The following is a 57,671-nucleotide window of genomic DNA, read 5'->3' as shown; positions in this document are numbered from 1 at the left end:
ATACTTTCCATGCTCGAACGATATTGTCCCATTTCCAAACAGTCGGCAGTAAAAAGGGCCGCGAATGAAATTCCTCATTGGACTTTAAAGCACTCATAAATAACCAAATTAACGGGTAAAGCGTAACAAGTGCGTACAGGGTCAAACAGACGTTGATGACACCGCGCGCCCACCCTCTTCGCTTCTTACCTCCAGCGGGAAAACCCGTCTGCATCGATACAACCTGCTCCATAGATGTCCCTCCTGAGAGAATTTATTTCCTAACGATAGTCTCGTTTCATGAGATATTGACTGCCAACGATTAATAATAAACTAAGAATAATGATTGCCGTGGAAATGGCGCTGCCAAAACCGAAACGATACACATTGAATGTGCTGTTGTACATATAAGAAGCAAGCAGTTCCGTGGAGTGTGCCGGTCCACCGCCCGTCATGACATAGATGAGATCGAACGCCTTCAAGCTTCCGGATATGCATAGCACGACGGCTACTTTGACTGTATCCCATATCATAGGCAGTGTGACTGCAAACAATTTGCGCACCGGACCCACGCCGTCAAGCTGAGCAGCGTCTTCAATCTCAGGTGAAATATTTTGTAGAGCAGCAATAAACATAATCATGTAGGGACCAATATAATTCCAGATGATCGGCACCATGAGCGCGAACATCGATACTTTCGGATCGGAGAGCCAAGATTTCTTCCAGCTTTCAAGCCCGATGCCCTCAAGTAAGAAGTTGAGAATACCGATTTGCGGGTGGTAAATGTATCCCCAGATGATCCCGACAACAACCGAAGAAAGCACCATGGGCATAAATACAGAAGCTCGAATAACACGTTGAAATAGTGTACTGCGCATGAGCAGAAGCGCTAATACCATAGCAATCGGAACCTGACCGAAAACGGAAGCTGCAACGATAAGCATGTTATTTTTAAAAGCTTTCCAGAAGATTGAGTCTTGAATCACTTCTACATAGTTGTCAAATCCGATAAATTTGGTAGCTCCGATACCTTTCCAGTCGAAAAAGCCGTAGTAGGCTGACCAGAAAATCGGTACAATGACAAAAAACAGATAGAGTATTAAGGCCGGAAGCAGCCCTATGGTAATGAATCCTCTGATTCTTGCGGATACGGTCATAACTTCCCTCCTTGCTATCTTTTTTGAAAAAAGGCTCCAGCCGGGCTTTGGCTGGAGTCCTGTGGCCGTACTTTATTTGCCGACGGCTTTAGCTTGCGCGTCTTGAATTTTTTTGGCTATATCCTCAGGCTTGCCACCCATAAGTAGCTCTTGAAGACCATTGTTCACGACATCGGCACTAGCAGAGCTAAGCTTGCCATCGTAAACTGGCGTTTTCTTGACCGTGTTCATCATTTTGTACACTTCTGCAAACAAGGAAGATACTTTGGTTGTATCCAAGTCTACTTTGTAGCTAACGAGTTGGTTGCTTTCCAAGATGGCTTTCTGTGCTTCTGGGCCAGACAAGGTATAGATCAGTTCATAGGCTGCGGCTTTCTGAGCGCCTGTAACTTTCTTACTCATACCAAGTCCTGTTCCTACTACGCCTGAAAGGGAGTTCGGATCACCTTTACCGTTAGGCACGGTGGGCAGAACGGTAACAGCCATGTTAGCTAAAGCTTCTTTGGACGTATTCGACGCTAAGTTCGGTAATGCCCAACCGCCATCGATCATCATGGCTGCTTTACCTTGAGCAAACATTTGTTCCATTTGTGTATTATCAATGCTGTTGAAGCCTTCTTGGAAGGCGCCAGCCTTACCCAGCTGTTGGAGATACGTCAAGGCTTGAACGAATTCTGGATCCGTAAATTTGGCACCATTCTGATCCACTGCTTTCAGGAACCATTCCGTACCTGTTACACGGTCTGCAAGTGAGCTGAGAATGCTGGATTGCGCAACCCAAGCTGCTTTGTTGCCAAGTGCGATTGGTGTAACATTATTCTTTTTGAACGTATCCACCAGCTTCATGAGATCGTCCCATGTCTTAGGCGGCTGTACATTATATTTGTTAAAGATTTCTTTGTTGTAATAAAGGAGCGAAGTAGGAGATAGAGCCATCGGTGCGCTGTAGGTTTTGCCTGAGATCGTGAAATCATCAAATGAGCCTGGCATGAAACCGTTCTTCCATTCCGCTTTGCTATCGAGCAGCTCATTAATCGGCTGAATCAAATCACCACCGACAAATTCCTTGGTCATGACACCTGGCCACATCACGAAAAGATCTGGCATTTCATTAGCGGCAGCTACCGTTTTTAACCGTGGACGGTACCCATCGGGCGGAATTCCCTGTATATCTAACTCGACATTCGGGTGATCCTTCTTGAACTTTTCCATATATTCACGCATCGTTTTGGCGCGGAGATCTTCACCTGTATAGTTGTGCCAAATCGATAATTTTACTTTCTCAGCTGCTTTGGCTGCATCTGTCGATTTGGGAGACGTGGTACCTGCGGCACCCTCTGTTGTTCCACTTGAACCACAACCGGCTAATAAAGCTAATGACAACGTGGCCGCCAGTGTAACGATCAATGACTTTTTCATTTTGTTTGACCTCCTAAAAGTTTTCGTAGATACATAAGTTCAAGCTTCTCTCTGAACTTTAGTATAGAGGACATATTCAGGAGGGGGTACGGGAGAAACTTCGGCGCAGAGGGGGACATTATTCAGTCCTTTTTCCCTTGCCGAAATTCGGATGGCGTTCTTCCGGTATACTTCTTGAACTGCTGCGTAAAGTATTTGATATCTTCATATCCAACTCTTCTAGCAACATCACTGACTTTGGTCTGTGTGCCCTGAAGGATATCCACGGCGCGTTTCATCCGTTCTTGGGTGACGAATTCGATATACGTACAGCCTGTCTCCCGCTTGAACACTTCGCTAAAATGGTTAGGATTCACATGCACGAAACCAGCCACCTGCTGCAGCGAAATCGGCTGATGCAGATTGTCCCGGATATAGGCAATGGACTTGTGAATATACGCGTAGCGATTCTGATCCAAGCCTTGATGAAAACGCGTCATCACGGCAGAAAGCACCTTAAAGACTTCCTCTTCGGGACGCCCTTCCCCCTCATAGGTAGGCAGTGTGCTAAGAGGAACGGTCCCGTCTTGAGAAGAACTGGCCCGTTCAAGCCATCGATGACCGGCTATGATCATCGACTGCAAATAGCCCTGCACCGTAAGCGGCGTCGCTGCGGCATCCTCCATCAGAGCCCTCACCTTCTGGTTCACCCAGTGCCTCAGCTCTGTGGCATTGCCGCTCATCAAGATCGCTGTAAGCTCCGCTTCCTCCTTCTCCGTGCAAACCGTCCGACCTCCGCTGCGCCCCCTGATATCTTCAACGGCAAACAGTCCATGTGCTCCGAGCAGCCCTTGATAAGCAAAAACTTCTTTCGCCGCACGATAAGATTCCCGAAGGCCTTCGCAATTCAGCGTTACGTTTCCAAGCGCTGCGAAAGCCGTGCATTTGAGCGTTTCGGTAACGCGCTTAAGCGCCTTTGCGAGCCCAGCTTGATCGGTCATCCCGGCTTCGTGACGCACTACAAGCAACAGATGGTCCTTTTTCATCAGCGTAACACACGGGAGCAGCTCGAAGAGGATATTCTCTGCGGCTCCTTGCAGAAGCTCTAAGATAGGCGTCTCCCCCCATCCGGACACAGAGATCAGGAGAACTTGCATGGCTGCAGATTCACCTGACTCAGGGTGAACATCCACACCATTCTTGCTAAACCATATTTGCAGCTGCTCTTGAGCTTCCCTATCATCGTTCAAACCGCGATTGAGCACACGTTCCAACAACTGATTACGCAGTGCAGCCTGTTGAAGATTATCTTGTTTGATCGACTCCCATTTATCCATGATGTTCTGCTTCGCTTTCAGCGCAGCTTTAATAATCTCTTCCGGACGACTTGTCTTCAGTAAGTAATCGGTCACACCTTCGCGCAGTGCCTGCTGGGCATAACTGAAATCATCGTAACCCGTAAGGATAACGATCTCCGTATCCGGCAGTATCGCTTTCACCTCTCGTGCAAGCTCGATACCGTCCATACCTGACATACGAATATCGGTCAGCACAATATGCGGCTTCTCTTCAGGAATGCGCTCTAAAGCCTCTTCAGCAGAAGAGGCGGCCGGAAGCAGATCTAGCCCGAGCTCTTTCCAGTCAATTACCGTACAAAGACCTGTTCGTATAATAACCTCATCATCTACAATCAAGATTCTCATGTCGCCAGTTCTCCCATCCCAAGAGGAATTGAAAATGAAATGCTCGTCCCCACACCCAGTGTACTCTCAACAATAAGCCCAGACTCTGCGCCATAATGCAGTAACAATCTCCGGTGGACATTGATGAGTCCGTAACTAGTAACAGCTATCTTTGATTCTTTAGCGACTTCGCTTCGCATACCCAGTTGACGATTGGCCAAAAAGAGCTGATCTTGAATCTCATGAAGCTTCGTCTCCTCCATGCCTATTCCGGTATCTTCAACAACGAATTTCATTTGACTATCCTGCAGTTCTCCGTGCACATAGACGTAACCCTTCGCTTTTTTCTTCTGGATACCATGAATAAGGCTGTTCTCAATCAGCGGCTGTAGAAGCAGCTTCAGCATCGAGGTTTGCACCATCGCGGGATCGATAAAAAATTCAATCTCAAACTGGTCTGGGAACCGAATAGCTTGTATATAGGCATAGTTCTGAGCATGAGAAATTTCCTGCTGAACGGTACAAAACTCCTCGCCCTTATTCAAACTAAATCTTAAAAAATCACTGAGCGCGCCCACCATTTCAGCAATTTGACGATCCTTATTCATCAAGGCAATCCAGTGTATGGAGGAGAGTGTATTATACAGAAAGTGCGGATTAATCTGCGCCTGCAGAGCCATAATATCTGCTTCCTTTTTCATCGCCTCGTTCAGCTGTACTTGATCCTTCAGTCTTCCTATCCTTTCACTCAGCTTATTATAACTGTGTACGAGCAGTCCGACTTCATCGACGCTTTTCACCTCATAGGTAGGAATCGCCTCATCTGGATTCAGATCCTTCAGATACTTGGTCAATTTGGTCAAGGGCTTTGTTACCCATTGCAAGAAGTAAAGCACCATCCCCATAGCAAGCAGCAGGGCAATTACAATCGTAACGGCTGTCACTGTGAGCACGTAACCATTTTGCTTTTGATAAATCTGTGTAGGGATGAAACCGACCAATTTCCAGCCTAGCCGAGGAATCTGACTATACAAAACCGTATGCGGCTGTTCGTCTCTTTTTACGTTTAGCACACCGCTTGTCTCCGCTAGCTCCCCCATTTTCGGAAAAACTTCTCCGACAGTTCGAGCTAACCAACTCGGATCGCCACCCGAAATGATCTGATCATATTGATCTAACAAAAGAACGAACCCGCTGCTTTCCCAGCCTGAACTTGTCAAATAACGCTCGATCTCTGCCTGATCCAACGAAACGGTAAGCGTACCTAACGTCTTGAACGTACTGACATCACGAATGGGTCTAACGAGTGAAACGACCTTCTTCGGTCCGTCCGAAGTTTGGTTTTCATACAGCGGGGACCACCATTTTGAAGCTGGCCTGTAAACGGATTCATATTGCTGTGAAAGAGGATATAATCCTGAATTGGTTATGGTCGTTGTAGAAAGAGCAGGGTTGCCATTTTTCGGTGTAATCGTAATGTTGGAGATGTATTTTTTGGAATACGATAAATTCCATAAGGTGCCCACGATAAGTGAATAGCTGTTGACGTCCCCTTCTTCGTTATTGAGATACGTTTGAATATCCTTTTGCCCGATCAGAAAGACCGACATATTCTCAACGTCTTGAATAACAAAATCAAGCTTATCCGACACTTGCTTCAGTGTGTTCATCCCCGCCTGCTTCGCTTTATCCTCCGTCACCGATGTTGCGATGCTATAGGAAACGATCCCCATTGAAAGCAGCGGTAAGACAACTGCGAATAAAATAAGCAAAGACAGTTTTCGTTTCAGGGATTTGGCAAACCAGCGTCTCATGGGTGATCCCTCCTTCGGTCTTACAATGATCTTTTTTACATAGTACCATGAGCATCGTCAGAAAATCATACTTTTTTTTAGTTCAACAAACTTTTTGTTTGAAATTCAACCTGTTTGTGTTACCATTTTGCTCAGAATAACCTTACAAGGGGAGATCACAGGCATGGAATCAATTCAAGATGAATTTGGGTTTTTGACCGATCTTGTGACAGGACTTGCCGCTCAATTCGGAGACAACTGTGAAGTCGTGCTGCATGACCTGACAGGGCCTTACGACAGCTCCATTGTCGCGATTGCAAATGGTCACATCACAGGGCGTAAAGTCGGAGATCCCGGAACGAATCTGGGTTTGGAGCTGCTGCGGGGTAATCATGTAAACGGCAACAAGTTTAACTACTTAACACAAACCAAAGATGGACGCATTCTGCGCTCCAGTTCGATGTATATGAAAAATAAAGCAGGCACTATCATTGGCTCACTGTGCATTAACTACGATATCACAGAGCTGATGATCGCAGAGAAAACGCTGCAGACGCTTATACGTCCTGGTGAACAAACAGAAGTAAAGGAATCTTTCGTTACGAGTGTGAGCGATCTGCTTGATGCCCTTATTCAAGAGGCACAAGAGCAAGTAGGCAAACCCGTGGCAGTCATGACGAAAGAAGATAAAATGCGCATGATTCAACTTCTCGATGCCAAAGGTGCTTTTCTTATCAAAAAAGGTGGCGAGAAGATTTGCACCTATTTGAATATTTCAAAGTATACCCTTTATAGCCACTTAGAAGAAGGCAAAAGCGCCGTGAAGGAGAGTGTGGAAGGATGATGAAAACGTTGGAGAATTTGGAGACACCTTGCCTGCTTATAGACACAGAACGCATGGATCGAAATATTCAAGCAATGGCTGATGTCATCAACAAACATCATGTGAAGCTGCGTCCGCATGCAAAGACGCATAAGCTCCCTTCAGTCGCGCTCCAGCAGATTGAGGCTGGGGCTGTCGGTATCACGGTAGCGAAAGTGTCCGAAGCAGAGGTTATGGCAGCGGGTGGCGTTACCAATATTTTCATCGCTTACCCGCTTGTGACTGCAAGCAAGATCGAAAGAGCGATTCGCTTAAGCGAGCAAATCGAGCTGATCGTCGGCGTCGATAGCTTGGCAGGCGCCCAGCAATTAGAGCAGTGCGCTAGCCGACTTGGCCAATCTCTGCAAGTCCGGCTAGAAATCGATACGGGCTTTCGCAGAACCGGTGTACTCTACGAGCAGGCCTCCGCGCTCGCCGCAGAGATTGCCCGCATGCCGCATTTGCGGCTGACCGGCATCTATACGTTTCGCGGCTCCCTGCTTGCAGGCAAGCCTACCCTCGACGTGGCTGCAGCCGGTCAAGAAGAAGGCACGCTGATGGTGCAGCTGGCCGAGCGTCTTAGAGCGCAGGGCATCGCTATCACGGACGTTAGCGTCGGATCCACACCGACGGCCGCTTCCGCCGCTGCGGTAGAAGGCGTGACGGAGGTTCGCCCAGGCACCTACGTGTTTTACGATCGGATGCAAGCCCGCTTAGGCCTCTGCGGCATCGAAGATTGCGCTGGCAGCGTGCTCGTCACCGTCGTTAGCCGCCCGTCGGCGGATCTCGCGATCATCGATGGCGGCAGCAAAACATTCGCTACCGATGTGCAGCCGGATACAAACCCGCTTCAGCTGCGCGGCTTCGGCCACATCATGAACCTAGAAGATGCGCTTCTCGTTCGCTTGTCTGAAGAGCATGGCATGGTTGAACTTGGGCCAATCGCCCAAGCAGCCAACATACAGGTAGGCGACAAGCTGCGTATTATTCCTAATCACATTTGCAGCACCGTCAACCTGCACAATCAGGTTATTATGCAGCGCGGTGATGCTTATGAGCGCTTGCCGGTGCTTGCACGAGGTATGTTGGAGTAAGCAATCAGGCAGCATTACTGCCGGATTAAGAGACCGTCGATTCATTCATCCAATCTTGTTCTACATGGAGGAGTCTTAAATCGAAATCCATCGTCATACTTAAGGTTGACGGATGAATGAATGGAAGGATGAATCCCTATTCTCGGTTGAATGATGTTGTAGTAATTGCAACAATTGCTGCCTAAATCCCGCCTGTTTCCCTCGATGTTGCATAATGTACAACAATTGAGCCCCATATAGGTCATTTCGCAACAAAAGGGTTCGAAATGTTGCACAAACTACAACTTCAACATGCCAAAATGCCTTTGGGAGTGGGAATTGTTGCAGAAAATACAACATTGGCAACCAGGATGCTCACTTTCATGTATTAGTCGCTGAATGACTTTATTACCGAAAACTGGCGACCATGGATCCTGAGTAAAGAGGCATAACAAATGAATCGAAAGACTCGATTTAATCATCCAATGACTTGGAGGTCAATACTATGTCCCAAATTGAACAACGTCTACAAGAGCTAGGCATCACACTTCCCCCATCCCCAGAACCACGTTTCACGTATATTCCTTGCAATCAAACTGGGAATCTCATTTATTTATCCGGTCAGGATTGTCGTATTAACGGCGAGCTGATGTATGAAGGTAAACTTGGCCGTGAAGTATCCATCGAGCAAGGACAAGCAGCAGCTCGTCAAACCATTATCAATTGCTTATCTGTTATGAAGGGATATCTGGGAGATTTGGATCGAGTTGTTAAAGTCGTGAAAATGCTTGCTTTCGTCAACAGCGCACCGGGCTTTGGCGATCAACCCTATGTCATCAACGGCGCGTCCGACTTGCTTGTGGAAGTGTTCGGTGAGCAGGGTAAACATGCTCGTTCAGCAATTGGTACAAGCGATCTGCCCTTTCACACACCGGTGGAAATTGAACTTATCGTAGAAGTGCGAGATTAGGCACTAGAATAAAGAAAAACCGTCAGGATCAACCTGACGGTCCAATTAGCCTTACTTATGGTAAGGTTCACCGTAAACACTATAACGGCTAAAAAGGGCATCCTTTTGGATGCCCTTAGCAATTACAAATCCGACAATTTCCCGCCATAATTCCCAATCGCTTCAGCAACAATTTTGTGTACATTACGAAGGAATTGTAAGCTCGCGTCATTCATTTGAGGGATTGTTCCAAGTATCGGCACAACGTCTTGGTAAAAATTATCAATCTCTCTCGCTCTGACTTTGAATGAACCGGTACCCTTCAAGTCATACATATATAAGCCCACTTATCACGATGTTCTGTCCAAAGTGTTGAGTATTCCACTAAATGGATGTAGCGAGATTTATAAGGAAATTACCTAAATGTGATGCCAGCACTCCAATAAATTCAGAAATAGGAGTCAACTGTGCATAATGATCAGCCATTTACGAAAGAAACGGTTTTTACATTTTGCTCAAGGAAGCGGCGACGTCCCGCTGTCCAGCTTCTCCTTTTCGGGATCCGCCATCAGTTCTGAACTCCTCGATTGTCTCGGGTCCGCCTTCTTTTCGCCTTAATTATAGACTACTTAATAACGACGTATTCCAAGTTAACCAGCTTGGCGTAGGTCACGATTTGGTCTGTCGTCAGGTTCAAGGAAACGACGGTATGGTGGCCGCCACCATTCTCTATCCAGGCTTTCACGCCATCCTGGAAGTTCGGCTTCACGCTCCAGAGTACACGAGCCACGGGAAGCTTAGGAGCCGCAACCGTCGGCTCGAATGCGGAAACCTCGTTGATCAGCAATTTATAATGAGTGCCGAAGTCCGCCATGGATACGACGACGCCTTCTCCGGCTTTACCGTCGAATACCAGACGCGCCGGATCTTCACGATCGCCGATTCCGAGTGGGGAAACAATGATTGTCGGTTTGTTGCTTGCCAAGCTCGGATCTACTTCGAGCATATGGGATTGCAGGATCGCTTCCTGACCAGCCGCCATCTCGTAAGTGTAATCCTCCATAAAGCCTGTGTTTTGATTGCGGCTCATCACTTTCAGCAAGCGATCGATCGCAGCCGTCTTCCAGTCGCCCTCGCCGGCAAAGCCGTAGCCTTGCGCCATCAGACGTTGGACGGCAAGACCAGGAAGCTGTTTCATTCCATGCAAATCTTCGAAGTTCGTCGTGAAGGCATTATAACCTTTCTCATCCAAGAAACGTTTGATGGCAATTTCATAGCTCGCTTGGATTCTGACGCTCGCTTCCCAGGCTTCTTTACTGTTCGTGCCGTAATCGAATTCGTAGAGCTCCGCATACTGGCCCATCAGATCATCAATTTCTTGCTCTGTAACGGCATTCACGTATTGTACGAGGTCGCCGATGCCGTAGTAGTCCACGGTCCATCCGAATTGAATTTGGGCCTCGACCTTGTCCCCTTCCGTAACGCCAACGTTGCGCATGTTGTCGCCGAAACGGGCGACTTTGATGTTGAAGCTTTCGTTATAGGCAACCGCTACGTCCATCCAATCCGCAATCTGCTGCTGCACTTCCGGACGTTCCCAGTAGCCTACGACGATTTTATTTTGTTTCTTCAGACGGGCATTAATGAAGCCGTATTCGCGATCGCCGTGAGCGGCTTGGTTCAGGTTCATGAAGTCCATGTCAATCGTTGCCCAAGGAATGCTTTCATTGAACTGGGTTGCCAAGTGAAGCAGAGGCTTCTGCAGCATTTTCGTACCGCGAATCCACATTTTTGCAGGCGAGAACGTATGCATCCATGTGATGACACCCGCCACTTCATCGCGATAGTTGACCTCTTTCATGATGCTTGTAATTTTATCCGCGCTTATTGCCAGGTCCTGCAAGACAAGCGGATAAGGGAGCACACCGCTATTATTCAAGGCATCTGTCATTGTCTGCGCGTGAGCTTTTACTTCAGCCAGCGCTTCTTCCCCGTACAGATGTTGCGAACCTACGACGAACCAAAACTGTTTAGCTGCTGTTATTGACATCTTAATCATCCTCTTTTCTGTATTTAATAATAAGTAAGGCTATTACTTCTGCCCGTAGTAGGCATCTTTCCCATGTTTCCGAAGATAGTGTTTATCCAGAATACCTTGAGGCAGTTCTTTTGCAAAATGATTCAATTGCCGCGCGTACAAATTCATTTTGCAAACTTCCTCCAGCACGACGCTGTTCACGACTGCCGATTTCGCATCTTTCCCCCAAGTGAAAGGCGCATGTCCCTGGAGCAGGACGGCCGGGATTGCCATGACATCCAGCCCGCGCTCCTCGAACGTTTCGATGATGACACGGCCCGTCTCCGCTTCGTACCCCCGGTCAATCTCCTTTTGGTTCAAGAAACGGGCGCAAGGCACGGCGCCATAGAAGGTGTCCGCATGCGTCGTTCCCATGACGGGTACATCCAATCCCGCTTGCGCCCAGATGGTTGCCCAGGTCGAGTGGGTATGCACGATGCCGCCGATTTGCGGATAGTGTTTGTACAACACGGCGTGAGTCGCGGTATCGGAGGAAGGTCTCAGCTCTCCCTCGACCACATTACCGTCGAGATCCACAACAACCATGTCGCTCGGTTTCATCTTTTCATAGCTGACTCCGCTCGGTTTGATCACGAACAGGCCGCTTTCCCGATCGATGGCGCTCGCATTGCCCCAAGTAAATTTTACGAGTCCGTGCTTCGGCAAATCCAGATTCGCTTGATATACCTCTTCTTTCAGTTGTTCTAACAACGTTAGTCCCTCCCGTTCTCTAGCAGATGGTCTACTGCGGCCTGTTCGATGGCCAACCCTGCTTGGTATCGTTTGATGAATGCTTGGAACCCTTTTACATCCGTTGCATCCGGAGCAATCTCCTGTCCTTCGACATTTTTAAAGACCTTTTGCTCGAGGAAGTTATCCAGGCTCTCTTCTTGATCCTTGTTGATCATATATGAAGCCAGAAGCGCCATGCCCCATGCCCCGCCTTCGCCGGCCGTGGACATGACCGAGATCGGTACGTTCAGCGCGCCCGCTAAGATTTTTTGCCCGACGACAGGAGTCTTGAATAGGCCGCCATGAGCCAAAATGCTGTCAATGGCCACTTGTTCGTTTTCGGTCAAAATGTCCATTCCGAGCTTCAATGCTCCGAAAGCAGTGAATAAGTGCGTTCGCATGAAATTAGCCAGATTAAAGTTGCTTTCTGGCGAGCGAACGAACAACGGCCGGCCTTTGTCGATTCCCGTAATATTCTCGCCCGAGAGATAACCGTAGCTAAGCAAACCTCCGCCATCCGAGTCGGCTTCCAATGCCTTATTCAATAGCACGCTGAACAATTTGCTGGAATCTACGCCGTATCCCATGGCTTCGGAGAATTCACGGAACAATCCCATCCAGGCGTTGAGATCGCTGGAGCAGTTGTTGGCATGCACCATGCCGACCGGACTACCGTTCGGCGTCGTGACCATATCGATCTCCGGATAAACCTTGGATAATTCTTTCTCCAATACAATCATCGCAAAAACGGAAGTGCCCACGGAAATGTTACCCGTACGCTTCCTGACGCTATTCGTCGCAACCATGCCTGTGCCGGCATCGCCCTCTGGAGGACATAGCCGAATACCAGGCTGCAGATCCCCGGCCAGGTCCAGAATGCCGGCCCCCATCTCCGTTAGATCACCAGCTTGCTCGCCGGAGAGATATACTTTAGGAAGAAGATCCTCAAGCTTCCACGGATAGCCTTTGGCTGCGATAAGTTCATCGAATTGCTTAACCATCGATGGATGGTAATTACGGCTTGCTTCATCAATAGGGAAGATGCCGGAAGCATCTCCGATGCCGATCGCTTTATTGCCGGTCAGCAGCCAGTGTATATATCCAGCCAGCGTTGTTACGAAATCAATGCGAGGCACATGTTCCTCTTGATTTAATATCGCTTGGTACAAATGAGCGATACTCCAGCGCTCGGGGATATTAAATTGGAACAAGTCCGTTAATTCCCTAGCTGCCGCGCCGGTTGTTGCGTTGCGCCAAGTCCGAAACGGTACCAGCAGCTCACCCGTGCTGTCGAATGCCATATAGCCGTGCATCATAGCGGAAAACCCGATCGAACCCACGGTCCGGAGGGTGACCCCGTAATTCCGTTCCACTTCCTGCTTCATTTCACGATAAGCGGTTTGGAGGCCTTTAATAATATCCTCCTGGCTGTACGTCCAATATCCGTCTTTCAACAGATTTTCCCACTCATAGCTTCCCGATGCGATGGTCTCGAAACGACGATCGATCAACACCGCTTTGATCCGCGTAGATCCGAATTCGATACCTAGCGAAGTTTCACCCTTGGTTATCGCTTCTTTCAAGTCTACATGATTCATAATCACGTATCTCCCCTCTCTGTTCGTGGCTTAAACCCAAACGCGTATAATAGCCTGATTCCGATCGAACCGTTCACTCGATGAGACAAACGAACGATTTCGATCGAAAGAAGGCGCTTTCTCTTACTGATAGCCTTAGTATATTTTCTGTACGTACATTTGTCAATATAATATAATAGTTATACTAACATAAATTGCAGTACCATCCCTATTCGTCTCCTCGTAGCGTCTCCCTTAGGATAAGCATGGAATTTGTACCGTCGAAATCATAAATAAGTATCACTTCATTTGCATTTCATGCAATTTATGTTAGAATGTGTACGTACAACTTTTCGAACAACGATGAAAGAAGTGGATGGCATGAAGCCAAAGTACCAGATCATCATAGATGAGATTAAAAGTAATATCCTCTCGGGAACGTACAAAGCAGGCGAGAAAATCCCTTCGGAATTCGCTTTGCAGGAGGACTACAACGTTAGCCGGCAGACGGTTAGAAAGGCTATTTTGGAGTTATCGAACGAGGGTTTCCTAAGAAGCGAGAAAGGATCCGGCACGTACGTCAGCACCCAATACCGGTCCAAAACGGGTGGGAAAGCCATGAATAAAACGATTGGCGTCATCACGACCTATATCTCGGATTACATCTTTCCCTCCATTATCCGCGGCATTGAAAGGCGATTGAATGAAGATAACTATTCCTTGCTGTTAGCCAGTACAAATAACGATATCTCCCAGGAAAAAAAGGCGTTAGAAATGATGCTGTCCTACGGTGTGGATGGACTGATTATAGAACCTACCAGAAGCAATGTATACAACCCCAATATCGCTTACTACCTGTCTTTTAAGGAGCGTGAGGTTCCGTTCACGATGATCAATGCCTATTATGAAGAGTTGGAGGTTCCTTTCTTCTGTCTGGATGACGTGCAGTCCAGCTATCTAGCAACTCGGGAGCTGATTGCCAAAGGACATACCCAGATCGGCATCATCTCGAAAATGGATGATTTGCAAGGGAAGTATAGAATGAAGGGATTTATCAAGGCTCTTGGGGAAGCCAAATTACGGTTCCAGCAAGAGCATGTGCTTTCTTTCGATACGGCGACGAAGTCGGACCTGTCCGCTAACTTGGAAGTGTATCTGAACGACAATCGGGATGACTTGACTGCGCTTGTGTGTTACAACGACGAGGTAGGCTTGGAAGTCGTACATGTCTGCAGAAAACTGGGTATCTCCATTCCAGACGAGCTATCCATCATTGGCCAGGACAATTCATATATCGCCAAAAACGCGAATATCAAACTAACGACGCTGACCCACCCCCAAGAACAAATGGGACGCGACGCAGCGGACTGGGTCATTAAGAATTTACAAGGCAAAAAAGACTTGCCCACCAACACCTACTACCAGCCCGTATTAATTGAGGGCGAAACCGTAAAAGCGATCGAAGTGGAATAGTCATGGACTGTGTTATTACTTGTGATACGGTTCCCCCCGATTTATCCGCATAGCTCGATAAATCTGCCGCACCAACCGCATCAGCTGGTGCGGCAGCTCGCTCGATAGCTCCAGCAAGCCGCAGATCACAAAGGCCACTGATTGCTCTCCTTCATACACACCTGTTGCTCCTCAGCAGGGCTCATGCTCTCCGGTGCCTTATCGTCCAGCACCTCTATCATTTGCACCTTGGCATACGGCCCAATGCGCTTCACATACTCCACGATCCGGTCCACGAGATAGCGCTCCTTCAATTTCCCTACGGTTAATATCTTGTATACACATAACCGACAATCTCCTCTCATTTGCTCCATTGGATAAAATACAATCAAATCAGGTTCATTCACTTTATTTGCCCGCTTTCATTGGAGTTAATCCAACAGAATGCTCTAAATTCTTATCTGTAAATAAAGGACCTGAGGCGCTGCCTCAGGTCCTTGTTTGTGTTAAAAGCTAGTTACGATTGCATGTTCCGCAAACGGAACGTGGATGCCTTATTTGCGGAAAATACCCCATTTTCACGAGCTAAGAGGAACGAGGATCCGTTATTTCGCCGTTTCACGTCCTAAGAGCCTTATCGGAGTCAGCTATACTCCTCACACGCGGAATCTTCCGATTAATGTCTGCAAATCAGCAGCCATGCTGTTCAGTACTGTCGCCGAGGAGACGATCTCCTCCATGCTTGCGTACTGACCCTCGATGTTGGAAGATACATTTCTTGCTCCCGCAGCGGTCTGTCCGGCGACTTCATCGATCGCGCGAATCACATCCGTTGCTGCGCGTGTCTTCTCGGAAATATCGGCCGAACTTCCCGCCACTTCCTCGATCTGCCTTGCAACTTCGTCCATCGCACCGCGAATACGTTTGAAGGTATCCCGCGCTACGCCGACCACTTCAAGTCCCGTCTGCACCTCTCGGCTCCCAGCCTCGGTGGAACTAACAACCTCTCTTGTTTCATCCTGAATACTGGAAACAAGATGAGCGACTTCTTCCGCAGCTGCTCCCGTCTGCATAGATAACTTGCGGACCTCGTCGGCGACGACCGCAAAGCCTTTACCAGCGGCTCCAGCGCGTGCCGCTTCAATGGAGGCATTGAGCGCAAGCATGTTCGTCTGCCGCGCAATACCTGCAATCATCGAATTCGCATTGACGATTTGTTCAGACCGTTGACCGAGCCTCTGTACGGATTCAGCAAGTTCCATCATCTTCTGATAGATAGCATTCATCTGCGTTATCGCTGTCTCGACAGCCTCATTGCCCTCCCCTGCCTCTTTCTGTGCGAGGAAAGACTGCTGGTTAGCCGACTGCGTGACACTTGCAATCTGAATGACGGCTGCTGACATTTCCTCCATGATGGAGACTCCCAAGTGTACACTACGCACTTGCGCATCCGTACCCATCGAAATGTCCTGGACTGTGTATGTAATACGTTCCGAAGATTCGCTAACTTGTTCAGAATTGCTGCTAAGCGCCTCCGATGCAGCAGCGACGTGCTGGGCACTGCTTCCTACCTGACTAATTAAGCTATGCAGATTGGCTTTCATTTGATTAAAAGCGGTAGCCAAATGTCGTAATTCGTCCCTATTCTTGACGTTAATGTCACCAACCGTTAAATCGCATGCTGCAATTCGTTCAGCCGCTTGTACCATAGAACGTATGGGATTGACAATCATGCGAGATAGCAAGAGGCCGATGGCCAAGGCGAAAAGAAAAGCTGCGACACTGACCCAGATCAACGTTTGAACGGTCGATACTACCACATCATGATTGCGTGCAGAAGCTTCCTCCTGGACTTTCCTTTCCAGCTCTTCAATCTTCGCGGCAGCCTGCGTCAATGTTTCCGTTGTCGGAATAGCCCACTGCATCGCTTCAGCTTTGGCTAAAGCCACATTCCCTTTGTCTGCGTATTCCGTCACTTTCTTCACTAGACGAGCAAATGTCATGTTCGAGTCTACCATGGATTGGATAGCACTTTGCTCATCCTCGTTCTTCGAAACCTCTCCCATCTGAGTAATGATCGAAGAAAGTGTTCCATTCATTTCCGTCAAAAGCTTCTCTTTGTCCTTCGTAGGGTCTAAAACGTATCCGAACAGCATGCTGTTCTGTATTTGCGTTTTCTCTTTGATCTCAGAGACATTTCGAAGAATAGTGACATTATCATTCAAGAGCTTGGAATAAGAACTATCCACTTTATTCAAGTATGTATACGACATGCCGCTGGTTACTGCAACGAGTAAAGATACAATAACAAATGTGCCTACAATTTTAATTCTCAAAGAAACCGAAAATAGTCGCTTTCTCCAGCTAGCCGAATTACGATTTGCCATGACTATGCCCTCCTACAGACGTCAGTAATCGCTTTCATTTTATACAGGATAACAGGCTGTCGTTAAATCGCGACAGCCTGTTTCACATTATTACCTATAACCAAATGAGATGGAGCGTTCTTGGTGTTTAACTATAATTATATGGAATTCATGTATTTGCGCATATCGAAGGCAACAGCCGCGACGATAATTACACCTTTAATAATCAACTGCCAGTAAGGACTAATTCCGATAAACGTCAAACCATAGTTGATAACGCTGAAAATTAAAACCCCTGCAAGAACACCAGGTACAGTTCCGATACCACCGGAAGTGGATACACCACCGACGACGCAAGCTGCGATTGCATCAAGCTCGTACATATTCCCGTAGTTATTCGTTGCGCCACCCGTTCTTGCTGCTTCCAGCACCCCTGCCAGACCATACAAAGCGCCAGCAATCGCATAGATGTAGATGAGGTAACGGTTTACGTTAATACCTGAAACGACCGCTGCGTGAATGTTCCCGCCGATGGCGTACATATATTTCCCCAGCTTCGTTTTGTTGAACACAATCCAAACGATGATAGATACAACAATGGCAATAATGACAATGTAAGGAATGGAATAAGTTGAACCGGTTCCGATCGCGCCTGTTCCCAGCTGACTGAAATCTGATCTTAATCCGCCAATCGGCTGTGACTGATTCGGTTTCATATCAAAGTATAAGGAGTTAGCTCCGTATACGGCTACCATCGTACCCAAAGTTGCGATGAACGGTGGAACCTTGAATTTTGCAACAATGATCCCATTGATCAAACCTACTAATAGACCGGCTGCAATCGCAATAAGAATCGGCACGATCAATGGCAGTTCCGGCAAATTCGGGAAAAATCTTCGACCATACTCCTGCGTTTGCAGCATGGAAGCGGAGATAACGGCGGTCAAGCCGACGATACGTCCTGTCGAAAGGTCGGTTCCCCCTGTGATCAAGATGAATGCCGCACCCAAGGCGATAATGACGCGTGTGGATGACTGCAGTAAAATATCTCGAAGGATATTTACGGATAAAAAGCGTGGATCATATATCGCGATACCGATAACTAACACGACTAGCACGATGTAGATTGCGTATTTGGTGACGAACCCACTAATGTCTCTGGATTTCAATGTTTCTGTCTTCGTACTCATGGTTCTTGGCCCCCTCCATTATGCCATATGCTGTGCAGCAAGGCGCATGATCTCTTCTTCCGTTGCTTTATTTCCTTCTACAATGCCTGTAAGGCGTCCTTCACACATGACCATGATTCGGTCTGACATCCCTAACAGTTCGGGCATTTCAGAAGAGATCATGATAATACTTTTCCCCTGCTTCGCAAGGTCAGCGATGATGGAGTAAATTTCGAATTTAGCACCTACGTCAATTCCCCGTGTCGGTTCATCAAGCAGAAGCACGTCCGGTTCTGTGAGCAGCCATCTGGCAAGCAGCACCTTTTGTTGGTTACCACCTGACAGGTTCTTGATCAACGCGTGCATATTCGGTGTCTTCACCCGAAGCATATCGATACTTCGTTCGACTTCTACTTTACGTTTAGCTTCGTTAATAAAGCCCAGTGGATTCATATACCTGCCCAAATTCGCAATCACGGTGTTTTCAAGAACAGATAGTACGGGGAAAATACCCGTTACACGACGCTCTTCCGTGAGCAAAGCGATTTTCTGCTTAATAGCATCGATCGGCGACTTGAGCTTCACTTGCTTGCCATGCATGGAAATGCTGCCGGAAGCAACACCTCTCATCCCGAACAAAGCTTCAATCAACTCCGTCCGCTGAGCACCAACAAGACCGCCGACTCCAAGAATCTCTCCCTTACGAAGATCAAAGGATACGTTCTTAAATGATCTTGGAATGATAGAAGTCAGTCCTTCGACTTTCATTAATACACCGTTCGGCACATTGCTGCGCTCAGGGAAACGCTCCTTCAGATCTCGTCCGACCATCTTCGAAATAATCATGTCGGTCGTTAACTCCGACGAAGCCCACGTACCGATCTTGGTACCGTCTCGCATAATCGTCACTTCATCAGAAATTTCAAGAATTTCTTCCATTTTATGTGAAATATAGATGATCGAAACGCCACGACTTCTCAGGTCGCGAATGATGCGAAACAGCTGCTCAACTTCGTTACCCGTTAGTGAAGAAGTCGGCTCATCCATAACAATGACTTTCGAATTGAATGACACAGCCTTGGCAATTTCAATGGACTGCACCTTAGAAACAGATAATGTTCCTACCAGTGTGTCCGGATTAATATCCATCTGGAGCTGTTTGAATAAGCTCTCTGTATCTCTGCGCATCTTCTTATGATCCACTAATTTCAAAGGTCCGATCCCTTTTAGCGGAAATCTGCCAAGCCAAATATTCTCCATTACGTTACGATGAGGAACCGGATGAAGCTCCTGATGGATCATGGAAATGCCGCTTGATAAAGCATCTTTCGAACTTTGAATGGAAACAACTTCGCCATTCAATTTGATTTCTCCACCATCCGGCTTATAAATACCGAACAAGCATTTCATCAGCGTCGATTTGCCCGCACCGTTCTCTCCCATCAGCGCATGCACGCTTCCCGGGCGAACTTTGAGGGTAACGTTATCCAGCGCTTTGACGCCGGGGAATTCTTTGGAGATTTGATTCATTTCCAATAAATAGTCATGTTCAGTCATGGTAACTCCCCCTACAGCTCACGATAATCCCCACAAAGTGAAGCCTTTCTTCGTTGTCTCTTTACCTTTGCATGGGTTCCCAAATAAGGAAGGCAAGAGCGCCCGCGTATGATACATCGCTGCTCTTGCCCGCTTCTATTCGGATTACTTCGCTTCGTTCATGTTAGCTTTTGTAATCTTTTTGTAGGAAATCCATACATATTTGCCGTCAGTTACATCGTAGCCTGTTGTTTCTTTGCTTGGTGTTTTACCGTTAGCAAGTGCTGCTGCTACATTCGTTGTTGCTGCACCTTGGTTTTTCGCATCGTTCAGAACCGTTCCGAGCAATGTGCCATCACTAAGCGCTTGAAGAGCAGGAGCTGTAGCATCTACGCCTACAACCGGTAGGAATTTGTTGTCTTTGAAATAGCCTTTTGCTTTCAAAGCTTCGATAGCGCCAAGTGCCATATCATCGTTGTTCGCAAGAACAGCTTCGATTTTATTTTCGCTGGAAGCTAAGAATGCTGCCATTTTTTCTTGACCTTTAACGCGGTCCCACATAGCTGTATCTTCCGCTACTTTTTCTACACCAAGACCAGCATCAGTGATCGCTTGGATGGAGAACTTCGTGCGAAGCTCAGCATCTTGATGTCCTGGCTCGCCTTTCAGCATAACGTATTGGATTTTACCGTCTTTGTTTTTATCCGCTTCTGGGTGAGCTTTGAAGTAGTCAACCAGCAGTTGGCCTTCCATAGTACCGGATTGCTCAGCTTTAGCGCCTACGTAGTAAACTTTATCCCATTTCTTCATATCATCAGCAAGTGGCTCACGGTTCAAGAAAACAACTGGAACGTTTGCAGCTTTTGCTTTGTCGATGATAACGCCTGCCGCTGTACGGTCAACTGCGTTAATCGCTAGAGCGTTTACTTTTTTCGTGATGAAAAGATCGACTTTATCATTTTGAGTCGGTTGTGAGTTCTGGCTGTCTACGATATCAACTGTTGCTTTATCTTTAGCAGCATCAGCGATCGCGGCACGAACACCAGACATGAATGTATCGTCAAATTTGTAGATGGCTACACCAATTGTAGGTTTTTTAGCTGTGTCTGCAGCTTTTGGAGTTGCTGCTGCGCCGGCAGTTGCTGCTGGAGCAGGTGTTGGTGTTTCAGTTTTATTACCACAGCCTGCTACGGTTGCAACCAAAGCGCCTGCTACTGCAAGTGTAATCAATTTTTTCAAGGTAAGACCCTCCCTAAAAGGTGTGTTGTTTATTATTTACATTCCCTACTATACTGGATCAAAACATCAAAACAAATGCAATATCCTCATATGTTCTATCAAAATTCTCATCACTTTATAAAAGGGAACAGCAGCTTCTGATTATCCGACCAGAACATATTACCCAGATCAATGGCTTTAATCCCTGTATCCACGCGGCTGGGCACCTTCTTCCCTTTCGAAGCTTCAGCCGCGTTCTTTACACCCAAATACCCGATACTGAATGGATTCTGAATGATCGTCGCTTGGATGACACCCTCTTGCAGCATCTCCAGCTCTTCAGATGTACTATCAAATGTGATGATTTTCACTTTGTCCTGAAGGTTCATACTCTGAATCGCATGCGCAACGCCAATGGAGGAGATTTCATTCAAAGCAACAATCCCGTCTAATTGGGGATGCTTCCCCATCATATTACGGGTTAGCTGCGCAGCAAGCTCGTAGTCAGTCATACTGTAAACCTTTTCAATCACCTTAATATCCGGATATTTAGTTAATTCTTCCAAAAGACCTTCTTCTCGAAGCTCTGTATTGCGCTCTCCTTGCATAAAGCTAACAATAGCAATATCACCGCTTGTCCCAGCCAACTTGATGAGTTGTTTGCCAGCCAACTGTCCAGCCTCATAATTATTAGCCCCGATAAAGCTCTTGGCTTTACGTGTCTCCACTTCAGAGTCAATCGTGATGACAGGAATTCCGCGTATGGACGCATCGTCCACAACCCCGGACAATTGCTTATAACTGTTAGGAGCCAACACAATGGCGTCCGGTCCGCTGCTGATCGATTGCTCCATTAAAGCGATTTGCCCCTTCACGTCCGCTTCATCGCCTGGTGCACGGAAATCCAGCGCAACATCAAACTCCTTCGCGGCCACCTCGGCGCCGATCTTCACCGTCTTCCAGTAATCACCGTTTTGACTTCGGAGTACAACCTCCAAATGTTTCTTCTGCTCGGTTGGTGTGGTCTCCTCCGTTTGTTTGGAACAGGAAGACAAGGAGATGACGGCTACCAGAACGGCAAATAGAAGGGGTCTTACTCTCATTGTTTTATCCATGGCTTCTCCTTCCTATTCATCTTCAAGAACTTTATATAGGGATCTTTAATCATAGATTAAAATCACTCTCTGCAGGAATCCAAATCTTGACGGTAGTTCCTTCTTCCAGCTCACTTTCAACCTTGACCCCATACTCCGAACCGAAATATAACTGGATGCGCTCATGCACATTTCGCAGCCCTACCCCAGACCCTTTTTCACTTTTCACCTGACCGGTCAGGATGCTTTTGAGTGTTTCTTCCGACATACCGACACCGTTATCCCGAATCTCGAATAGGATCTTCTCATTGTCTTTGCCGACTGATATGTGAATGAGGCCTTCGTCCACCATATATTCAATGCCATGATAGAGCGCGTTTTCCACAAAAGGTTGTAAAATCAGCTTCAGCGTCTTGTAGGGCAGCACCTCATCATCCACCTGAATCTTGTAATCGAACTTATCCTTATACCGCATCTTTTGGATAATCAAATAATTCCGAATGTGCTCGATCTCTTCCCCGATTGTAATGATATTTTTACCCTTGCTCAGCGATATCCTGAAAAACTTGGACAAGGACGTGATGGTTTTGACGACGTCTTCATTCTTCCCATTACCCACCATACGAACAACGGAATTGAGTGTATTGTACAAAAAATGCGGATTAATCTGAGACTGCAGTACCTCCAGCTCGTTCTTACGCTTCGTCTCCTGCTCATGGATGCTTTGATCCATCAGTTCACGAACCCGTGAGACCATCAGATTAAATCTTCGCGAGAGCTGCTCCACTTCATCAGCGCCCCGAACATGAATATAGGTGTCAAAATGGCCCTTTTCGACCATTTCCATCGACTTCTTTAGTCGCTTAATAGGCTGCGAAATACGCGCAGACATGAAGGACGAGATCAACAAAATGAAAACAAGGACAATGACGAGAAGCCAAATCATGAACGTACTAATTTCCTTGCGTGTAGTAACCATTTCATCCATGTAGGAGACGCCAATAATTTTCCAACCGATGTTACTAACCGTCCTGACTACATTAAGCCGCGACTCGCCATCGCTGATATCCATGTATTTTCCATATGAGAATTTGAGCGCTTGCTCCACATTTTCATACTTCAAACCAATATAAATAAGCTGCTGCTGCGGGTGATAGACAATGTTACCGGCAGAGTCATCGATGATGTAAACGTAGCCCTTTTTACCAAGAGAAACCGTACGAAACACATCGTCCAGTGTCTTGAAATTAATATCCACAAGGAGTACGGCATCCACCCATTTCCCATTCTGCTCAATGGAAACCCCTTTACTCATGGAAACGACCCATTTGTACGGGTCCTTGAACAGGTTCTGGATATGCGGCAGGGAAAAAGTGAGATGGTTCGGATTATCCAGCGCAGACTTAAACCACGACTGCTCCAGAAGTCGTGTATTTTTACGCATCTCGGTCGTGGGAATGCCGGTCACTAGTCCACCATCCGCTGTAAAAAGATGAATAGATACGATATCCTCGCGCGTGCTTGCGATCGTTTCCAGCTGCTCGAGAAGCTTGTCCGTAGGAATGCCACGGCTTTTGGCAATTTTCGCATCAACCACCTCAAAGGTGTCCGCCATGCCTTTAATATAGTGTTCCAAGTTAAACTGTACCTGCTCGATCACCTGCTGCGTATTCAGAAAAGCACTCTCTTCCGCGGTTCTAGAAAATTTATTATAAAGCACCAACGAGACGATCAACATGACGATCACAGTAATCAAAATAAAAGACATCGTAATCGTAAATTGAATGCTTTTCACCCTCATTGTGTCCAGCATTACGTTATACAAGGTCTCGAATAGCTTTCTCATTTTACGTTTCAAGCTTTACCACCCGCTCCTTTAACACTAAAGCCCTTTGGAACTGTTATTCCGATACTCTTTGGGGGATACACCGACATTTTTACGGAACGAAAAGCTGAAGTAATTGGCATCGGCATAGCCAACCTTCTCTGCGATCGTAAGTAGCTTCATATCCGTAGAACGCAAGAGCTCCTTGGCTGCTTCCATACGAATATGGTTCAAATAGTTCACGAAGGTCATTTTCGTCTCTTTCTTGAAAATACTGCTGAAATATCCCGCGCTAATATGCAGGTGGCCGCACACTTTATTAATTGTAATATCACCTTCGTGATAGTGGCTCTTCGTATAATCCTTAGCCATTTCGACCAGGTTTTTGTACGTATATTGACGACCCGTCGCGATATGATTCATCATGCTGGCACATAATTCGGCAAGCCAATGCTTGGCTTCTTCCAAGGATGTGAATTTATTAATCTCTGTAAATGGAATAAAATGCTCGCCAAATACCTCATCGACATTAAGGTTCGAGTCCTTGGCTGCTTTCAGGATACAAGTTAATATTTCGAGTAAATAAATTTGGTAGTCCTTAACGGAAACACCGCCCTCTATCCCTTGAAAAAGCTCATCCATCGTCTCTCGAATCTCCTGACTCGTCCCGACCTTAATGCAGCGCGTCAAGGCATGCTCCTTCACATCGTCAAAACGAATCTTCTCCACGTTTCGCTTCTCCACATCATCGATGTAGATCATGCGGTTGTTGCCTAAGATAAGCCGGTAATCAAGCGCCAACACGGCATCTTCATAAGAATAGCTGATCTTAGTTACATCTTTCATAACGGTTCCAATTCCAACGGTAAGTGTAAACTTCAAATATTTCTCTACGTTCTGCCGTACTTCTTCCAGCACCTTCATCGTTTCTTGAAGCGCAGCTTCTTTGTCCATGCTCTCCCTCGCGGCTAGTACAACCACTTGATCGTTATGCATGAAAACAAGGCCAAGATGTCGTTTATCGGCAATCTCCTCGGTAATATTCAGCAGGGCAAAATATTTCAACGCCTGATCCTCCGAATATTTCAAAGAAACGGACTTCGCCAGCTCACTGCGATTCTCCAAATCCTCTTCATGAATGAGCACCCCATCGATGCTCAACACCGCTACAACATAACTATTCCCACTGAGCTCAATACCGTAGTTCGCCGCCTTCTCGTATACTTCATCGCGCGGGAGTTTCCGATTCATCAGGGTCGCCAGGAAATTTTCCTTAAGCACAGGCATGCTCTTGCGGTAATGCTCCTTCAGCAGCTGTACATTTTCCCGATGGGACACTTCCTCCTGAATCTGCTCCTTCACCTTTAGCAAAGCATTGATCAGCTCTTGCGCGGAAAAAGGCTTCAGCACATATTCATCAATATGAAGCTTAATCGCCTTTTGGGCATACTCGAACTCATCATGCCCCGTGAGGATGATGAGCTTAATCGTCGGAAAGCGCTCACGGACCGCTTCTGCCAACTGAAGCCCATTCATGAACGGCATCTGAATATCCGTCACAACCACGTCCGGCTGCAGTCGCTCGACCATTTCCAGCGCTTCCCTACCGTTCTCCGCCTTCTCTATCACTTCAAAGTCAATGGCTTCCCAATTTATCTCACGGACGACACCTTCTCGCACGTCCTCTTCGTCATCCACTAATAGCAGCTTGTACATGTCCGTCCTCCTAAAGCTTTCCGTTCGAAAAGCTTACATCGTAAGCGTATTCTTAATAAACATCATTGTACTAACTGCCTATGGAATAAACAACTGGTTGATACTCTAATGAGGAATTAATGGTAAAAATCACCTTATGAATGTTAAAATTGAAGTGAGATAAAGCAAACCCATTAAAAAGGACATCATCTTGGACAGGCCCTTCGGGACAAAACTCCACTCAGCCGTTGCTGAACTGGGGAGATCAAACGACTTTCTGCAGTCGCTGGACCCGGCCTTTGCGGCCAAACTCCATTCAGCCTCGCTGGACTGGGCCTTTGAGACTTCCCCATTCAGCCGTCGCTGGAGAAGGCCCTTTGCGATGATGAAGGGAACCTGAGTACGCTATTTCTTGCAAAATGCTTGTTTTCGTTACCCAAAGGGAACTACGATGCCTTATTTTGTCAATATTGAGGAATTCAATCCAATTTTCAAGGAATAGCGGATCGTGGTTCCGCTTAGGTCCCTGAAAACAGCTATACGAAAGAAATAACGAATCGACGTTCCCTCAGTAAACAGGAATTGTAGATTACACTACAGGAATTACAATAAAACTGCTCACACAAACAAGGAGGAAGACCCATTGGATTTCACACAAATAGGACGAATCGCTTCACTTATTAAAGCTAACGTAGGTAAAGTCATTGTTGGCAAGGACGATACCGTCGAGCTTATGGTCATTGCCCTCATTGCTTCCGGGCATGTGCTGCTTGAGGATGTTCCCGGTACAGGGAAAACGCAGCTAGCCAAAGCGCTGGCCCGCTCCCTCGACGGCACAATGAAGCGCATCCAGTTCACGCCCGACTTGCTGCCGTCAGATGTAAGCGGCATCAATTTCTTCAATCAGAAGCTGGGCGAATTCGAATTCCGCCCAGGGCCGTTATTCGCTCACATCGTGCTTGCCGATGAGATTAACCGCGCGACGCCGCGCACGCAGTCCAGCTTGCTGGAAAGCATGGAGGAACGCCAAGTGAGCATCGACGGTGAAACACGCATGCTCGAAGCTCCGTTCCTCGTCATTGCCACGCAGAACCCTGTCGAGAATCAGGGGACGTTCCCCCTCCCGGAAGCTCAGCTCGACCGCTTCCTGATGAAGCTCTCGCTGGGCTATCCGTCCGCAGCCGATCAGGTCCAGATCTTGAAGCGCTACCAACAGCATGATCCACTCGATCGGCTGCTGCCGGTTGTAGGCCGTGCTGAGCTGCTCGAAGCTCAGCACTTGTTCACGCAGGTGCGCGTCAGCGACGAGCTGCTGCAGTACATCGTGCAGCTCGCGGAAGCGACGCGCGCGCATGCAGATGCCGCGCTTGGCGTCAGCCCGCGCGGTGTTCGCGCCTTGATGAAGTCAGCGCAGGTATACGCGGCGCTTCGCGGCCGCGACTACGTGCTGCCGGACGACATTAAGGCGCTGGCTGGGCCCGTCTGGGCGCACCGCATCCTGCTGCGCACGCGATCGCGCCAACAAGACCAACAGGTACATGCCCTGCTGGTCAGTATTCTTGCAGCTACCCCCGTTCCTACGGAAGTTAAGCTGGGGTAGCCGATGAGCATTAGCTGGATTCTCATCATCACTGTCGCTCTGTTCCTCCTCCAGCATCAGCTATTTGCCCGCTGGGGGTTTCGCGGGCTTCGCATTGAGCGAACCTTCAGTACGACGCATTGCCATGCAGGGGACGACATTGTCATGATCGAAACGATCGTTAATCGTAAGCTGGCTCCAATTCCTTGGCTTCGCTTGGAATCAACGATTCACGCAGGGCTCCACTTTGCGAAGATCAGCAACCTCGCAGTGAGCAGCGGAGCTCTTTTTCAGAATCATCGCAGTCTGTTCAGCCTTATGCCCTATACAAGAATAGTCCGACGCCACGGGGTTCACTGTTCGAAGCGAGGTTGGTATAAGCTCGAAACGGTGGCCGCTTCGATGGGGGATTTGGTTGGTGTGCAAGCTGCTTCTGCGATACACCGTATGCAGGTGGAGCTCCTTGTTTACCCTCGCTTGGTAAGCAGAGATGAGATCCCACTCCTCTCCAGCAGATGGCAAGGCGATATAACCGTCAAACGCTGGATCATGCCAGATCCATTTCTCGTTTCTGGCGCAAGGGAATATCGCTTTGGTGATACGATGAACAGCATCCACTGGAAGGCGACAGCACGCAGCCAGAAACTCCAAGTATATAATCGAGATTTCACTGCTGACCCTAGGCTGCTTTTGGCCGTAAATACGCAAATAACGGAAACAATGTGGGATGCTGTGACCGATCCCGAGCTTGTTGAGAAAGCTCTCTCGTACGCAGCTACACTTGCTGAATATGCCGTGAGCCAAGGTATTCCTGTTGGTTTCGGCTACAACGGCTCTCTGCAAGGTCAACCTGGAGTTCCCGTGTACCTCGCCCCTGAAGGTGGTTGGCCACATTTGGAACACCTTTTTGAAACGATGGCCAAGCTTGCCATCTCCTGCTCTCGCTCCTTCGAAGACTTCCTGGATCATGGAATCGAGCAAGAAGGGACCGCGATGGACATCATCCTACTGACTTCCTTCGTGTCTAGGGGGATCGAAGAAAGTATTGTGCGACTTGAATCGTTAGGGCACTCTGTTTTTATCATCCCCTTGCAGCACGACCTTCTTGAGCTGAACGGAGAGGAGGTAGGTGTTTCCAATGTCAGCGCGCACTCAAACGCCTTCTCAACGAGCTAATCTTAATTTTCTTGTGAGAGAATTCAGCTTAGCGATCTTGTACAGTCTACTCGAACTCATTATCTTCTTTCCGATTATTATTCTAATCCAGGTCTATGTGTCGGAGACCTTACTCTGGATGACTTGCTTACAGTTCTTGCTCTGTTATATGTTCGGCTGCTTCTTTGGACGTATAAAATGGCTAACTCGTACTCTCTATGAGTTAATGCTTTGTGCTGGAGTAGGTTTAACGATTACCTACCTCCTGCAAGGCAACAACTGGCATGGCTGGACCTGCGCAGCCATCGGGTTAATACTTGCATATCGCGGAATTCGCTGCACCAAGGATGGATGGCTCTCGCTCTTTCCTGCGAGCATATTTGTTACCGCAGGTTTAGTTTATTTCGTAGGTGTCCCCATTATGGGACGATTGGATCTTTTCCATCCGTATATAGGTTGGATGAATGGATTCGGGTTCTGTTCGCTGGTCATTTTTTTCTTAGCTACGAATCGCGCTCAGCTCCTTAGCGCCACGTTAGCAGGCAATGAACGTACTGCAGCATTGTCACTATCAGAGTCAGTGAAGCGCTCAAGCCGCATTTGGTTAATCACATTAATTGCTTGCATCGCAGCTGTTGCCTACTTTAAACAATTGCAACAAGGAATCGGCTCCTTTCTTCGAGCTTCGATCGCTTGGCTGCTGCGCCTTTTTCAATCCGAACCGTCTTCTGATCAGCCGCTAGAGCCAAGTCCTTCAGCACAACCCTTGCCGCTTCCGCCTCCTGCTCCCACTGAAGAACCGAGCTGGTTTGACATGCTGCTTCACTATGCCCAAGTTATTATCGGCTATCTCATTGTCATCGCCCTTATCCTTGGCGCCATTTATATTATCATTGCCAAGCTGACACCTGCACTGGTCTCACTTATTCGACGCTTGATGAACCGTTCATTTAGCAGCAAGAAAGGCGAGGGAGCCGAAGGATTCACGGATGAAAAAGAGAGTCTACTAGCGTGGAAAGAACTACCGCGTATGTGGTGGCAGCAAACGATGAAGAGCTGGTCGAGAGGGAAAGCAAATGAACCAAAATGGTCACATTTGCCGAACAATCGGGAACGCATCCGTTTCCTTTATCGTGTTTTGATCCAGCAAGCAGCTGAGGGTGGCTATACGTACAATAAAGCACATACCCCAAATGAAACAGAACGGGAGCTATCAAACCAATATCAGCTGTCCAGCCATGCCGTTCATGCCATAACAACAGCTTATAACCAAGCACGTTATAGAGATGACGATGTCTCTGATTTAGAGCTGGATCAAGTACTGCAAACTCTTGACCCTCTTATTCGCAATCAATTGAAATGAGTATCCTTTTGCCTACTGTAAGCATGATTCTCATCGCTACGTCGAAGAATCCAAGCTCTCCCTATACTTTAGCGATGATATTCATCGTCTCAGATTAAGAAGCTCAATGCCCTTCAGCTGTGCAATCGCGTATTTTCCTGGCAAAGCCTCAGCCCCGCTGGCACAAATAAGGGGTTGGGTTGGGCTAAGCTAGCATACTCACCCCAAAGTTTTCCTATGCAAAACAAAAAGGCTGCGCAGCAAAACAACTGCTCAGCCTTTTTTTTTATACTTATTACTCCATTCACCCGACTCTTCGCAGTCCCACACCGCATTCCAGCATTCACAATCAAAAAAATCAGTCACACTTTTGCACGCGGCTGCATATACATAATTGTTTGAATACATTCGACTGAGGTGGTTTTGAGATGTTAGCATTAAAAACCGGTTGTGAAAAAGAAGAAGTCGTTCACACATTATGTGAAATGGGATTGGATCAAATCGCAAAATGGATCATGGTATTACCTGAAGACAGGTGGGAAAGCATGTTTCTCTCAACATGGCCAACACTTGCTAAAAAATGCGGCTTCAATAGATAAGCTGCTTTTCTTTTACATAAACATACGAAAGACCATGTTGGCATTTTGCTCTGTGCAATCCTTGCATAGAGCCTTTTTTGTCGTCATGGCCGTATAACTCAATTATTTGTTTGGCGACCATCTTTTTAGCTTATGAATATTTCGTGTAAAGAGGCCTGTAAGAAACCGCGGAAAACCAAACTCAACCAGTTTCTGCTTCACCCGATCCTTCATCTGCTCTACGGTTAAATCAGGCAAAGTGAATTCACCGTTTTGGTAGCAATGACTGCAGTATACCTTGCTTTTCATTCCAGATTTCTCTGTTCCTCCACCTTGCTCATCACGAGCGAGCGGCATCCCGCAGCTTTGACAGTTTTTATAGGTGTCCATGTTTTTTTACTCCTCCTAAAAGCTTCTCCTATTATCATACCAACAAAGCATTCAATTACAATGAAAAGCTGACTATTATCTATTCAAGCGCTTTCAGAGCAGGAGAGTAGCCACCTTCAAGCGAATCTACTAGAAATAGATTGTCAATTTTAATTAGAATAGTAATAGTAAAACTTTAAGGAGGACTGTTGTGAAGCCCGTCACAGTGAAAGATTTGGTTGAGCGTTTCTCGCTCGAAGTACTTGCCGGACATTCGGAACTGCACCGCCCGATTACCAAAACAAAGGCGCATCGCCCTGGACTTGAATTTGTCGGCTATTTTGAATATTTCCCGCAAGCGCACGTTCAGTTGTTAGGCAGGAAAGAAATTACCTATTTACACAGTCTCAGCGAAAACGAAAGAAATCTTCATATCGGAAATATTGTCAAATATCACCCACCTTGTTTCGTCGTAACGAGAAACCAAGAAGGTTTGAAATATTTAACCAAATATTGCGAAGAAGAGAAAATCCCGCTCCTCCGTACGGCTGCTCATACGAGTAAATTTCAAGACTTAGTTGATTTATATTTAAGTAAATCACTCGCTCAGGAGATTGCCGTTCACGGTGTTTGCGTCAATGTCTCGGGGATTGGCATTCTGCTTCGCGGGAAGTCTGGGGTTGGCAAGAGTGAAACCGCCCACACCTTAATTCACAGAGGGCATCGCCTCGTTGCCGATGATATTGTCGTACTGAAGAAGATTAGCCCCGAGACCCTGCTTGGTACTCACAATGGGAAGACGAAGGAATTCCTGGCGCTGCGCAGCATCGGACTGATTAATGTCTCACGGCTTTACGGCCGCAAAGCTTTCCAGGACGAAACGCGGATCGTACTCGATATTGAGCTTACGAAGTGGCAGGAGCATGCCCTCAACAACGATTTGGAGCTTGACCCCTGTTTCACCGAGTATATGGATATCAAAATTCCACATATTGAAATCCAACTACAGCCTGGACGTGATGTTGCCGGACTCGTTGAAGCTGCAGCCAACAACTGGTATTTGCGTCAGCAAGGGTACAGTGCTGCTGAGGAATTCATGCAGCGTCTGCAAAATGACACCGATTAAAAGAAGCCGCTCCATCCTAGGATGAGGCGGCTTACTTATTTAGCTTTTTCTCTTTTCGTTAACCAAGATGGGCCGTGATCCTGACGTGATATCATCATGATCATTGTGCTCCAGCTTTTTGAAGCCTTCTCTTGCCATCGCTGATACGGATGCAGGATAAATAAATGAAATTCCCACCATCAGGAGAAGTATGTGATAGTGCTTCACATTGATAAGGTCCGCTATGCCAAGCTTTTCCTCAATCCGATGAAACACAAAGGCATAAAAAGCATCTAATAACAGATTAGCAACAACATATAACCAAAACCGCCCAAATGTAAAGTGAAAAACCCACATCGTTGCCTTATTTTGTCCATCTGATGCATGGTTTAGGCTCGGTCAGCTCTATTTTTGGCTTTTCGACGATGCGGGGTACCGTCCCAAAACAACCTTTCGAATCGAAAGCTGTTAGTGGAGGTGCATCTTATGCGTAAAAGATTAACATTTATTATCATTTCAATTACCCTTGTGGCTCTGATGCTTTGTGGGTGGACGGCCTATGCGGCAACTTCACCTAACACATCGACTTCGACTTCCGTCCTGGGGACATTCAAATCCATCGCTTCCGATGCTGTCACTGTAAACACAAATACCGGTGATCAAACAATTCCATTAGCCAAATCCGTATGGGTTTACCGTAATGATCAAAAGGCCCAACTGGCTGATTTAAAGCCTGGGGATCAGATCGAACTGATCGTCAATAGCAAGCAGCAAGCTGCCTATGTGAAAGCGACCTCAACTGACGCTGGAGCACCCGTGACTGAAGCCATACCTGCGACACCAGTGACTCCTGAGCCTACATCGACACCGGCTTCGTCGGGAACGAGCGAGCAAGCTGCAGCAGCTGTTCCAAATGAACCTGTTTCTAGCACACAACCCCCTTCCCAGCAGAACAACGAGCTTTATCCTAACTTGGAGGACATCGACCTGAAGGTGGATGGCAAGCATTTCAAACTGCATATTACACAAACCAAGGGTGCGAATGGCACCTTGTATGATCTGAATATTAAGCTCGAAAATAGCGGTACGATTCATCTCAAAGGGGACCAAGCCGCTGCATGGATTAAAATGCTGCTTGCTTCCGTCGACCTCAAATCTTCAAATGCTGAGCAGACATTAACGCAGCTGCTTGCCGAGCACTATAACTTGGATGCAAGTAAGCTAAATGTTCAAATGAAAACGAAATGGGAGCAAACACAAGCGCCAAACACGCTAAAGCAGCAGGATTCCAATAAGGACGAGAGCTCTAAAAAAGATGATGACGATGACGATGATGAGGATAAAGACGATAAAAGCAAGTACAAAGATAACAATAAGAATAACAGCAACAAAGACAAAGCAAAAAGCAACAATGAAGGAAAAAACGATGATCGCCAAAAGAATGAAAAGCAGAGTCGCAGCAACCACAATGATGACTAGCTATATAATCGCCACAATAAAAGCCGCAGATATCCACTAAGGATGTCGACGGCTTTTTGCTGCTTTATCTTTTCTTCCCCTTGCCATTTCCGTGCTCACGTTCTTTTTTATTTTCCTTATCGTCCTCGTCTGACTCTTCAGATGAGTGCGAATCCTTAGCAGTCTGGGCCTCTGCCCCCACAATCGGCATATCAAAAGGAACAATAGGTGCCTGAGCCAAGGCTCGATTCATCATCTCGCGAAATAAAACAGCAGGAACAGCACCGCCAGACGTCGTTAAGTAATGCTCTTTATCCGTACGGTCATAACCGACCCACACAGCAGCCGTTAACTCTGGCGTGTAACCCACGAACCACGCATCTTTAGCACTTCCGCTGCTTAAGCCTTCGAATTCCTTCGTCTGCGGCAGCTGCGTTGTGCCAGATTTACCAGCAACCGGGCGATTCATAGCGGCATTCTTACCTGTTCCTTGCGCAACAGCGACTTGCAGCATTGTCGTTATCGCATACGCTGTCTCCGGCTGCATCACGGGAATCCCCTTCGGGCTTGCACCAACGAGCAAATGACCGCTGCTCGTCTCGATCTTCGTGATGGTATGCGCTTGATGCAGAACCCCCTTGGCGGCGAAGGCGCTGAATGCTTGCGCCATCTGCAGTGGTGACACCCCTTCTGAGAGTCCGCCAAGTGCGATGCCAAGTTGACGATCCTGAGCCGGTAAAGTAATGCCCAGGGATTTAGCAAATTGGAGTCCACGATCAATCCCAATCTCGTGAAGCAGCCACACGGCTGGCACGTTCCAAGAAGAAACAACCGCCTCCTGCATCGTCACTTGCCCTCTCGTTCGGTGATCCCAATCTTGAGGCTGGTAGCCTTCGATGTTTAATGGACCATCATACAAGATGGAAGATGGCTTATAGCCATTCTCCAACGCGGGTCCATAAACAGCAATCGGCTTAAAAGATGATCCTGGCTGTCTCTTCAACTGCGTTGCACGACTGAACCCACGGAAGACTCCTTCTCCTCGTCCTCCAGCTAAGGCGCGAATCCCGCCGGTTCGCTGATCTACAATTGCAGCGCCGCTTTGAATGAGCTGATCTGGCTTGCTTTCCGGAAATAGACTCTCGTCTTTATAAACATCCGCAACTGCATTCTGCACCGAGGGATCTAGCTCCGTCGTGATTCGCAAGCCACCCGTCAACAACTGTTCCTCTGTAAAACCATACACTTGAACGGCTTCATTAATAACCGCATCGACATAAGCCGGATAACGTCCCTTCAACTCATTGCCTTTATCGGATTTAACGACACTTAGCGGTGAAGCTTTGGCTTTCTCGTAATCCTGCGCGGTGATTTTACCTTCATCACGCATCAGCACTAGCACAGTATTCCTTCGCTCGAGTGCCTGACCCTCATCCTTAAAAGGTGAGTACCGGCTAGGAGCCTTAGGAAGAGCGGCAAGAACCGCTGCCTCAGGTAGGGTTAGATCCTTTACATTTTTGTTAAAATACGTTCTAGCCGCTCCCTGTACCCCCCAGCTCCCTTCCCCGAAATAAATGCTGTTTAAGTACATCTCCAGAATTTCATTTTTACTATAGGTTGTATCTATTTTGATCGCATAAGCTGCTTCTCTCAGCTTTCGGGCCAGTGTTTTGTCCGCATTGAGAAACAGATTACGAGCCAGCTGCTGCGTAATTGTACTCGCTCCCTCCGAATAGCTTCCTCGCAGCACATCACGAGCAACCGCACGGAAGATAGATCTGACATCAATACCCGTGTGCTCATAGAATCTTCTATCTTCCACAGCCACAACCGCATCCGTCAGCACCTTCGGCAATTGTGAAAACGTGACAGGCTCAACTTTTGAAGCTGATAACTGCGAAGCCGGTTTACCGTTCTTATCCAGCACAAGTGTTGCCTCTGGCAGCGGCTGGTTTAATTTCGATACATCGAGTCCACGAATGTAGGAATAACAAGACACGAATACGGTCACACATCCAATCAACACAATACCGCAGCAAATTTGCCAAAACCTTTTACTCTTCCAAAATGATTTGAACATCTTACCTTCCCCCTTACGTACGTTATATATATTCGCAGGATTCCTGCAGTTAGTGACGCACGAAGACAAGGAACTCTTACCAGCTGAAACGACGTAAAAAGCCCCCCAGTTCATAAACAACTGAAGGGCACATTATTTAGAATATATCGTTTTTTAAGCGATTGAGGTCGGTGCTCCGAAAATACTGGTATATCCGCTGATACTGCCTAGGATACGCTCCGCTTCCTCATCGTTCATGGAACCATATCGCTCCACGGCATCGACGATTTTAGGGAACAAATGAATGTCTCCTGCGCTTGCGAATCCGCACACACCAGGGAAAGATAATACAAAATGCACACAAGCATCTATCACCTGCTGCTGGTCAAAAGGTTCGTACCATGTCGCATAAGGGCGCTTCTCCCCTTCTCCCCATGGAGCCTTAGCAATCGCTTTGATGACCCTGATAGCAGCATTTTGCTTATTAGCTTCTTCCATGAGTGCATCGAAAGCTTCCCGATACTTTGGCATACTATACATATAATAATTGAGCGGAAGGAGCACGGTTGCGAAAGGAAATCGATGTAACGCTTCCAAATGCACAGTCGGAGCATCATGCCCATGTCCTGTAATGCCAATCTCCTTAACAATACCTTCAGCTTGCGCTTCCAAGGCTGCTTCCAAAGCACCGCCCTTTTCCGTGCAGCGGTCTAACTCTTCCATTGAACCTACCGCGTGCAGTTGAAGTAAGTCTACAGAATCAACCCGCATCCGTTCCAGAGAGCGATAAATTTCTTCTTTCGCTTCTTTTTTCGTTCTTTGCCCTGTTTTCGTAGCTAGGAAAATACCCTTGCGAATTTGACTGATCATAGGACCCATTCGTACTTCGGCATCCCCATAACTGGCTGCTGTATCAAAATGGTTAACCCCATGCTGCATGGCAAAAGAGATAGATGCATCCGCTTCCTCTTGCGTCACATTGCCGAGACTTGCTGCACCAAACATAACGACTGAGCTTTCGTAATTCAAACGACCTATTGTTCGTTTCAACATGAGTGAAGTGCTCCTTCCTTATTGTTCTTACTCTTCCTCACCATATCATTTACTGGGCCAAGAATACAGTATTCACAGATATAGATGCAAAAAAAGCTTTTGGATACAAATATCCAAAAGCTTTTTACTCATACCTCAATGTATGCCAATTAATACGTTGCCCCTTGCAAGAAACTTCACTCGTTCACCCATTGGCGGAATTTCGTTGCCTTCCACGATAACTTCAACAACCACAGGACCTCCGTGAGAAAGCCACTCTTGCACATGCTCTCCCTGTAGTTGATCCAGAGATCTAACCTCGGCATGACGCAAGCCAAGCGATTGGGCGACACCCGCAATACTAACTCTCTCTTGCGAGAAGTCTTCCAGACATCTTTTGTACTGCAGCATGTGACCATGATAAACCATCCCGAGACGGGCATTGTTAATGACGACAAATAGGATCGGAAGATTATATTCCTTAGCGGTTAGTACTTCGAGACCATGCATGAAGAAACAGCCATCGCCTGTAATACAGATCGTCGGTCGAGTCGGCTCCGCTAACTGTGCTCCTAGTGATCCTCCGATTCCAGAGCCCATGCCTCCGAAATTGATATCAATATCGAACTCTTGCCCGCTCTCGATCAATAAGTTTTGGATCGAATAGGTCATGAATTCACCGATATCTAGGAAGAATCGAGCATTTTTCGGTGCTCTCGCACTAAGACGACGGATTGCCGCCAACGTATTCCATTTCTCTTCGACCTGCTCCTGTTCGGATGCCGCTGCTGCTTCGGCTAGCCCTTGAAATGCCTCGCTTGCATATGATCTATCTTGTCCATCAGCCGAAAGCTGATCTAATAATTCCGCAATGACAAGCTTGATTTCACCATGTACAGGATATTGGGTATCGTAGCACTTTCCTAACTCACTTTGATCGTAATCGATGTGAATGAGCTCTCTATTGGTAACCAATCGCTGTTCCCAGTTACTTGTTGCTAGCTCACCTAAGCTTGAACCGATGATCAGAAGTACCTCATGATCGTTACCGTTCAAATACTCACTCGCTTTGATATTCGCTGATAAGCCATATATCCCTAAGGAAAGCGGGTGATTTTCGGGAAAAGCTCCCTTACCGCGTGGCGTTGTTGCCACTTTCCACTCAAGTGTTTCAGCCAACTGTACGATACTGTCAGAGGATGCTTTAGCGCCATTACCCAGCAGAATCGCTCCACGTAGACCAGCTGCTTTGATCCGCTCAGCAGCCGCCTGTGCTGCTACCAAATCCATCGTTGGCGGCTGTTCTGGAGGTAACACTGGAAGCTCTCTTACGCCAATATCCGTCATTTGGATATCAATAGGAATCGCCAAATGCACAGGACCTGGCACGCCGCTAATCGCTGTGTGATAGGCCTCTGCCAGAATCTCTGGCAGTTGATTAGGGTCTAGAACCGTTCGGCTCATCTTCGTAATCGATGCAAAGATCGGCTCAGCATACAGCTCTTGCGCGCCCCCCTTGCCCATTTTACCAGATGGCACTGAGCCTGTGATGAATATAACAGGAAGCTTCTGCTTCCAAGCATTCGCAGCCGGAGTCACGAGGTTCGTCGCTCCCGGTCCACTAGATGCCACGCAAATCGATGGAAGTCCGGTAATTCTCGTATAAGCACCTGCCATGTAGCCGGAGCTGTTCTCATGCTTAGCTACAATCGGCTTAAGCTCAGGAATGTCCAAAAGGGCGTCATAGATCGCATTGATTGAGCCTGCTGGAATACCGAACACATATCGCACACCTTGCTGCACTAAAAATCTCAATCCTACTTCAATCGCCCGCATATTGGTTACTCCTCCCCTTTAGGTAAAGTAAATTTGAATACCGAACCTTGCCCTTCGGTACTTTCGAACCAAATCCGACCGCCATGCAGTTCGATAAGCTGTTTTGAAATCGCAAGACCTAAGCCTGTCCCATTAATTTGATTATTGGCTTGATAGAATTTCGTGAAAATGTTTTTCTGCTTTTCATAAGGAATACCGATACCACTATCATGTACTTCAACCGTAAGTACCGTTTCTTCGAAAATCGATTTAATGGTAATCACACCCATAGGAGGTGTAAATTTAATCGCATTGGAAAGTAAATTCAATAAAATTTGCAGAATGCGTTGTTTATCGACGCTTACAATCGTATCCGTTTTCTGCGTCAGATTCAACAACCAGAATTAGTTTCTTCTTATTGATCAAAGACTGCACAATATGGACGGATTCCTTGATGATTTCTTTGAAATCAGCTTCGGTATACACCAATTCAAATTTACCGTTCTCCATTTTAGCGAAATCCAGCAATTCATTCACTTGATCCAGCAAACGCTCGATCGACTTGGACGCAATATCTAGTAAATCCTTCTGCGAATCGTTAAGGCCACCGAGAATTCCCTTGCTAAGGATGTCTACAGATCCTTTAACCGCTGTAATCGGCGTACGCAGCTCATGCGAAAGTGTCGCGATGAAATCGCTTTTTAACTCATTCAGATGCTCTAGCTCTCGTACTAGACCCTCTAGCTTGAAGTTAGCATGCTGCAGCTCTATGGAACGCTCATTGACGGAGTGATCCAAAGTCTCCGTATGCTGGGCATTTGAAAGAGCGGTAGCTGTAGCATCAGAAATCGATTGGCAGAATTCCAGTATGCTTGCTTCATACTTCCTTGGTTTCCCGATAGATGGAATCGCAACGACACCGTAAACGGAACCTTTCGCCACAAGCGGAAACACCATAATACTCCGGATATCAAAAGAGACGAACGCTTTATGATTAGGCCGCGGATCCGCATACACATCCTCGATTGCCGCGGATTTCTTCTGAGTAATGACCTCATACAAAAGGCGGTCATTTTCAATGGTTAACTTGACTTCTCTATGCTTAACTTTCCATTCGTCAACCGTTACATTCTCAGAAGACAATTGGTAGGGTTCAATGGTATGCTCTTTTTCGTTATATAGATGAATACCGATATCCTTAGACCCACTGGCTTTACGCATGTAGTGGAAAAAAGTGTTCAGAACATCTTTGACCGACAATGACTCCGATAATGCTTTCGTCGCGTCAAGAAGAAGCTGCTGCTTCTCCATCAGAAGCTGCCGTTGTTCGAACATGCGAATGTTGCGAATAGCCACACTTGCCATGTTAACAAAAGCTTCTGTAACTTCCATCTGCTCTTGAGTAATATTCATCGGTTTTCCGAAATCGTGAACGAAGACAAGGCCAAACACGTCATTTTCTACAATGACGGGAATCCCTAGAATCGATTTAATTTTTAACAATTGTCTCTTGGATTGATCCAATCTCAGGTCAATACTCGTATCCGAGATATAGTCGCTAGCTTGGTTGCGCAAAATATCCCTGACAAACTCATCTTCTCTGGGATCAATGAGCAGCTCCGTTATATCCACGGGCAATTTATTGCCTTTATATCCCTGAAAAGTACCATCCGGCTGTTTCAAGAAAAAACCAACAAGATCTGCTTGAGTAATCTCTCCTGCTATCGCGTCAACGAACACTTGCAGGATTTCTGACATTTCAAACTGAGAATTAATGACCTTCGTCATTTGAAATAATTTTTGAAAACTTTTCAATTCCATGACCATGCCCCACCCATTCCCCTTTTATTAGCGAATCTTTATTTGATGTCTTCCATTATTCTTGGCCCCAATAAGTGCAGAATCAGCTTGCATAATGATTTGATCGAACGAGGTAGGGTCGAAATTATTCGTCAACCCTATGCTCACTGAGAATTCCTGTGATATATGCGGTGCCAGGCTAACCTTTAAACCGTCGACAGCCTTAATAATGCTATCTGCAATCTCTACACTGTTCGCTTCATTTTGGAGTAAGACCAAGAACTCATCCCCGCCATACCGAAAGGCTAGATCATGCTCGCAAGAGATTTTTGACGATATGATGGTTGCTACTTCTCTCAAGACTTGATCCCCAACCAAATGACCATAGTTATCATTAATGTCCTTAAAATAATCCATATCGACCATCATAGCGGCTTGAAATTGCTTGGTTCCCTCTTTGATCATCCGAATGGTAATATCCAAGTATGCTCGATTATATAAACCAGTTAGCGCATCCACATAAACCAATTTGGCTAATTGTTTATTGTCTTTCATCAAATTTTTAACCTTCGCTTTTTGGTGGAGGGCAATTTCAACCTTTCGTTCCAGCACATCCAGATCAAATGGCTTGGTCAAATAATCAATAGCTCCTAATCGAAGTCCTTGTAAAATGTCTTCTTTCTGTGCATTTGCAGATAAGAAAATAATCGGGATATCAAAGTCGCTATCGGCTATTAATTGTTTGCATATTTCAAATCCAGTCACTTCAGGCATCATCACATCAAGTAAAATAAGATCAGGTGCCGTCTCTTTGACCATGGAGAATGCCTCTTTACCATCCTCAACCGTGATGATTTCATAATGTAACGAATTTAAAAATATACGAAGTATATTTAAATTATGGGGTTCGTCATCGACGATAAGAATGCGACATTTCATTAATCTATCCCAGCTTTCATTACTAAAATAGTTGCATGTTGACTTATTATCCATTCATTTGCATTTGCTCATCGATGATACTTAAGAAAAGCCGCACTAATTCGTCATCAAATTGTTTGCCTGCGTGAATTAGGAGTTGTTCCCTGACTTCATGCACGTGCAGCGAATCTCGGTATACTCTCGTAGAAGTCATCGCATCAAATGCATCTGCAATACTTACAATGCGGACAAGCAAAGGAATCTCTTCACCTTGCAGATTGTCTGGATATCCTCTCCCATCCATACGTTCATGATGCCATTTTACAATAGGCAGAAGATGCTCAACATCCGGTAAATCTTTTAGCAGCTCATAGCCAATTACAGGATGCTGGCGAATGACGTTAAATTCTTCATCAGATAACCGCCCAGGTTTCATCAGAATATGATCGGGAATTGCTATTTTACCAATGTCATGCAAAAGAGCCCCTAATTTCAGACGTTCCAGTTCGGCCTCACTTACCCCCGCTTTCGCTCCAAGCAAAGTAGAGTAGAAAGCAACATTATAACAGTGATCGACCGTGAAGCTATCTTTAACCCTCAATGTATTAAAAAGATTTTCGTAAGCTTTCTGTTTCAGCACTTGTCTCCGGAATTGAATCTTTTTAATCAATTGTTCCATATGCAGTTTAATGAGGTTGCACAGATGCAATTGATCCTCCGTAAGTTGAATATCCGAAGGAAATGAGAATAATAATGCCCCGTAAGAAGGACCATGCTTTATATGAAAACCGTAAATACACTCGTATTTACTCATTATAAGATAATTTTTCAAATGACTTTCTGCCTTATGTACTGATAAACGTATGCCATCGGGATTTCGGAAAAAAAACTGCGTATGGAGCACAATTTGTTGTAACTGGTCCATGACTGCCGTACTAATATTAACCGAATAAGATGCTGGGGTGCTCTGATGTTTCTCGTCTATAAGGAAGAGAGAGATATGTTCGCAGCCAATTGTTTTCTTGGCGATATCACTCAATTGTCCGATCGATTCGAAGATGGAATCAGAATTTATCACATTTTTAAAAAACAATGAATTCTGCATAGATGTACCTCTTATTCTTCTCAAATAAACTTCCCCAACTATTAATTAGTACTAGTTCTTCTTAATAAGGAGATTCTCCTCTATTATAAATAAAAACTTCCATTATTTTAATGTTTTTTTACTCAAATCGATATATATTTACTCACTTTTGTTAATTTCTTGGATTATTATCCCGATTTCTGTCAGATAACTTACGTATGTCCCGCAAAAAGGAAATAGGCCAGCCCATTTCTACTGAAATAAGCTGACCTTTTCTAGTTATAAAGATCTAGTTAAGTGACATCATAGGTTCAATAAGTGATAACAAGAGCTGTGTGTCCTCTTTACTAATTTGGGTGAAGGGGTTGGACGGATTGTTGAGAGTTAATAGAATCTGCTCAATGTCGATTACTGTAGATTCTGTAAAGTATTCATGCTTAAGCGCATTTTGTACCTGATAAGGCGAATAATTGTCATTTCCTCTATTTTCTAGGTAAAAATAACCTCGATGTCAACTGCGACTGCGGCCGGAAGCAATCTTGGACCATTATTCGGAGGCGTACTGAGTCACTGGGAGCACAAGGGAGTGCTTCATGAGCATTGCTTGGAGCGGCTATTTGTATGAAGGTTAATAGCGTTAAGGAAATGAAACAGACATTTTCAGGGTAGATGAAGGCGATCAAGGATTGCTCTCAAGCTATCGAGTTTTTCAATACATATTAATGAAAGCCACTTTCTCGGGCGAACTTCAGTCTGAGGAAGGGATCATTGACGAAATAATTAATAAAGTAATACATCATCAAGGCAATTAATCGTATCGGTTAACTGTATGAAAACACAAAAAAGCATAATCTAGCAGTGAACTCACTACTAAATTATGCTTTACTAGGATCGGGACGACACGATTTGAACATGCGACCCCCTGCTCCCAAAGCAGGTGCTCTACCAAGCTGAGCTACGTCCCGAAAGTAATATGTATTTCTAATAAAAAATGGCGCGCCCTGAGAGATTCGAACTCCCGACCTTTTGATTCGTAGTCAAATACTCTATCCAGCTGAGCTAAGGGCGCTTAATTAAATGGAGCGGAAGACGGGGATCGAACCCGCGACCCTCGCCTTGGCAAGGCGATGCTCTACCGCTGAGCCACTTCCGCATAGGGATCCCCAAGCCGTAAAGTACGACTTGGGGATGATTGATGCGCGTAGAGGGACTTGAACCCCCACGGTCGCCCGCTAGATCCTAAGTCTAGTGCGTCTGCCAATTCCGCCATACGCGCATGCTGTAAATAAGGCAAGTGAGTCATGTAGGATTCGAACCTACGACACCCTGATTAAAAGTCAGGTGCTCTACCAACTGAGCTAATGACTCGCATCATTGGTTGCGGGGGCAGGATTTGAACCTGCGGCCTTCGGGTTATGAGCCCGACGAGCTACCGGGCTGCTCCACCCCGCGTCATAGTTAGATGTGATCCCTACATTGTTACTAATACCCTTGCGGGTACTGCTTGGCAACGTTCTACTCTCCCAGAACCCTGCGGTTCAAGTACCATCGACGCTGGAGGGCTTAACGGTCGTGTTCGAGATGGGAACGCGTGGGTCCCCTCCGCCATCATCACCAAACAGTCAAAGCGTGTTTGCGCCTTGAAAACTAGATACGAAACTTGCGTAAAGTTAGAATTTTAGGTTTATTGGTTAAGCCCTCGACCGATTAGTATTCGTCAGCTGCATGCATTGCTGCACTTCCACCTCGAACCTATCAACCTCGTCGTCTACAAGGGGTCTTACATACTGGGAAATCTCATCTTGAGGGGGGCTTCGCGCTTAGATGCTTTCAGCGCTTATCCCCTCCGTACATAGCTACCCAGCGATGCCTCTGGCGAGACAACTGGTACACCAGCGGTACGTCCATCCCGGTCCTCTCGTACTAAGGACAGCTCCTCTCAAATTTCCTACGCCCGCGACAGATAGGGACCGAACTGTCTCACGACGTTCTGAACCCAGCTCGCGTACCGCTTTAATGGGCGAACAGCCCAACCCTTGGGACCTACTTCAGCCCCAGGATGCGATGAGCCGACATCGAGGTGCCAAACCTCCCCGTCGATGTGGACTCTTGGGGGAGATAAGCCTGTTATCCCCAGGGTAGCTTTTATCCGTTGAGCGATGGCCCTTCCATTCGGTACCACCGGATCACTAAGTCCGACTTTCGTCCCTGCTCGACTTGTAGGTCTCGCAGTCAAGCTCCCTTATGCCTTTGCACTCTGCGAATGATTTCCAACCATTCTGAGGGAACCTTTAAACGCCTCCGTTACATTTTAGGAGGCGACCGCCCCAGTCAAACTGCCCACCTGACACTGTCCCCATACCGGATCACGGTACCAGGTTAGAACTCCGATACGATCAGGGTGGTATCCCAACGATGCCTCCACCCAAGCTGGCGCTCAGGCTTCAAAGGCTCCCACCTATCCTGTACAGATCGTACCAAAGTCCAATATCAAGCTGCAGTAAAGCTCCATGGGGTCTTTCCGTCTTGTCGCGGGTAACCTGCATCTTCACAGGTATTAAAATTTCACCGGATCTCTCGTTGAGACAGCGCCCAAGTCGTTACGCCATTCGTGCGGGTCAGAATTTACCTGACAAGGAATTTCGCTACCTTAGGACCGTTATAGTTACGGCCGCCGTTTACTGGGGCTTCAATTCATAGCTTCGGGCTTGCGCCCTAACCACTCCTCTTAACCTTCCAGCACCGGGCAGGCGTCAGCCCGTATACTTCGCCTTGCGGCTTCGCACAGACCTGTGTTTTTGCTAAACAGTCGCTTGGGCCTTTTCACTGCGGCCCCCTCGGGCTATTCACCCTACCGAGGCACCCCTTCTCCCGAAGTTACGGGGTCATTTTGCCGAGTTCCTTAACGAGAGTTCTTCCGCGCGCCTTAGAATTCTCTTCTCACCCACCTGTGTCGGTTTGCGGTACGGGCACCTTCGCCTGGCTAGAAGCTTTTCTTGGCAGTGTGAACTCATGACCTTCGGTACTTAAATTTCCCTCCCCATCACAGCCCAGCCTTACGATGTGCGGATTTGCCTACACATCAGCCTCACTGCTTGGACGAGCATCCATCAGCTCGCGTCACTATCCTTCTGCGTCACTCCATCGCTCATAACGGCTACGGTGGTACAGGAATTTCCACCTGTTGTCCATCGACTACGCCTTTCGGCCTCGCCTTAGGTCCCGACTTACCCTGAGCGGACGAGCCTTCCTCAGGAACCCTTAGGTTTTCGGCGGATCAGATTCTCACTGATCTTTTCGTTACTTATACCGGCATTCTCACTTGTATGCGCTCCACCTGTCCTTACGGTCAGAATTCAACGTACATACAACGCTCCCCTACCCATGCACTAAAGTGCAAGCCATAGCTTCGGTGGCGTGTTTAGCCCCGTTACATTTTCGGCGCAGAGTCACTCGACCAGTGAGCTATTACGCACTCTTTCAATGGTGGCTGCTTCTAAGCCAACATCCTGGTTGTCTGTGCAACTCCACATCCTTTCCCACTTAACACACACTTGGGGACCTTAGCTGATGGTCTGGGCTGTTTCCCTTTTGACAATGGATCTTAGCACTCACTGTCTGACTCCCGGATTTAAGTTTGTGGCATTCAGAGTTTGACTGGACTTGGTAACCCTTGGCGGGCCCCGCACCCAATCAGTGCTTTACCTCCACAACTCAACATCCGAGGCTAGCCCTAAAGCTATTTCGGGGAGAACCAGCTATCTCCGAGTTCGATTGGAATTTCTCCGCTACCCCCACCTCATCCCCGCATTTTTCAACATGCGTGGGTTCGGGCCTCCAGTGAGTGTTACCTCACCTTCACCCTGGACAGGGGTAGATCACACGGTTTCGGGTCTACGTCCACGTACTAAATCGCCCTATTCAGACTCGCTTTCGCTGCGGCTCCGTCTTTTCAACTTAACCTCGCACGGGAACGTAACTCGCCGGTTCATTCTACAAAAGGCACGCCATCACCCATATAGAGGGCTCTGACTTCTTGTAAGCACACGGTTTCAGGTTCTTTTTCACTCCGCTTCCGCGGTGCTTTTCACCTTTCCCTCACGGTACTGCTTCACTATCGGTCACTAGGGAGTATTTAGCCTTGGCAGATGGTCCTGCCGGATTCCGACGGGGTTTCACGTGACCCGCCGTACTCAGGATACCTCTAGGGGTTTCGTTCGATTTTGGCTACAGGGCTTTTACCTTCTATGCCGGACCTTTCCAGATCACTTCGCCTACCGAACTAACCCCACAACGAGGTCCTACAACCCCAAGGAGCAAGCTCCTTGGTTTGGGCTATTCCGCTTTCGCTCGCCGCTACTGACGGAATCACTTTTGTTTTCTTTTCCTCCAGGTACTTAGATGTTTCAGTTCCCTGGGTATGCCTCTACTATTGCTATGTATTCACAATAGAGTAACTGCGCATTACCACAGCTGGGTTCCCCCATTCGGACATCCCCGGATCAAAGCCTGCTTACGGCTCCCCGAGGCATTTCGTCGTTCGCCACGTCCTTCTTCGGCTCCTAGTGCCTAGGCATCCTCCGTGTGCTCTTTCTAGCTTAACCATTTATAGGGACCTTTAGCGTTAGCTAAAGTCTCTCCTAAGCTGAAAAAACTTTAAAGATTTTTGCAAGATTCGTTAGAATCAAGCAACCTAAGTTCTTACTTTACGTTTTGTTTCGTTATCTAGTTTTCAAGGAACAAAAGTAAAACTTGTTGAAAGATTGCTCTTTCAAAACTGAACACGAGTGAGTAAGCTTGTTTGTGCTTTCGCACTTGACTGGATCTATCAGATCCGAGTCTCCATAGAAAGGAGGTGATCCAGCCGCACCTTCCGATACGGCTACCTTGTTACGACTTCACCCCAATCATCTACCCCACCTTCGGCGGCTGGCTCCCTTGCGGGTTACCCCACCGACTTCGGGTGTTGTAAACTCTCGTGGTGTGACGGGCGGTGTGTACAAGACCCGGGAACGTATTCACCGCGGCATGCTGATCCGCGATTACTAGCAATTCCGACTTCATGCAGGCGAGTTGCAGCCTGCAATCCGAACTGAGATCGGCTTATAAGGATTGGCTCCACCTCGCGGCTTCGCTTCCCGTTGTACCGACCATTGTAGTACGTGTGTAGCCCAGGTCATAAGGGGCATGATGATTTGACGTCATCCCCACCTTCCTCCGGTTTGTCACCGGCAGTCATCTTAGAGTGCCCACCCAAAGTGCTGGCAACTAAGATCAAGGGTTGCGCTCGTTGCGGGACTTAACCCAACATCTCACGACACGAGCTGACGACAACCATGCACCACCTGTCTCCAATGCTCCGAAGAGGGCACCTATCTCTAGGTGTTACATCGGGATGTCAAGACCTGGTAAGGTTCTTCGCGTTGCTTCGAATTAAACCACATACTCCACTGCTTGTGCGGGTCCCCGTCAATTCCTTTGAGTTTCACTCTTGCGAGCGTACTCCCCAGGCGGCATACTTACTGTGTTAACTTCGGCACCGAGGAATCGAATCCCCAACACCTAGTATGCATCGTTTACGGCGTGGACTACCAGGGTATCTAATCCTGTTTGCTCCCCACGCTTTCGCGCCTCAGCGTCAGTTATAGGCCAGAAAGTCGCCTTCGCCACTGGTGTTCCTCCACATCTCTACGCATTTCACCGCTACACGTGGAATTCCACTTTCCTCTCCTACACTCAAGTCAACCAGTTTTGGATGCGAACCGGGGTTGAGCCCCGGGCTTAAACACCCAACTTAATTGACCGCCTGCGCGCGCTTTACGCCCAATAATTCCGGACAACGCTTGCCCCCTACGTATTACCGCGGCTGCTGGCACGTAGTTAGCCGGGGCTTTCTTCTCCTATACCGTCACACAAAAGGCAGTTACTCCTCTTGCTGTTCGTCTAGGGCAACAGAGCTTTACGATCCGAAAACCTTCATCACTCACGCGGCGTTGCTCCGTCAGACTTGCGTCCATTGCGGAAGATTCCCTACTGCTGCCTCCCGTAGGAGTCTGGGCCGTGTCTCAGTCCCAGTGTGGCCGTTCACCCTCTCAGGTCGGCTACGCATCGTCGCCTTGGTAGGCCGTTACCCTACCAACTAGCTAATGCGCCGCAGGCCCATCTATAAGCCACAGATTGCTCCGTGTTTCATAATTCTCTCATGCGAGAAAACCAGTTATCCGGTCTTAGCTATCGTTTCCGATAGTTATCCCGATCTTATAGGCAGGTTACCTACGTGTTACTCACCCGTCCGCCGCTAACTTATCCCGAAGGATAAATCCGCTCGACTTGCATGTATTAGGCACGCCGCCAGCGTTCGTCCTGAGCCAGGATCAAACTCTCCATAATAGTGGACGATTGCTCGTCCGTATATTTGAAAGCTGAAATGCTCATTGACTTGCTAGCGAGATTTTGCAATCTCTTTTTTTGAACGATTTCTCGTTCGTGCTTACTCACTCGTTGTTCAGTTTTCAAAGATCAATTTCTTTCGTTCACTGCCGTGTTACCGAAGCAGCGAGAAGTAATATACCATATTGAAATTTCATTTGCAAGCTTTTTTTATTTATCCATTCGTGAAGATATCCAACACGTTCAGACTCATTTATAATCACTTGCTGCTTGTCTGTTTGGAACAAGAATCATAATATAGCACATACAATTACGTAAAGCAACCTTTAATTAATTTATTGTGAAGGAACCTCCCGAAGCCAGAACATCTGACAAGCGAAAGGTTCAGTAAGACTATTTGAGTAAAAGTGTATTAATCTATTTTAACCTAATGCTTTTGAGCAATAAATCAAGGGGTTCTCTCTCTTCTGATTCTCCACGATGATTATGCTGGGCAAGCTTATCTAACCGCGCTATCTGATGACCATAATCGTACATAGCCGCAGCCACAACCGACAAACGCAGCATACCTTCCGGCTGCTTATTATAACGGTCGATAAGTACGGTCATGAAACGCTCGTTCTCTGTTTCCATCTCCATACCTTCCGAAGAGTCATCCTTGAGCTTATCATCGAATTTCAACAGCACGTGCTCGTGGAACTTTATTAGCTTTTCCAAATGATCATCGAAATAGACATCGATTGCCTGTGTACGGGACGTTTGAAAATAGTGCTCATCCACGGCTTCAAGAACCTCAAGACCTTTGTACATCACGAGAAGCTTCTGCTTGTAAACAACGAGTTCACGAACGCGGTTTAACCCGCTTCCCTTAATTTTCTTAATCTCTTCTTCCATGAGTCTGTACTTATCCGATAAAGACTTCAAGCCGCTGCGCAGACCTTCTTTTTCCTCACGGAATACGGTTTCTTTCATTTCATTAGAGATAACCGTACGAAGGAGGAGCGACATTTTGCCAAAAATCGTACGAATCTGTGCGGCGAATTGCTCCTTGGGCTTAGGTGGAAAGAAAAGAATATTCACTACAAATGCACAACCTATGCCAATCAAACTCAGCAATAATCGATTGACGGCAAAACGCCACTCGCCTGAAGCCTCCATGACCGCTACCACGGTAACTAAGGTAAGACCGATCGTTTCCTCCATGCCCACTCTTAAACTAATGATGATGACAATAATACATACAATTCCTATAGCAATCACGTTATTGGAAAAAAACATACCTGCAAGGAGTGCCAATGCCGCACCAAGAATATTCGTCTGCAGCTGCTCTAGGAAATAGCGCCAAGATCGGTAGATCGAAGGCTGCATGGCAAAAATTGCCGCGACGGCCGCAATAACAGGAGGCGTGAAATTGAGCCAAGCACTTATGTATAAGGCCAAAGCAACAGCAATCCCCGTCTTCCACACGCGCGCACCGAAAACCATGAAACCCCACCTCATCCACAAAAATCTAATTCATTATTATCTTACACAGGTACGGATATGGATGCAAAGATGAGGTTTAGAATCAGATACGGATTAGCCAGCATCTTCTGAATGATCCATCCAAGCAAGCAAAGGGAGGCTAAGTATAAACTTACTGCCATCCCCTTGCTTACTCTGAAGAGTGAGGGAACCACCGAGCAATTTGGCAAGCTGCAAACTGATGGATAAGCCGAGACCTGTTCCTCCATATTTACGATTCGCTGCTCCATCCCCTTGCTGGAATGCTTCAAATATCAACTGCTGCTTGTCTAGGGCAATACCGATACCAGTGTCGCAAACGGCAAAGTCGATCCACTTAGATGAAGCATCGTCGTTGTCCCGAATTTCAACGGATAAGGTGATCCTGCCTTCTTCTGTGAATTTTATCGCATTCATGAGCAGGTTACGAAGTATCTGGTTGAGCTTCTGTGAATCCATTTGAATGATCGTTGGCACATCTTTTCCCACGGTCACGTCAAAGCGCAGCTTTTTGGAAGCCATCATGGGCTCGAATTGTTGTTTTATGTAATGGGTAAGCTCTTCAATAATAACTGGCTGCCACAGCATGTCCATTTTACCCGCTTCAATCTTAGATAAATCTAATACGCTATTGATCATTTGAAGCAGTTCATTACCCGATGTATGAATGATATTGGCATATTGATTTACTTCTTTTAAACTCGTTACGTCTTCGCTTTCCCGTATCATATCTGATAAAACGATTATGCTGTTTAGCGGCGTTTTGAGTTCATGGGACATGTTGGCGATAAATTCTGATTTATAGATTGAAGCTTGCGCTAACTGCTTCGCCTTCTTCTCAAGCTCACGCTTCGATAGTAGAAGCCTCTTGGTCTGTTTTCGCAGAATCACATTCATATTACGTATCTTATCCGCCCGCTGCTGCTCCTTATAGAAATCCCGAATAATGAAGACAAAGAAGGCACTTAGTAATAGGGCGGTTGGATAGGTGTACGGGGCAACTTTAGTCAAATAAATACTCTTAGGCACAGCGCCGAAACTAGCAATACCAATGACCTGTAGCGAGTTAATTGAGAGGATGGAAATGAGCGCCTTTCTCTGATAACTCCATGCGCTTTTTTGATATTTAGCCACAAGGATCGCTGCTAAACAACCCATCAGCATAATATTTAGCGATCCCGTAATAGATTGTGGATTAATGCCTGTAATCGTGTACCTAGCCAGCGCAATTCCAAATCCAATAATAAGTAATATATAGTGCTTACGAAACAAAAGTGTTCCGAATATGATGGGAACGACTCGCAAATCAAATAGCATGAATTCAGATACCCTCACGCCAAAGAACATCGTTAGCCAACCTGAACCTATAAAAATGGCGACAAGCACCGTCTGTTTCACGGTCCAAGATGCATGCTGAAACATATATTTAAAGCCAAGGTTGAATAAGTAAGCACAAGTTATCAGAATACAAATATTCACTAAAAAGCTAATACAGATGGTTATGATAACACCCCCCGCCCCAAACTTACACAAATTAATGGCTTATTTCCAAATTATAACCACTCATCTTATATAAAAATACCCTTATCTATATAGGTTTGAAACAACTAGAAATAAGCGCTTGACTTTGTCGCCTACCGTGCCGACAATACCAGCGTGCGTCTGGATCCAGGTGTTACCATGGATGTACTGCGTGCGATGAAAAAAGCCTGGAGATCTTGCCCTTTCGCTTCTATGATAAGTAAAGTTTAATGAGCAAAAGAAAAACCAGCATGGGTTGATGAGACCAATGCTGGTTTATTTAACTTTAGTGTACAGTTCCTGCTCTGTTATTAGGTGGCATTTGCGGCATTCCTTGTGCCGGAACGAAGGTGTTAAGCATTTTTTGCATATCGGAGGCTTCAAGTTGTGGAACTTGGTAATAGGCATTTCTATTTTGATACAAGAAAATGTCATACGCCATTTCGATAAAATTCTGTACTTGAGAAGCTAATACTCTACGTACTGCAGGATTCGTCACTTCAAGAGAAGTCATCGTCAGCAGCGCAGCATGGGATTTCACGAGGCCTAGCATATGTGCGCTAATGCCTGCATCCTTCACATCAGCCAGTGATTGATTCGGCTTTTTGGGCTGTGTAGGTTTGATACCGTAGATCGGCTGCGATAGATTTTGGATCATATACGTCTGTGTTTCTTGACTCGGCTTTTGCCCTGTTGAAAAGCATTCTGCTGTTATGTTGTAATGGAACAGCGTAAAGTTGTACTGACGATCCAAAATATCCAGAAGCTCGCTATCTTGGACGAATTGTCTGAACATCATGAACTGGTCGAGCACATTGATTGTACAGGATAACACCTCGTGCAAATCAAAGAGCTCATGCCCTCCATGATTCATGTTCTGCATGCCTTGTGTCATATTGTTGTTTGGCGTTTGCTGCTGCATCTCGAAGTCTCCTTTAATAAATGGTATAGTAACTTCGATAATATGAGTTATGTTGAGCGATTTTATTCATTCTGTAGGTAAAATACCCTCGGCAAGATGCCGAGGGTATGGTTTTTGAGATATGGGGCTTATGAAGCAGCAGCCGTTAAGCTTTAGGTTTATCGCCATTGCTGCTACTCGCGGCCTTGGCAGCTTTGGCTGCTGCTAATAGACCTTTACTTTTATAAGGTTTTGGGGCACTCTTTGCTCTATTGGCACTAGCTTGCCATCGGTTCCAGCCCTTACTGTCTGTCCCTCTACCGGTTCCGCCCTTACCCTTCGCTTTACTCATGTACTCACTCCATTATGTTGTGCTTCTTATTTTTTCAACAACGATGCCCACGTGGTTTCAAGCCATTGATCGAAGTCAGACCCTTTATCGCCTTCGTACGTATCATATACGTCACTTCTGGTCTTCTGTAACTTCTCTTTAAACTCTTCAAACGTATGACCTTCCGGCAAGCTCTTCTTAATGCGTACAAAAACTTTACCTGCGCCTTTAATCAAGTCACCTTTTTTTCTTGGCGGCAGTTGAACATCCTCACCAAATGCTCGAAGTTTACGGTAAGCAGCCTCTTGAATGGGATATACCGCATCGCCGCTCATCATACGCGCTAGTATGTTAATGGTTTGTTGGTCGTTATACTGGCCTAATGCTTCAACGGCTTCTAGGCGTTCTCTCCAATTGGATGTACGATTAGCCGATTTTTTTAGTTCCTCTAAATTGGGAGGTATTTCGTTTTTTAATTCGATGGTCAAATGATTCAAGCTCCTTCTGTCTGCTGTTATTAGATTGATGTTACACTTTTTTGATGTGGAGCGCCAACTTTTTGGTGATTATATTTAAAATGGGACATCAGGGTACCATTTATACAGGATTTTATAGCAAAAAAAACAAAACAACGACCAGCTCACACGAATGCGAACTGACCGTTGCTTCATTTGCTATTCATTATAGTAGCCTCAATTTACGACAACCCCCCTACAGTACTTGCATACAGCTGCATCGATGGCAATTTCCTCGTTACAATAAGCGCACGACTTATGTGTATGCAAATCAACTGATGGTACCACTTTGCGCTTCTTCACGTTCATGTAAATCAATAAACCAACCACAACAACGACAACAGCCAACAACCAATAGACCATTCGAAACACCTCCTAGTTGATAAACAACTTCTGATGGTTCCGTATAAGTATATTCGGGCATTCCTGTCCATTTGTCTTAGTTGTGAAATAGAATAAATACTAGGCCCTTTTTTACACATTAATTGCAACGTTATTCCCTTACATCATCATGGTCCGTTCCCGAAATGACGTCATACCAGTCTTCAATGTCTTTTTCAAACTTTGCTGTCTTTTCTCTGTACATAGCAAGGGTGTCATTGCCTAGAGGTAAATGAACTGGAGGCTTTTCAGCATTAGCCAATTTAATGAAAGCTTGAGCGAGTTTCTTGGGATCGCCAGGCTGTTTTTTATTAACCTGTGTTGCAAAGCTTCGCATTTCTCCCACTGTACCTGCATAATCTTCGATGACATGAGCGGTTCTTATCAAAGATGTTGGATCAAGGAATTCCGTTCTAAAAAAGCCTGGTGCCACGACGGTTGCATAAATCCCTAAAGGAGCTAATTCCAAAGCCATGGACTCCGTAATGCCTTCAACAGCAAACTTGGTGGAACCATAAATCCCCCAGCCAACAAACCCGTTTAATCCGCCTACTGATGAAATGTTGATGATATGTCCCGAGCGCTGCTTACGCATGTAGGGTAAAATTGCGCGGGTAACGTTTAGTAAACCGAAAACATTGGCATCATAATTTTGTTTTACTTCTTCATTCGAAGCTTCCTCAACGGCACTCAGCAATCCATAACCAGCATTATTGACTAGCACATCAATTCTTCCGAATGTGTCTGTTGCTTGTTTCGCTGCATCTAAGGCTTGAGTTTCGTCCGTAACATCCAGCACAGTTACTATTAAGTTTTCGTTGTTATCAAGCTGCGCGGCTAGTTGTTCAGGCTTACTGCGAACGGTAGCTACCACCTTGTTGCCCTCCGCTAAAGCAGCTTTTGCAATTTCCAATCCGAAGCCTCTAGATGCGCCGGTGATGAACCATACTTTTTGACTACTCATTATTATTGTCTCCTTCTCGTCGTCATTTTTGAATTGAATCAATCATGACCTAAGATTATCACAGCACATTCCGCCCTACTTTTCCAAAAAGCCCAAAGTATTTGTCCATTTAGCTCAAATAAAAAAATCTTAGCCCGGCGGGTGCCGAACTAAGATCTCTGTTAGCTTTTAGCTTAACTGTTGCTTGTAAAAGGACGGGGTATAGCCAAAATGCTCTTTAAAAACCCTTGAAAAATGCGCAACATTCTCAAAGCCCGTCGTAAAGCAAACATCCGTTACTGACATGGCTGAATGGGTCAATAATTCTTTGGCCTTCTCCAAGCGTTTCTGCCTAATCCATAGGGATGGGGACGTGTTGTAAATCGTTTGAAAATCCCGTTTGAAGCTGGACAAGCTTCTACCCGATAAATAAGCCAAATCATTCACTGAAACAGGGTTCAAGATATTTTGTTCCACGACGGTTGAGATATCAGCACGTACTGGTTGCTTTAACTGAAGTAACTGCTGCATGATACCCTTGTTGGCATGAGTAAGATCAAACAACAATTCCAACAACTTAATTTTAATTAATCCGTCCTCGATGTTATCGGGTTCGTTGAAATATGGTTTTAGCGACTCTAAATAGGTTAACAGTCGTTCACTTATCGGATTTACGAAAATTGGTACCAACACTGTTGGCTGCGAAGTTTGAATGTCCACCATTTTAATAAAGTCTTTGAGCACTTCATCTTTTAGAAAAAACATCATGTACTCTAACAAGTAAGCCTGATTAGGTTCGCCGGATTTTTCATATTCAATAACAATCGATTTTTGCAACAGTACCATTTCATGCTTATGTACAACGTACACCTGATCGCCATATCGCACCGTATATGTGCCATTTAGCACAAACATGAGAAGGTAGTCTTCTAAGAACATAGACCCTTGTTTTCCTAATGTGTTAGTGCACGATTCAATGACTGTGAGTCCTTTGAGTTTCAAAACGCTTTGATTGAATGGCGATGCTGCTAAGCCTTGCGGTGCTTTTATTATTCTTTGGGTCACGCGCACCCTCCCCTCTATTCCCTACTCCAACCGTTGATTAACCAAACTCAGGCTGATGATAAGAAATATTTTCTCTAATTGTATCACGAAATATGACATTTTCCTGCTGGACAACACTGATTTGCTTACGACATCCTCGATGGAAAAATAACCCTATCCGAAGTTATGGACAGGGTTATACAGAAACCATTCAAAAACGTCGTAATACCGTCTAAATGTGCATAATCAATCCGTCATACGCGACCACAACCCCAGCAGGTTTAAAGATTTCGTCGAATTCATGATGAAGCAGCTTAGAATTATGGCTAAAATGAGTGACTACAATGGGTGCCTCTGCTTTTAATATGTGTTCTTCACGAAACACACGTTGAGCCTCCAATACGGTTTCGATGCACATATGATTTCGGTCACGGGAACGTCCTGTGTACCCATGCGTGCAGTCGAGTATGGCGCAGTCTATATGGGCTCCCTTTAACCATTCCCATGTTGCTTCCGGGAACCAACCTGAGTCATGTCCGTACAGTAGTTTCTTGCCGCCACGCTCGATCACATACAATAAACATGTTTCCATTTTGTCATGATCTGCCAGAAGAGGTGTAACACGTGCATCACCCACTTCAATCGTCTGGAAGGGACGCAGCAAATGGAAGGCGTAGCGTTCACCCTCAAAGCGGCCAATGGCGACACGCGTATGGTACATCACGGCATCATTCCCGTAGATATGTAAGGGATGATCCAGTCCGTGGGCAATCCCCTCTCTCCGGCATTCGAGATCATAAGCATTAAAATGATCAGAGTGCGTATGCGTGACAAGCAAGTGCTCAATAGCGCCTAAATCGATGTTATCGCGAAGCGCCTGCATATAAGAATCGGGAGAATAGTCGAATTTGATTACATCGTCAAGGATGGCCGAACTCCGAGTGCGAATGTTTTTTTCGCCCAGCTTCCGTGCCTGGATGCAAAACTCACAACGGCAAAACGCATTCGGAAAGCCTTCTGCTGCTGCGGTTCCGAGAAAATGAATTTTCATAAGCTTCACCTGTCATTCGTATTTTAGTCTATTTATTTACACCAAAGAAAGGACGGATTTCCTCTCTATAATCGTTGTCTGAATTTTGATCGTAATTTGTCTCTCATTGGAATTGTTTACACGCTTCATTAGAAGATTAAATGCTGATTGCGTAAGCTGCTCGGTACATTGCTTGACCGTTGTAAGAGGAATCGGTGTTAACCCGGATAATTGAATATCAGAGAAACCCACAATGGAAAGTTGCTCAGGGACTGGAATCTTCAAGTGTAATGCTGTATATAACGTAGAAATTGCCACATGATCGTCCCCGCACATCAGGGCTGTCATCTGTGGATTTTCACGTATGAAGCTTTCCTGTTCAGGGTCGCTCTCATTAACATGGCTAGGATCACAAAGCTCGCTTTTAAAAAGAATATACTGATTTTTGACGGGAACCGCATGATCGATGAGCGCTTGGATATAACCTTGATAACGCTCCTCCCTGCTGGTTATGTTTTCAATCGCATTCGAAACGTACCCGATTTCCCGATGTCCTTTTTCAATCAAATACTTAGCCATTTGGTAAGAGCCCTGAAAATGATCATGATAGACGCAATCAATCTGAACTTCGCGAAAAATTCGATCGATAATCACAATCGGAAACTGTTGCAATTTCAATCTTAGCACTTGGTCACTGCATGTCTTTCGTCCTTGTGGAAATAGGATAATGCCGTCTACTCCACCTTCGACAAGCCCCTGAAGACAACGGTCCTCATCATCTTTGGACTTGCTAATCTTTAGAATCAGATCACAATCATGCTTTCGCGATTCGATCTCGGCAGCCGCAATAATCCTTGATGTGTAATCAGACATATGGGACACGATGATAGCGATCTGTTTATTCTGTTTTTGCTTCTCTACGACCGGCGTCGGCTCATTTACCTTCAGAATGCCTTCGTTATCATTCACCCCATTCTGCTGACCGCAAAGGAAAGTACCCCTTCTTGGCAAACGGTAAACGAGCCCTTGCTGAACCAGTTGTTCTAGGGCTAGCTTGCTCGTCATCCGGCTTACACCAAATAGCTTAGCAAGCTCCCCTTCCGAAGGGACTGGATCATGCGGTTGAAGCCTACGTCTTTGAATAATGTCCCTTACCTTTTCGGCAAGCTGCAGATAGAGTAGAT

45 protein-coding genes, 6 tRNA genes, 3 rRNA genes and 1 pseudogene (2 of these 55 running past the window's edge) are annotated in these 57,671 nt (G+C 46.4%); 10 read left to right on the top strand and 45 right to left on the bottom strand.

Annotation, left to right across the window (positions count from 1 at the left end):
* From QFZ78_RS27390 to QFZ78_RS27370, 5 genes are all read right to left on the bottom strand, one after another.
* Positions 1-232, bottom strand: partial view of a carbohydrate ABC transporter permease gene (locus QFZ78_RS27390; RefSeq protein WP_307552218.1) — the 5' portion only. Its footprint begins 641 nt before the window's first position; 232 of the gene's 873 nt are visible here — the first part of the coding sequence; it begins with the start codon at positions 230-232; the stop codon falls past the left edge of the window.
* 28 nt (positions 233-260) lie between these two features.
* Complete coding sequence (locus QFZ78_RS27385; protein WP_307552216.1) at positions 261-1,136, bottom strand: carbohydrate ABC transporter permease; 876 nt, start codon at positions 1,134-1,136, stop codon at positions 261-263.
* A 72-nt stretch (positions 1,137-1,208) separates the two neighbouring features.
* The gene (locus QFZ78_RS27380; RefSeq protein WP_307552215.1) at positions 1,209-2,555 is read right to left on the bottom strand and encodes an extracellular solute-binding protein; all 1,347 of its coding nucleotides are present in this window, start codon (positions 2,553-2,555) and stop codon (positions 1,209-1,211) included.
* Positions 2,556-2,677: 122 nt separating this feature from the next.
* Positions 2,678-4,237 carry a response regulator transcription factor gene (locus tag QFZ78_RS27375; protein ID WP_307552213.1) on the bottom strand — a complete coding sequence of 520 codons (1,560 nt, stop codon included), beginning with the start codon at positions 4,235-4,237 and terminating at the stop codon, positions 2,678-2,680.
* A complete protein-coding gene (locus tag QFZ78_RS27370) occupies positions 4,234-6,030 on the bottom strand; it encodes a sensor histidine kinase (RefSeq protein WP_307552211.1) in 1,797 nt (598 codons plus the stop codon). Before QFZ78_RS27370 ends, QFZ78_RS27375 begins: the two co-directional genes overlap by 4 nt.
* A 163-nt stretch (positions 6,031-6,193) precedes the next feature.
* On the opposite strand from QFZ78_RS27370, the gene QFZ78_RS27365 reads away from it, so the two are divergent.
* The 3 genes from QFZ78_RS27365 (at position 6,194) to QFZ78_RS27355 (ending at position 8,914) form a co-directional block, all read left to right on the top strand.
* Positions 6,194-6,853 (top strand): helix-turn-helix transcriptional regulator, encoded by a 660-nt coding sequence (locus QFZ78_RS27365; protein WP_307552209.1) that lies wholly within the window; start codon positions 6,194-6,196, stop codon positions 6,851-6,853.
* Complete coding sequence (locus tag QFZ78_RS27360) at positions 6,853-7,965, top strand: alanine racemase (RefSeq protein ID WP_307555925.1); 1,113 nt, start codon at positions 6,853-6,855, stop codon at positions 7,963-7,965. The genes QFZ78_RS27365 and QFZ78_RS27360 overlap by 1 nt, the downstream gene beginning before the upstream one ends.
* Positions 7,966-8,449: 484 nt before the next feature.
* Complete coding sequence (locus QFZ78_RS27355) at positions 8,450-8,914, top strand: RidA family protein (protein WP_307552207.1); 465 nt, start codon at positions 8,450-8,452, stop codon at positions 8,912-8,914.
* 122 nt (positions 8,915-9,036) lie between these two features.
* Here QFZ78_RS27355 and QFZ78_RS27350 read toward each other — a convergent pair whose 3' ends face one another.
* The 4 genes from QFZ78_RS27350 to QFZ78_RS27335 form a co-directional block, all read right to left on the bottom strand.
* The gene (locus tag QFZ78_RS27350) at positions 9,037-9,228 is read right to left on the bottom strand and encodes a hypothetical protein (RefSeq protein WP_307552205.1); all 192 of its coding nucleotides are present in this window, start codon (positions 9,226-9,228) and stop codon (positions 9,037-9,039) included.
* A 290-nt stretch (positions 9,229-9,518) separates the two neighbouring features.
* On the bottom strand, positions 9,519-10,943 hold the full coding sequence (gene araA / locus QFZ78_RS27345; protein ID WP_307552203.1) for an L-arabinose isomerase: 1,425 nt from the start codon (positions 10,941-10,943) through the stop codon (positions 9,519-9,521).
* A 42-nt stretch (positions 10,944-10,985) separates the two neighbouring features.
* Positions 10,986-11,681: an L-ribulose-5-phosphate 4-epimerase gene (locus tag QFZ78_RS27340; protein WP_307552201.1), complete on the bottom strand. Its 696-nt coding sequence runs from the start codon at positions 11,679-11,681 to the stop codon at positions 10,986-10,988.
* A gap of 2 nt (positions 11,682-11,683) precedes the next feature.
* Positions 11,684-13,300 (bottom strand): xylulokinase, encoded by a 1,617-nt coding sequence (locus QFZ78_RS27335; protein WP_307552199.1) that lies wholly within the window; start codon positions 13,298-13,300, stop codon positions 11,684-11,686.
* Between the two features lie 360 nt (positions 13,301-13,660).
* Between QFZ78_RS27335 and QFZ78_RS27330 the strand changes: the two genes are divergently transcribed.
* Positions 13,661-14,752 (top strand): GntR family transcriptional regulator, encoded by a 1,092-nt coding sequence (locus QFZ78_RS27330; protein ID WP_307552198.1) that lies wholly within the window; start codon positions 13,661-13,663, stop codon positions 14,750-14,752.
* Positions 14,753-14,767: 15 nt separating this feature from the next.
* Here QFZ78_RS27330 and QFZ78_RS27325 read toward each other — a convergent pair.
* The 8 genes and pseudogenes from QFZ78_RS27325 to QFZ78_RS27290 form a co-directional block, all read right to left on the bottom strand.
* Positions 14,768-15,096, bottom strand: a pseudogene (locus QFZ78_RS27325) (23S rRNA (pseudouridine(1915)-N(3))-methyltransferase RlmH).
* Positions 15,097-15,387: 291 nt separating this feature from the next.
* Positions 15,388-17,118, bottom strand: a complete 1,731-nt coding sequence (locus QFZ78_RS27320; protein ID WP_307552196.1) for a methyl-accepting chemotaxis protein — start codon at positions 17,116-17,118, stop codon at positions 15,388-15,390.
* A 137-nt stretch (positions 17,119-17,255) separates the two neighbouring features.
* The gene (gene mglC, locus QFZ78_RS27315; RefSeq protein WP_307552194.1) at positions 17,256-18,287 is read right to left on the bottom strand and encodes a galactose/methyl galactoside ABC transporter permease MglC; all 1,032 of its coding nucleotides are present in this window, start codon (positions 18,285-18,287) and stop codon (positions 17,256-17,258) included.
* Positions 18,288-18,305: 18 nt separating this feature from the next.
* On the bottom strand, positions 18,306-19,823 hold the full coding sequence (locus QFZ78_RS27310; protein WP_307552192.1) for a sugar ABC transporter ATP-binding protein: 1,518 nt from the start codon (positions 19,821-19,823) through the stop codon (positions 18,306-18,308).
* A gap of 144 nt (positions 19,824-19,967) precedes the next feature.
* Positions 19,968-21,041, bottom strand: coding sequence for a galactose ABC transporter substrate-binding protein (locus QFZ78_RS27305; protein ID WP_307552190.1), 1,074 nt, complete (start codon positions 21,039-21,041; stop codon positions 19,968-19,970).
* Between the two features lie 110 nt (positions 21,042-21,151).
* The gene (locus QFZ78_RS27300) at positions 21,152-22,135 is read right to left on the bottom strand and encodes a substrate-binding domain-containing protein (protein WP_307552188.1); all 984 of its coding nucleotides are present in this window, start codon (positions 22,133-22,135) and stop codon (positions 21,152-21,154) included.
* 49 nt (positions 22,136-22,184) lie between these two features.
* Positions 22,185-23,927, bottom strand: a complete 1,743-nt coding sequence (locus QFZ78_RS27295; protein ID WP_373461144.1) for a cache domain-containing sensor histidine kinase — start codon at positions 23,925-23,927, stop codon at positions 22,185-22,187.
* A gap of 69 nt (positions 23,928-23,996) precedes the next feature.
* Positions 23,997-25,655 carry a response regulator gene (locus tag QFZ78_RS27290; protein ID WP_307552187.1) on the bottom strand — a complete coding sequence of 553 codons (1,659 nt, stop codon included), beginning with the start codon at positions 25,653-25,655 and terminating at the stop codon, positions 23,997-23,999.
* A gap of 622 nt (positions 25,656-26,277) precedes the next feature.
* Here QFZ78_RS27290 and QFZ78_RS27285 point away from each other — a divergent pair.
* The 4 genes from QFZ78_RS27285 (at position 26,278) to QFZ78_RS27270 (ending at position 30,309) form a co-directional block, all read left to right on the top strand.
* Complete coding sequence (locus QFZ78_RS27285) at positions 26,278-27,234, top strand: AAA family ATPase (RefSeq protein WP_307552185.1); 957 nt, start codon at positions 26,278-26,280, stop codon at positions 27,232-27,234.
* 3 nt (positions 27,235-27,237) lie between these two features.
* A complete protein-coding gene (locus QFZ78_RS27280; RefSeq protein WP_307552184.1) occupies positions 27,238-28,389 on the top strand; it encodes a DUF58 domain-containing protein in 1,152 nt (383 codons plus the stop codon).
* A complete protein-coding gene (locus QFZ78_RS27275; protein ID WP_307552182.1) occupies positions 28,352-29,731 on the top strand; it encodes a DUF4129 domain-containing protein in 1,380 nt (459 codons plus the stop codon). The genes QFZ78_RS27280 and QFZ78_RS27275 overlap by 38 nt, the downstream gene beginning before the upstream one ends.
* Positions 29,732-30,138: 407 nt before the next feature.
* Positions 30,139-30,309 (top strand): hypothetical protein, encoded by a 171-nt coding sequence (locus QFZ78_RS27270; protein WP_156389969.1) that lies wholly within the window; start codon positions 30,139-30,141, stop codon positions 30,307-30,309.
* A 102-nt stretch (positions 30,310-30,411) separates the two neighbouring features.
* Here the strand turns inward: QFZ78_RS27270 and QFZ78_RS27265 are convergent, their stop codons facing one another.
* Complete coding sequence (locus QFZ78_RS27265) at positions 30,412-30,678, bottom strand: zinc ribbon domain-containing protein (RefSeq protein ID WP_171642674.1); 267 nt, start codon at positions 30,676-30,678, stop codon at positions 30,412-30,414.
* Between the two features lie 190 nt (positions 30,679-30,868).
* Between QFZ78_RS27265 and hprK the strand changes: the two genes are divergently transcribed.
* A complete protein-coding gene (gene hprK / locus QFZ78_RS27260) occupies positions 30,869-31,783 on the top strand; it encodes an HPr(Ser) kinase/phosphatase (protein WP_307552179.1) in 915 nt (304 codons plus the stop codon).
* A gap of 39 nt (positions 31,784-31,822) precedes the next feature.
* Here hprK and QFZ78_RS27255 read toward each other — a convergent pair whose 3' ends face one another.
* Positions 31,823-32,119, bottom strand: coding sequence for a hypothetical protein (locus QFZ78_RS27255; RefSeq protein ID WP_307552177.1), 297 nt, complete (start codon positions 32,117-32,119; stop codon positions 31,823-31,825).
* 129 nt (positions 32,120-32,248) lie between these two features.
* On the opposite strand from QFZ78_RS27255, the gene QFZ78_RS27250 reads away from it, so the two are divergent.
* Positions 32,249-33,241 carry a hypothetical protein gene (locus tag QFZ78_RS27250; RefSeq protein WP_307552176.1) on the top strand — a complete coding sequence of 331 codons (993 nt, stop codon included), beginning with the start codon at positions 32,249-32,251 and terminating at the stop codon, positions 33,239-33,241.
* A gap of 64 nt (positions 33,242-33,305) precedes the next feature.
* Here QFZ78_RS27250 and QFZ78_RS27245 read toward each other — a convergent pair whose 3' ends face one another.
* The 26 genes from QFZ78_RS27245 to QFZ78_RS27120 form a co-directional block, all read right to left on the bottom strand.
* Positions 33,306-35,300 (bottom strand): transglycosylase domain-containing protein, encoded by a 1,995-nt coding sequence (locus QFZ78_RS27245; protein ID WP_307552174.1) that lies wholly within the window; start codon positions 35,298-35,300, stop codon positions 33,306-33,308.
* 153 nt (positions 35,301-35,453) lie between these two features.
* The gene (locus tag QFZ78_RS27240; RefSeq protein ID WP_307552172.1) at positions 35,454-36,332 is read right to left on the bottom strand and encodes an aldo/keto reductase; all 879 of its coding nucleotides are present in this window, start codon (positions 36,330-36,332) and stop codon (positions 35,454-35,456) included.
* Positions 36,333-36,467: 135 nt separating this feature from the next.
* Positions 36,468-38,147, bottom strand: coding sequence for a thiamine pyrophosphate-binding protein (locus tag QFZ78_RS27235; protein WP_307552170.1), 1,680 nt, complete (start codon positions 38,145-38,147; stop codon positions 36,468-36,470).
* Positions 38,148-38,152: 5 nt separating this feature from the next.
* Positions 38,153-38,524: a sensor histidine kinase gene (locus tag QFZ78_RS27230; protein ID WP_307552169.1), complete on the bottom strand. Its 372-nt coding sequence runs from the start codon at positions 38,522-38,524 to the stop codon at positions 38,153-38,155.
* The gene (locus QFZ78_RS27225) at positions 38,478-39,947 is read right to left on the bottom strand and encodes a GAF domain-containing sensor histidine kinase (protein ID WP_307552167.1); all 1,470 of its coding nucleotides are present in this window, start codon (positions 39,945-39,947) and stop codon (positions 38,478-38,480) included. Before QFZ78_RS27225 ends, QFZ78_RS27230 begins: the two co-directional genes overlap by 47 nt.
* A 27-nt stretch (positions 39,948-39,974) precedes the next feature.
* Positions 39,975-40,865: a diguanylate cyclase gene (locus tag QFZ78_RS27220; protein ID WP_307552165.1), complete on the bottom strand. Its 891-nt coding sequence runs from the start codon at positions 40,863-40,865 to the stop codon at positions 39,975-39,977.
* A gap of 46 nt (positions 40,866-40,911) precedes the next feature.
* Positions 40,912-41,949: an HD-GYP domain-containing protein gene (locus QFZ78_RS27215; protein WP_307552163.1), complete on the bottom strand. Its 1,038-nt coding sequence runs from the start codon at positions 41,947-41,949 to the stop codon at positions 40,912-40,914.
* 870 nt (positions 41,950-42,819) lie between these two features.
* Positions 42,820-42,893: transfer RNA gene (locus tag QFZ78_RS27210), tRNA-Pro, on the bottom strand.
* A gap of 27 nt (positions 42,894-42,920) precedes the next feature.
* Positions 42,921-42,997 (bottom strand) — tRNA-Arg (locus QFZ78_RS27205).
* A gap of 9 nt (positions 42,998-43,006) precedes the next feature.
* Positions 43,007-43,081: transfer RNA gene (locus tag QFZ78_RS27200), tRNA-Gly, on the bottom strand.
* Between the two features lie 43 nt (positions 43,082-43,124).
* A tRNA-Leu gene (locus QFZ78_RS27195) sits at positions 43,125-43,204 on the bottom strand.
* A 19-nt stretch (positions 43,205-43,223) separates the two neighbouring features.
* Positions 43,224-43,296: transfer RNA gene (locus tag QFZ78_RS27190), tRNA-Lys, on the bottom strand.
* A gap of 7 nt (positions 43,297-43,303) precedes the next feature.
* Positions 43,304-43,380 (bottom strand) — tRNA-Met (locus QFZ78_RS27185).
* A 50-nt stretch (positions 43,381-43,430) separates the two neighbouring features.
* Positions 43,431-43,547 (bottom strand): 5S ribosomal RNA (rrf, locus tag QFZ78_RS27180).
* Positions 43,548-43,615: 68 nt separating this feature from the next.
* A 23S ribosomal RNA gene (locus QFZ78_RS27175) occupies positions 43,616-46,532 on the bottom strand.
* Positions 46,533-46,776: 244 nt separating this feature from the next.
* Positions 46,777-48,318: ribosomal RNA gene (locus tag QFZ78_RS27170) — 16S ribosomal RNA — on the bottom strand.
* The 16S, 23S and 5S rRNA genes sit together here with 6 tRNA genes alongside, the layout of an rRNA operon.
* Before the next feature lie 417 nt (positions 48,319-48,735).
* Entirely contained in the window at positions 48,736-49,803 is a 1,068-nt protein-coding gene (locus QFZ78_RS27165; protein WP_307552161.1) for an FUSC family protein, read from the bottom strand.
* 93 nt (positions 49,804-49,896) lie between these two features.
* Positions 49,897-51,243, bottom strand: a complete 1,347-nt coding sequence (locus QFZ78_RS27160; RefSeq protein WP_307552160.1) for an ATP-binding protein — start codon at positions 51,241-51,243, stop codon at positions 49,897-49,899.
* Positions 51,244-51,628: 385 nt separating this feature from the next.
* On the bottom strand, positions 51,629-52,264 hold the full coding sequence (locus QFZ78_RS27155; protein ID WP_307552158.1) for a spore coat protein: 636 nt from the start codon (positions 52,262-52,264) through the stop codon (positions 51,629-51,631).
* A 145-nt stretch (positions 52,265-52,409) separates the two neighbouring features.
* A complete protein-coding gene (locus tag QFZ78_RS27150; RefSeq protein WP_036635181.1) occupies positions 52,410-52,595 on the bottom strand; it encodes a DUF3934 family protein in 186 nt (61 codons plus the stop codon).
* Between the two features lie 26 nt (positions 52,596-52,621).
* Entirely contained in the window at positions 52,622-53,062 is a 441-nt protein-coding gene (locus QFZ78_RS27145; protein ID WP_373460196.1) for a HEAT repeat domain-containing protein, read from the bottom strand.
* Positions 53,063-53,266: 204 nt separating this feature from the next.
* The gene (locus QFZ78_RS27140) at positions 53,267-53,452 is read right to left on the bottom strand and encodes a hypothetical protein (RefSeq protein ID WP_307552154.1); all 186 of its coding nucleotides are present in this window, start codon (positions 53,450-53,452) and stop codon (positions 53,267-53,269) included.
* Positions 53,453-53,582: 130 nt separating this feature from the next.
* Complete coding sequence (locus QFZ78_RS27135; protein WP_307552152.1) at positions 53,583-54,434, bottom strand: oxidoreductase; 852 nt, start codon at positions 54,432-54,434, stop codon at positions 53,583-53,585.
* Positions 54,435-54,602: 168 nt separating this feature from the next.
* Complete coding sequence (locus QFZ78_RS27130) at positions 54,603-55,478, bottom strand: helix-turn-helix domain-containing protein (RefSeq protein ID WP_307552150.1); 876 nt, start codon at positions 55,476-55,478, stop codon at positions 54,603-54,605.
* A 211-nt stretch (positions 55,479-55,689) separates the two neighbouring features.
* On the bottom strand, positions 55,690-56,508 hold the full coding sequence (locus QFZ78_RS27125; RefSeq protein ID WP_307552148.1) for an MBL fold metallo-hydrolase: 819 nt from the start codon (positions 56,506-56,508) through the stop codon (positions 55,690-55,692).
* A 36-nt stretch (positions 56,509-56,544) separates the two neighbouring features.
* Positions 56,545-57,671: the 3' portion of a GntR family transcriptional regulator gene (locus QFZ78_RS27120; RefSeq protein WP_307552146.1), read on the bottom strand. Its footprint extends 31 nt past the window's final position; 1,127 of the gene's 1,158 nt are visible here — the last part of the coding sequence; its start codon lies beyond the right edge, outside the window; the stop codon is at positions 56,545-56,547.

Origin of the sequence: Paenibacillus sp. V4I5 (genome assembly GCF_030817255.1) — a bacterium.
Taxonomy (GTDB): domain Bacteria; phylum Bacillota; class Bacilli; order Paenibacillales; family NBRC-103111; genus Paenibacillus_E.
This window is presented reverse-complemented; position numbering and strand designations above follow the sequence as displayed.

Coding starts and splice junctions, on each gene's coding strand:
- QFZ78_RS27385 (WP_307552216.1), bottom strand. CDS start 1,136: ATGACCGTATCCGCAAGAATCAGAGGATTCATTACCATAGGGCTGCTT.
- QFZ78_RS27380 (WP_307552215.1), bottom strand. CDS start 2,555: ATGAAAAAGTCATTGATCGTTACACTGGCGGCCACGTTGTCATTAGCT.
- QFZ78_RS27375 (WP_307552213.1), bottom strand. CDS start 4,237: ATGAGAATCTTGATTGTAGATGATGAGGTTATTATACGAACAGGTCTT.
- QFZ78_RS27370 (WP_307552211.1), bottom strand. CDS start 6,030: ATGAGACGCTGGTTTGCCAAATCCCTGAAACGAAAACTGTCTTTGCTT.
- QFZ78_RS27365 (WP_307552209.1), top strand. CDS start 6,194: ATGGAATCAATTCAAGATGAATTTGGGTTTTTGACCGATCTTGTGACA.
- QFZ78_RS27360 (WP_307555925.1), top strand. CDS start 6,853: ATGAAAACGTTGGAGAATTTGGAGACACCTTGCCTGCTTATAGACACA.
- QFZ78_RS27355 (WP_307552207.1), top strand. CDS start 8,450: ATGTCCCAAATTGAACAACGTCTACAAGAGCTAGGCATCACACTTCCC.
- QFZ78_RS27350 (WP_307552205.1), bottom strand. CDS start 9,228: ATGTATGACTTGAAGGGTACCGGTTCATTCAAAGTCAGAGCGAGAGAG.
- araA (WP_307552203.1), bottom strand. CDS start 10,943: ATGTCAATAACAGCAGCTAAACAGTTTTGGTTCGTCGTAGGTTCGCAA.
- QFZ78_RS27335 (WP_307552199.1), bottom strand. CDS start 13,300: ATGAATCATGTAGACTTGAAAGAAGCGATAACCAAGGGTGAAACTTCG.
- QFZ78_RS27330 (WP_307552198.1), top strand. CDS start 13,661: ATGAAGCCAAAGTACCAGATCATCATAGATGAGATTAAAAGTAATATC.
- QFZ78_RS27320 (WP_307552196.1), bottom strand. CDS start 17,118: ATGGCAAATCGTAATTCGGCTAGCTGGAGAAAGCGACTATTTTCGGTT.
- mglC (WP_307552194.1), bottom strand. CDS start 18,287: ATGAGTACGAAGACAGAAACATTGAAATCCAGAGACATTAGTGGGTTC.
- QFZ78_RS27310 (WP_307552192.1), bottom strand. CDS start 19,823: ATGACTGAACATGACTATTTATTGGAAATGAATCAAATCTCCAAAGAA.
- QFZ78_RS27300 (WP_307552188.1), bottom strand. CDS start 22,135: ATGGATAAAACAATGAGAGTAAGACCCCTTCTATTTGCCGTTCTGGTA.
- QFZ78_RS27295 (WP_373461144.1), bottom strand. CDS start 23,927: ATGCTGGACACAATGAGGGTGAAAAGCATTCAATTTACGATTACGATG.
- QFZ78_RS27290 (WP_307552187.1), bottom strand. CDS start 25,655: ATGTACAAGCTGCTATTAGTGGATGACGAAGAGGACGTGCGAGAAGGT.
- QFZ78_RS27280 (WP_307552184.1), top strand. CDS start 27,238: ATGAGCATTAGCTGGATTCTCATCATCACTGTCGCTCTGTTCCTCCTC.
- QFZ78_RS27275 (WP_307552182.1), top strand. CDS start 28,352: ATGTCAGCGCGCACTCAAACGCCTTCTCAACGAGCTAATCTTAATTTT.
- QFZ78_RS27270 (WP_156389969.1), top strand. CDS start 30,139: ATGTTAGCATTAAAAACCGGTTGTGAAAAAGAAGAAGTCGTTCACACA.
- QFZ78_RS27265 (WP_171642674.1), bottom strand. CDS start 30,678: ATGGACACCTATAAAAACTGTCAAAGCTGCGGGATGCCGCTCGCTCGT.
- QFZ78_RS27255 (WP_307552177.1), bottom strand. CDS start 32,119: ATGTGGGTTTTTCACTTTACATTTGGGCGGTTTTGGTTATATGTTGTT.
- QFZ78_RS27250 (WP_307552176.1), top strand. CDS start 32,249: ATGCGTAAAAGATTAACATTTATTATCATTTCAATTACCCTTGTGGCT.
- QFZ78_RS27245 (WP_307552174.1), bottom strand. CDS start 35,300: ATGTTCAAATCATTTTGGAAGAGTAAAAGGTTTTGGCAAATTTGCTGC.
- QFZ78_RS27240 (WP_307552172.1), bottom strand. CDS start 36,332: ATGTTGAAACGAACAATAGGTCGTTTGAATTACGAAAGCTCAGTCGTT.
- QFZ78_RS27235 (WP_307552170.1), bottom strand. CDS start 38,147: ATGCGGGCGATTGAAGTAGGATTGAGATTTTTAGTGCAGCAAGGTGTG.
- QFZ78_RS27225 (WP_307552167.1), bottom strand. CDS start 39,947: ATGGAATTGAAAAGTTTTCAAAAATTATTTCAAATGACGAAGGTCATT.
- QFZ78_RS27220 (WP_307552165.1), bottom strand. CDS start 40,865: ATGAAATGTCGCATTCTTATCGTCGATGACGAACCCCATAATTTAAAT.
- QFZ78_RS27215 (WP_307552163.1), bottom strand. CDS start 41,949: ATGCAGAATTCATTGTTTTTTAAAAATGTGATAAATTCTGATTCCATC.
- QFZ78_RS27165 (WP_307552161.1), bottom strand. CDS start 49,803: ATGGTTTTCGGTGCGCGCGTGTGGAAGACGGGGATTGCTGTTGCTTTG.
- QFZ78_RS27160 (WP_307552160.1), bottom strand. CDS start 51,243: ATGTTTCAGCATGCATCTTGGACCGTGAAACAGACGGTGCTTGTCGCC.
- QFZ78_RS27155 (WP_307552158.1), bottom strand. CDS start 52,264: ATGCAGCAGCAAACGCCAAACAACAATATGACACAAGGCATGCAGAAC.
- QFZ78_RS27150 (WP_036635181.1), bottom strand. CDS start 52,595: ATGAGTAAAGCGAAGGGTAAGGGCGGAACCGGTAGAGGGACAGACAGT.
- QFZ78_RS27140 (WP_307552154.1), bottom strand. CDS start 53,452: ATGGTCTATTGGTTGTTGGCTGTTGTCGTTGTTGTGGTTGGTTTATTG.
- QFZ78_RS27135 (WP_307552152.1), bottom strand. CDS start 54,434: ATGAGTAGTCAAAAAGTATGGTTCATCACCGGCGCATCTAGAGGCTTC.
- QFZ78_RS27125 (WP_307552148.1), bottom strand. CDS start 56,508: ATGAAAATTCATTTTCTCGGAACCGCAGCAGCAGAAGGCTTTCCGAAT.